This window comes from Pseudomonas sp. B35(2017), assembly GCF_002113645.1.
Lineage (GTDB): Bacteria > Pseudomonadota > Gammaproteobacteria > Pseudomonadales > Pseudomonadaceae > Aquipseudomonas > Aquipseudomonas ekonensis.
The window spans coordinates 223626-279138 of record NZ_NEIZ01000004.1 but is presented as its reverse complement, the minus strand read 5'-3'; the positions used below and the strand labels follow the sequence as shown (position 1 = coordinate 279138).

The following is a 55513-nucleotide window of genomic DNA, read 5'->3' as shown; positions in this document are numbered from 1 at the left end:
TAAGGCAGGGTCTGGCGCCCGGCTTCGGTGAGCTCCAGCTGGCGGCCGACCCGGCGGAACAGTTCGATGCCGTAGGTTTCTTCGAGCAGGGAGATCTGCCCGCTGATGGTCTGCGGGGTCAGGTTCAACTGCTCGCAGGCGCGCACGATGCTGCCGGTCTTGGCCACCACCCAGAAGTAATGCAGTTGTCGGTAATTGAGCATGGCGTTCTTCTGTGAAATGTTTTGTTCGTAAAAACCGAAGTATAGCCGGTAAAAATACGAATTTTTCTGAAGTGTCACCTTCCCTAGAATGCCCAGCCATCGACGGCGGGCCTGTCAGGCCAGATGTCTGATCCATTCGAGGGAAACAAGATGAAACTCAAAACCACGGCGGTGCTGATCGCGTCTTTACTGGTGTTGGCCGGATGCGACCAAGCGGAAAAGAGCGCCCAGCAACTGATGGGGCAAGCGGCGGAAGCCGCCAAGCAGGCCATCGACGACACCCACAAGGCGGCGGAGCAGGCGCTCAGTGATGCCACCGGCAATCTGACCGGCAAGAACGAATCGAAGGATGACGACGTAAAATCCGAATCGTCCTCCCAGGAAATCTAAAACGTCTTACAAGAACCAGGACTGAACCATGGAATATCTGTTGGAACTCGCCGCCAGCCCCACCGCCTGGATTGCGCTCGCCACCCTGGTGGTGATGGAGATCGTGCTCGGCATCGATAATCTGATCTTTATCTCGATCCTGACCAACAAGCTGCCCGAGCAGCACCGTCAGAAGGCGCGGCGCATCGGTATCGGCATGGCGCTGATCCTGCGTCTGGGCCTGCTGAGCACCATCGCGTTCATCGTCCAGCTGACCGAGCCTGTGATCGAGATCTTCGGCCATGCGTTCTCCTGGAAGGACATCATCCTGATCGCCGGCGGCCTGTTCCTGCTGTGGAAAGCCACCACGGAGATCCATCACAGCATGGATCCGGCGCCGGAGGATCCGAAGTCCGCCAGCTCCACCGTGACCCTGGGTTTCGCCGCCGCCATCGGGCAGATCCTGATGTTGGACCTGGTGTTCTCCATCGACAGCATCATCACCGCCGTCGGCATGACCGAACACCTGCCGATCATGATCATCGCGGTGCTGGTGTCGGTGCTGGTGATGCTCCTGGCGGCCGATCCGCTGGCCAAGTTCATCAACGACAACCCGACGGTGGTGATGCTGGCCCTGGGCTTCCTGATCATGATCGGCATGACGCTGATCGCCGAAGGCTTCGGCGCCCATGTGCCCAAAGGCTATGTGTATGCGGCGATGGCGTTCTCCGCGGCCATCGAGGTGCTGAACATGATGTCGCGCCGGGCCAAGCAGAAGCGCCTGCCGGCCGAAGGCTAAGCGCCGCTGAACGAAAAGGCCGCCCGGGCTCTTGCGAGTCCGGGCGGCCTTTTTTCCGTTTGGGCTGTCGGGCGCCAGTCAGTGCGCGGTGGCGTGGCGGGTGCGGTGCCTGGCGGTCTTCTGCGCAGGTTCGGGACGGGGCGGATGAGGGTGGTGGCGCCGGGCGATGCGCAGCACGCCCCACAACATGGCGGCGGCCACGGCCAGCCAGCCGGCTATCAGCATCATGATGGTCATCGTCAGGCTCATCGTTGCCTCCTCTTTTGCCCTGCGTCGGGCGCACGCTTTCTCTATCTTCAGGCTTCAGTCTAGACGCTGGTGTGTTTCAGGCCATTGACCGAAGGTCGAGGATGACCGACCGATTCGCTCTATGCCCGGCAAGCGTCTGCCGTTTCGGGCTATACCCCGGCGCTGCGCCGTCCTATGATCGTCGGCCAAGCCGGAACACGACGACCGGCGTCTTTGATAGAGAGTGACGATGGTGCAGGTATTTTCTCGGATCCGCGCGGCGCTGCTGGCGGCAGGTTGCGCAGCCGCCCTGGCGGGGTGCGCGGGCAGTGTGGCGCCGGAGGTTCAGCGTTTGCCGGAGCGGGTCGAGCTCAGCGGCACGTTCTACCGTGGCGAGGCCAATCAGAGCGGGCCGCAGGTGCTGGCCAGCCTGTTGTCGCAGCAGGGCATCGTGATCACGCCGGGCCTTTTGGAGAAGCCGCTGCGCCTGCCCCAAGCGCAAGACCAGTTGCAGCAGAACCTGCAGAACCTCGCCCGGGAATACGGCATGGTGGTCTATCCGCTGGACAGCCGGCTGCCGGCGCTGCTGACCCAGGTCGCCGCAGGCTATCCGGTGATGGTGCGCTTCAGCGAAGGCTCGGCCTTCTGGGCCGAGCCGCGCTACGCGATCCTCTCCGGCTACGACCGGAAAAAGCAGACCGTGCTGTTGCGCGCCGGGATGAACCGACGCGAGCTGATGGGCTTCGACGCCTTCGAGTCGGCCCTGAACAAGGCCGGCGGCTGGGCGGTGCTGATCCAGAAGCCTTCGCAGGTGCCGGCCTCGGTCGACCGCCAGCGCTGGCTGAAGGCCGCCGACGAGCTGGCCCAGGCCGGGCAGGAGCAGGAAGCGGCCCAGGCGCGCAAGGCGCTGGGGGCGCAGTAAGGCGCCGTTCGTCATCTCTCGGGCACGGCGTGGTGCATCGGGTTTCTTATGGTCAGAGGCCCGGTCGTTCCGGGCCGTATCCCGGATGCGAGGTGCACATGAGTACCGATTCGAGCTTCGATGACCATAAACCCGACAGCGTGCCGACCACGGCGGAACCCGAGGTGGATCCGGTGCTGGATCCTGAAAGCCCGCTGCGCGACCCGTTGGCCCGTCCGGCGGTGGTGACGCCGCATACGCGGGATCCCAGCGCCGGCGACGGCATCCCCGACGATGACCAGATGCCGCTGCCCAACGATTGAAACTGCAGACGAAAAAAAGCCCCGAACGTTCGGGGCTTTGTCGTTTCGCGGATTACTTGGATGCTTCGACCACGTTGCCGGGGCGGTTCTTCAGGTTCTTCGCCGCCTTGTACTGCAGCGCCGCCGCCGGTGCGTTGGTGCTCTTGCCGGTTTCCACCCAACTGCGGATGCGGCTGGCGTCGGCGAAGTGGGTGTACTTGCCGAACGCATCGAGGATCACCAGGGTCACCGGGCGGTTGCCCATGCGGGTCACCAGCACCAGGCAATGCCCGGCGGGGTTGGTGAAGCCGGTCTTGGTGATCTTGATGTCCCAGTCCGCCTTGTTCACCAAGTGGTCGGTGTTGCGAAAGCCCAGGGTGTAGTTGGGCTTGCGGAACGACACGGTCTTTTCCTTGGTGGTGGTCAGTTCGCTGAGGATCGGATGCTTGTGCGCGGCCACCAGCAGTTTGCTCAGGTCGCGGGCGGTGGACACGTTGCGCTCCGACAGGCCGGTCGGTTCGACGAAATGGGTGCTGGTCATGCCCAGGGCCTTGGCCTTGGCGTTCATGGCGGCGATGAACGCTGCGTAGCCGCCCGGGTAGTGGTGGGCGAGGCTGGCGGCCGCCCGGTTCTCCGAGGACATGAGCGCGATCAGCAGCATCTCGCGGCGCGGCAGTTCGCTTCGCAGTTTGACCCGGGAGAACACGCCCTTCATTTCCGGGGTATTGCTGATGTCGACGTCGATCCATTCGTCCATGTTCTGTCGCGCTTCCACAACCACCAGGCCGGTCATCAGCTTGCTCACGGAGGCGATCGGCACGACCACGTCCGGGTTGCTGGAATAGATGACTTTATTGGTCTGCATGTCCATCAGCAGGGCGCTGCCGGAGGCGATCTTCAGTTGCGAGGCGTCTCGGGGGGCAGCGGTGGTTTCGGCGGCATCGGCCGTTGGCGTGAGGAGTGTGCCTGAAAATGCAAAAACCAGGCTCAGGATGGAGAGGCGAATATTCACGCGGGCGAACTCATAAGGGTTGGAAATGCCGCTTTTGTAACGGCTTGTGTCGTAAAAACGACGCATTGTAGGAGTATGGTCGAAGAACTGTCGATGGTTGTGCGAGAGCCATGAAAAAGTCGTGAAAAGCCCTGTGAAAATAGGGGTTTCCGGCGAACGGTAAAGGTTTTTTCGAGGGCATGAAAAACCCCGCGCAAGGCGGGGTTCTCAGGGGGCGGAAAACGCGCCTCAGCCGTGCAGGGTTTCTGCCGCGTAGAGCGTGTTTTCCAGCAGGCAGGCGCGGGTCATCGGGCCTACACCGCCCGGCACCGGCGTGATCCAGCCGGCGCGGGGCAGGGCGGTCTCGTACACCACGTCGCCCACCAGCTTGCCGTCTTCCTGGCGGTTGATGCCGACGTCGATCACGATCGCGCCTTCCTTGATCCACTCGCCCTTGACCAGGCCCGGCTTGCCGGCGGCGACCACCACCAGGTCGGCGCGGCCGACGTGGCCGGCCAGGTCCTTGGTGAAACGGTGGGTGACGGTCACGGTGCAGCCGGCCAGCAGCAGTTCCATCGCCATCGGGCGACCGACGATGTTGGAAGCGCCGACGACCACGGCGTGCATGCCGTACAGGTCGACGCCGGTGCTTTCCAGCAGGGTCATGATGCCTTTGGGGGTGCACGGGCGCAGCAGCGGGATGCGCTGGGCCAGACGGCCGACGTTATAAGGGTGGAAACCGTCGACGTCCTTGTCCGGACGGATGCGCTCCAGCAGCTTGGAGGCGTCCAGGTGTTCCGGCAGCGGGAGCTGGAGCAGGACGCCGTCGATCGCCGGGTCGTCGTTCAGGCGGTCGATCAGGTCGGCCAGCGCCTGCTGGGTGGTGTCGGAAGGCAGGTCGTAGGCCTGGGAAAGGAAGCCGACCTCTTCACAGTCTTTACGCTTGTGCGAGACATAAACCTGAGAGGCAGGATCGCTGCCGACCAGGATCACCGCCAGGCCCGGCGTGCGCAGGCCTTGCTCGCGACGCTCTGCGACCCGTTGGGCGATCTGCTGGCGCAGGCTGGCGGCGATGGATTTGCCGTCGATTAGTTGTGCAGTCATTGCGCGTGATTAACCATCGAGAGGGGAAAAAATGAGAACGCATTCTCGCATGTCAGGCGGTGAGGGCAAAGGCGCTTGGTCTGCAAATTCCCCTAACCCCTTTAATTAAATGAATTTTTTTTAAAAAGGATTTGACGGTCTCCGGGTGTCTCTATACTATTCGTCGCACTTGTCGGGCACAGCCTAGCACTGGTTAAGAAAGTCGAGCGGAATCAAGGTTCTGCAAGGCCGGAAAGCACTTAGTTTGTAGTCCTCCAAGGGTACAGATTAACAAGGCGCCCGTAGCTCAGCTGGATAGAGCATCCGCCTTCTAAGCGGATGGTCGCAGGTTCGAGTCCTGCCGGGTGCGCCATTAGGCAGCATTGGCACAAGTAGCGCGATATGGTGGGCGTAGCTCAGTTGGTAGAGCACGGGATTGTGACTCCCGTTGTCGTGGGTTCGATCCCCATCGTCCACCCCATATTCAAAAGGCGCCAGATTTAACGGTCTGGCGCCTTTGCTTTAACCGCTTCAAGTCGCGGATGTGGTGGAATTGGTAGACACACTGGATTTAGGTTCCAGCGCCGCGAGGCGTAAGAGTTCGAGTCTCTTCATCCGCACCAATCAAGGCTTCATTCATGCCGCTGGCTTGGTTGAGGTATCGCAAAGGGGCTGAAAGGCTTTTTTGACACGCAATATGGTGGGCGTAGCTCAGTTGGTAGAGCACGGGATTGTGACTCCCGTTGTCGTGGGTTCGATCCCCATCGTCCACCCCATATTTCGAAAGGCGCCAGATTTAACAGTCTGGCGCCTTTTTTGTTTCGGCGGTCCGTGTTTCGGGCCGGCTGTCAGGGAGATGCTGGCGCGCCTCTTCTATATATAGAATGGTCGGCACGAACCCCTGGCGGGATTGTTGTATTCGCCTGCGGAGCGCGGCGCATCCGTGCGTCCGCACCGGAAAACCGCCTGCTGCGTTTCCACCTGATTTCAGTAGGGTGACTTCTTGGGTTTGACCCACTAGAATGCATGCCCTTGATTCTGGGGTCGGAAACGGCCGGCCAACGTCTGTGCAACGAGGAATATCCATGCAAGTTTCTGTTGAAAATACTACTGCTCTTGAGCGCCGCATGAGCGTCACCGTGCCGGCCGAGCGCATCGAGAGCCAGGTCAACAAGCGTCTGCAGCAGACTGCCCAAAAGGCCAAGATTGCGGGCTTCCGTCCAGGCAAAGTGCCGATGAGCGAAATCAAGCGCCGTTTCGGTGCCGACGCTCGTCAGGAAGCGGTGGGCGACGTGATCCAGTCCTCCTTCTATGAGGCGGTGGTCGAGCAGAAGCTGAACCCTGCCGGTTCGCCTTCGATCGAGCCGAAATCCCTGGAAGCCGGCAAGGACCTGGAATACGTAGCCGTATTCGAAGTGTTCCCTGAGTTCACCGTCGCCGGTTTCGACGGCATCACCGTCGAGCGCCTGAGCGCCGACGTGGCTGACGCCGACCTGGACAAGATGCTGGACATCCTGCGCAAGCAGAACACCCGTTTCGAAGTGGCCGAGCGCGCTGCCCAGAACGAAGACCAGCTGAACATCGATTTCGTCGGCAAGGTCGACGGCGAAGCGTTCGCCGGCGGTTCCGCCAAGGGCACCCAGCTGGTGCTGGGCTCCGGCCGCATGATCCCGGGCTTCGAAGAAGGCCTGGTCGGCGCCAAGGCCGGTGAAGAGCGCGTTCTGAACCTGACCTTCCCTGAGGACTATCAGAACCTGGACCTGGCCGGCAAGACCGCCGAGTTCACCGTGACCGTCAACACCGTATCCGAGCCTCAGCTGCCTGAGCTGAACGAAGCGTTCTTCGCCCAGTTCGGCATCAAGGAATCGGGCCTGGAAGGTTTCCGCACCGAAGTTCGCAAGAACATGGAGCGTGAACTGCGTCAGGCGATCAAGTCCAAGGTGAAGAACCAGGTCATGGACGGTCTGCTGGCCACCAACCCGATCGAAGTGCCGAAGGCGCTGCTGTCCAACGAAGTCGACCGTCTGCGCGTGCAGGCCGTCCAGCAGTTCGGCGGCAACATCAAGCCTGACCAACTGCCGGCCGAGCTGTTCGAAGAGCAAGCCAAGCGCCGTGTGGTGCTGGGCCTGATCGTGGCTGAAGTGGTCAAGCAGAACGACCTCAAGCCTGACGAAGCGCGCGTTCGCGAAATGATCCAGGAAATGGCCTCGGCTTACCAAGAGCCTGAGCAAGTGGTGTCCTGGTACTACAAGAACGAGCAGCAACTGAACGAAGTCCGTTCGGTTGTGCTGGAAGAACAAGTTGTGGATACTGTTCTGCAGAAAGCTAGCGTGACCGACAAATCGGTCTCTTACGAAGAAGCGGTCAAGCCGGTAGAAGCTCCAAAAGCCGACTGATTGTTCCTGCGTTAAGAAGTACACACATAAGCCAGCCTTCGCGCTGGCTTATGTGCATTCAAGACATAACTATTTGGGAGTGACTGCAGAGCATGTTCCGAAATTCTTATATTCAGCAGAACTCTGATGTCCAGGCCGCCGGCGGCCTGGTCCCGATGGTTGTCGAGCAATCCGCTCGCGGCGAGCGCGCCTATGACATCTACTCGCGTCTTCTCAAGGAGCGGGTGATCTTCCTGGTCGGTCCTGTCGAAGACTACATGGCCAACCTGATCTGCGCGCAACTGCTGTTCCTTGAGGCGGAAAACCCGGACAAGGACATCCATCTCTATATCAACTCGCCGGGTGGTTCGGTGACCGCGGGCATGTCGATCTACGACACCATGCAGTTCATCAAGCCGAACGTGTCGACGACCTGCATCGGTCAGGCGTGCAGCATGGGCGCTTTCCTGCTGACCGCCGGTGCGCCGGGCAAGCGCTACTGCTTGCCGAACTCGCGCGTGATGATTCACCAGCCGCTGGGCGGTTTCCAGGGTCAGGCCTCGGACATCGAGATCCACGCCAAGGAAATCCTGTTCATCCGCGAGCGCCTCAACACGTTGATGGCCAAGCACAGCGGGCGCACGCTCGAGGAAATCGAGCGCGACACCAACCGCGACAACTTCATGAGCGCCCACGCTGCGCGCGAGTACGGCTTGATCGATGAAGTGATCGAGCAGCGTCCCGCTTAAAACAAGCAGCCCGAAAACAAGGCAGGTCGGCAGGTCCGATCACCTGCGGGCTTGAAAAAGCCCGCAATAGCCTTCATCTTGTGTTGCAAGCCTATCGGATTTGGATCGATCGAATGACTGACACCCGCAACGGCGAGGACAACGGCAAGCTGCTTTATTGCTCCTTCTGTGGCAAAAGCCAGCATGAAGTACGCAAATTGATTGCCGGCCCCTCGGTCTTTATCTGCGACGAGTGCGTCGACCTGTGCAATGACATCATCCGCGAGGAGGTGCAGGAGGCACAGGCCGAAAGCAGCGCGCATAAACTGCCTTCGCCCAAAGAAATCAGCGGCATCCTTGATCAGTACGTGATCGGTCAGGAGCGTGCCAAGAAGGTTCTGGCGGTAGCGGTGTACAACCACTACAAGCGTCTGAACCAGCGTGACAAGAAAAGTGACGATGTCGAGCTCGGCAAGAGCAACATCCTGCTGATCGGCCCGACCGGTTCGGGCAAGACCCTGCTGGCCGAAACCCTGGCCCGCCTGCTGAACGTTCCGTTCACCATCGCTGACGCGACCACCCTCACCGAGGCGGGGTACGTGGGCGAGGACGTCGAGAACATCATTCAGAAGCTGCTGCAGAAGTGCGACTACGATGTGGAAAAGGCCCAGATGGGCATTGTCTACATCGACGAAATCGACAAGATCTCGCGCAAGTCCGACAACCCGTCGATCACCCGCGACGTGTCGGGCGAGGGCGTGCAGCAGGCCTTGCTCAAGCTGATCGAAGGCACCGTCGCCTCCGTTCCGCCGCAGGGTGGCCGCAAGCATCCGCAGCAGGAGTTCCTGCAGGTCGACACCCGCAACATCCTGTTCATCTGCGGCGGTGCGTTCTCCGGCCTGGAAAAGGTCATCCAGAATCGCTCCACCAAGGGCGGCATCGGCTTCAACGCCGAAGTGCGCAGCAAGGAAGAGGGCAAGAAGGTCGGTGAATCCCTGCGTGAGGTCGAGCCTGACGATCTGGTCAAGTTCGGTCTGATCCCGGAATTCGTCGGTCGTCTGCCGGTGCTGGCGACCCTGGACGAGCTGGACGAGGCTGCTCTGATGCAGATCCTCACCGAGCCGAAGAACGCGTTGACCAAACAGTACGCCAAGCTGTTCGAGATGGAAGGCGTGGATCTGGAGTTCCGCTCCGATGCGCTGAAGTCCGTCGCCAAGCGTGCGCTGGAGCGCAAGACCGGTGCCCGCGGCCTGCGTTCGATCCTCGAAGGCGTGCTGCTCGACACGATGTACGAAATCCCGTCGCAGTCCGACGTGAGTAAAGTCGTGATCGACGAAAGCGTCATTGAAGGCAAGTCCAAGCCACTGTACATCTACGAGAACAGTGAGCCGACCGCCAAGGCAGCGCCGGACGCGTAAGCGTCCACCGTGCCGGATCAGGAAGGGGCCTTCGGGCCCCTTTGCTTTTTCGGGTGCAGGCGATCCGGCGCAAGCGGGCCGGGCTGTTCCCCACGGCACTCAATCCCTGCGTGCGCATGCGTAAGTCGTGATTTTTCAAGCCGATCCTTTATCCGCTTGTATTTTTCGGATGCAGCCCCCATCTTGGTTTCAAGCTTACTTCCATCCTTTTACGGCCATCTGGCCGACGCAGAGGCGAAATCATGAAGACAACCATCGAATTGCCTCTCCTGCCATTGCGTGATGTCGTGGTCTATCCGCACATGGTTATCCCACTGTTCGTGGGGCGCGAGAAGTCCATCGAAGCCCTCGAGGCAGCGATGGCGGGCGACAAGCAGATCCTGCTGCTGGCCCAGAGAAACCCGGCCGACGACGATCCCGGCGAAGAGGCTCTCTACCGCGTAGGCACCATCGCCACCGTTCTGCAATTGCTCAAGCTGCCTGACGGCACGGTCAAGGTGCTGGTCGAAGGCGAGCAGCGCGGCACCGTCGAGCGTTTCAGCGAAGTCGACGGTCACTGCCGCGCCGAAGTGTCGCTCATCGAAGAGACCGACGCCGCCGAGCGTGAATCCGAAGTGTTCGTGCGCAGCCTGCTGTCGCAGTTCGAACAATATGTGCAGTTGGGCAAGAAAGTCCCAGCCGAAGTCCTGTCGTCGCTCAACAGCATCGACGAGCCGGGCCGCCTGGTGGACACCATGGCCGCGCACATGGCGCTCAAGATCGAGCAGAAGCAGGAGATCCTGGAGATCGTCGACCTGTCGGCCCGGGTCGAGCACGTCCTGGCGCTGCTGGACGCCGAAATCGACCTGCTGCAGGTCGAGAAGCGCATCCGCGGCCGGGTCAAGAAACAGATGGAGCGCAGTCAGCGCGAGTACTACTTGAATGAGCAAATGAAGGCCATTCAGAAAGAGCTCGGCGACAGCGACGAAGGCCACAACGAAGTCGAGGACCTGAAGAAGCGCATCGACGCCGCTGGCTTGCCGAAAGACGCCCTGGCCAAGGCGACCGCCGAGCTGAACAAGCTCAAGCAGATGTCGCCGATGTCCGCCGAAGCCACGGTGGTGCGCTCGTACATCGACTGGCTGGTGCAGGTGCCGTGGAAGGCCCAGAGCAAGGTACGCCTGGATCTGGCCCGCGCCGAAGACATTCTTGATGCCGACCACTACGGCCTCGAAGAGGTCAAGGAACGCATCCTCGAATACCTCGCCGTGCAGAAGCGCGTGAAGAAGATCCGTGGCCCGGTGCTGTGCCTGGTCGGTCCTCCGGGCGTGGGCAAGACCTCGCTGGCGGAGTCGATCGCCCATGCCACCAACCGCAAGTTCGTGCGCATGGCCTTGGGCGGTGTGCGTGACGAAGCGGAAATCCGTGGTCACCGTCGGACCTACATCGGTTCGATGCCAGGAAGATTGATTCAAAAGATGACAAAGGTGGGTGTCCGCAACCCGCTGTTCCTGCTCGATGAAATCGACAAGATGGGCAGCGACATGCGGGGCGACCCGGCGTCGGCGTTGCTGGAAGTGCTCGATCCGGAGCAGAACCACAACTTCAACGACCACTATCTGGAAGTCGACTACGACCTCTCCGACGTAATGTTCCTGTGCACCTCCAACTCGATGAACATCCCGCCGGCGCTGCTGGACCGGATGGAAGTGATCCGTCTGCCGGGCTACACCGAGGACGAGAAGATCAACATCGCGGTCAAATACCTGTCGCCGAAGCAGATCCAGGCCAACGGCCTGAAGAAGGGCGAGCTGGAGTTCGACGAGGAAGCGATCCGCGACATCATCCGTTACTACACCCGTGAAGCCGGTGTGCGCGGTCTGGAACGCCAGATCGCCAAGGTCTGCCGCAAGGCGGTCAAGGAGCACGCGCTGGAAAAACGTTTCTCGGTGAAAGTGACAGCTGACCTGCTGGAGCATTTCCTGGGCGTGCGCAAGTTCCGCTACGGCCTGGCCGAACAGCAGGATCAGATCGGACAGGTGACTGGCCTGGCCTGGACTCAGGTCGGCGGCGAATTGCTGACCATCGAAGCCGCTGTCGTGCCGGGCAAAGGGCAGCTGATCAAGACCGGTTCGCTGGGCGACGTCATGGTCGAATCGATCACCGCGGCCCAGACCGTGGTGCGCAGCCGCGCCAAGAGCCTGGGCATTCCGCTGGACTTCCACGAGAAGCGCGACACCCACATCCACATGCCGGAAGGGGCGACCCCGAAAGACGGCCCGAGCGCCGGTGTAGGCATGTGCACCGCCCTGGTGTCGGCTTTGACGGGCATTCCTGTGCGTGCCGATGTCGCCATGACCGGCGAGATCACCCTGCGCGGCCAGGTGCTGGCCATCGGCGGGCTGAAGGAGAAGCTGCTGGCGGCCCACCGCGGCGGAATCAAGATCGTCATTATCCCGGAAGAGAACGTGCGCGATCTGAAGGAAATTCCGGACAATATCAAGCAGGATCTGCAGATCAAACCGGTTAAATGGATTGACGAAGTCCTGCAAATTGCGCTGCAATACGCGCCGGAGCCCTTGCCGGATGTGGCTCCGGAGATAGTTGCCAAGGACGAAAAACGTGAGTCTGACTCTAAGGAAAGAATTAGCACGCATTAGTACGCATTTGCCTGGGGGGCTTCCTTGACAGCTTTTTAGAGCCCTTGTTATAAAGCGGCTCTTAAGTGTCTGTAGGCCATTCAGCACTCGTTTTTGCTTTCACCAAAAAACTTAGAATCATACTCAAATAGATATAAGGGGACTTAGAGTGAACAAGTCGGAACTGATTGATGCTATCGCTGCATCCGCTGATATCCCGAAAGCTGCTGCTGGCCGTGCGCTGGACGCTGTAATCGAATCCGTCACTGGCGCTCTGAAGGCTGGCGACTCCGTTGTTCTGGTTGGCTTCGGCACTTTCTCCGTGACCGATCGTCCAGCTCGCGTTGGTCGCAACCCACAGACCGGCAAGACGCTGCAAATCGCTGCTGCTAAAAAGCCAGGTTTCAAAGCCGGTAAAGCCCTGAAAGAAGCTGTCAACTGAGTTCGATTCAGGTTTTTACCCATCCGGGTCGGGGTCATGCCTGACTTGGCAGCGGGGCGGTAGGGCAGGCGAGCCGAAGCGTTGCCTGCCACGCCGGGATCGAGGGTTCGAGCCCTGTCCGCTCCGCCAGTTTCGAGAAGGCGCATCCTCGGGTGCGCCTTTCTTCTATCCGGATTCTACCCACGCTCCACGGTTGCCCACTCTGAAGTACAACCGTTTCTGGGGGACGCATGCTGCAGAACATCAGGGACAATTCACAAGGCTGGATTGCCAAGACCATCATCGGAGTCATCGTCGTACTGATGGCTCTGACCGGTTTCGACGCCATTTTCAAGGCTGCCACTCACAAGAATGAGGCAGCCAAGGTCAATGGCGAAGAAATCAGCCAGAACGAGCTGAGCCAAGCCGTCGACATGCAGCGCCGTCAGCTGATGCAACAGCTGGGCAAGGATTTCGACGCTTCTCTGCTCGACGAAAAACTGTTGCGCGATTCGGCCCTTAAGGGCCTGATCGACCGTAAGCTGCTGCTGCAAGGCGCTGAACAGTCGAAGTTCGCGTTTTCGGAAGCTGCGCTGGATCAGGTGATCCTGCAGACGCCTGAGTTCCAGGTGGACGGCAAGTTCAGCTCCGAGCGCTTCGACCAGGTGATCCGCCAGTTGGGTTACAGTCGCATGCAGTTCCGCCAGATGCTGGCCCAGGAAATGCTGATCGGCCAACTGCGCGCCGGCGTCGCCGGCAGCGGCTTCGTCACCGACGCCCAGGTGCTGGCGTTCGCCCGCCTGGAGAAGCAGACCCGCGACTTCGCGGCGCTGAGCGTCAAGGCCGACCCGGCTGCCGTCAAGCTGACCGATGACGAGGTCAAGGCTTACTACGACGAGCACGCCAAGGAATTCATGACCCCGGATCAAGTGGTCATCGATTACCTGGAACTGAAAAAGGCCTCGTTCTTCGACCAGGTGTCCGTCAAGGACGAAGACCTGCAGGCGGCCTATCAGAAAGAGATCGCCAACCTGTCGGAACAGCGTCGTGCGGCGCATATCCTGATCGAAGTCAACGGCAAGACCACCGAGGCCCAGGCCAAGGCGAAGATCGAAGACATCCAGGCACGTCTGGCCAAGGGCGAGAAGTTCGAAGCGCTGGCCAAGGAGTTCTCGCAGGATCCGGGTTCGGCCAACAACGGCGGCGACCTGGGCTATGCAGGTCCCGGCGTCTACGACCCGGCGTTCGAGAAAGCCTTGTACTCGCTGGCCAAGGATCAGGTGTCCGCACCGGTGCGCACCGATTTCGGTTTCCACCTGATCAAGCTGCTGGGCGTCGAGGCGCCGGAAGTGCCGACGCTGGCGAGCCTGAAGGACAAGCTGACCCGCGAGCTGAAGGCCCAGCAGGTCGAGCAGCGTTTCGTCGAGGCGACCAAGCAACTGGAAGACTCTTCGTTCGAATCCTCCGACCTGGCCCAGCCGGCGCAGGATCTGAAGCTGACCGTGCACACCTCCAAGCCGTTCGGCCGTGAGGGCGGTGAAGGCGTTGCCGCCAACCGTGCCGTGGTGACGGCTGCGTTCAGCACCGAAGTGCTGGATGACGGCGCCAACAGCACCGCCATCGAGCTGGATCCGGAAACCGTGATCGTGCTGCGCGCCAAGGAGCACCTCAAGCCTGCTCAACTGCCGCTGGAAAGCGTGTCTGCGGCTATCCGCACCCAGTTGGTCAAGGAGCATGCCAGCGCTGCCGCCAAGACCCGTGCCGATCAGTTGATCGCCAGCCTGCGTGACGGCAAGGCACCGGCCGACAAGGCGGTGGACGGTCAGGGCTGGAAAGTGACCGAAGCGGCCACCCGTGCCCAGGAAGGCGTCGATCCGGCGGTGCTGCAAGCGCTGTTCCGCATGCCGAAGCCGGCCGCCAAGGACAAGCCGACCTTCAGCAGCATCACCCTGCCGGACGGCGGCGTGACCATCGTGCGCCTGAACGGCGTGAACGAAGGCGCCGCGCCGACCGAAGAAGAGAAGGCGCAGTACCGCCGCTTCCTCGCCTCGCGCGAGGGCCAGCAAGACTTCGCGGCTTACCGCAAGCAGCTGGAAGGCCAGGCGGACATCAAGCGTTACTGATGTTCGGTTGAGCGCAAAACGTCAGGCCCCGGATGAGAATCCGGGGCCTTTTCGTTTCCGCCGGGCGGCGGATGACAGTTTTTTCATCGTACGTTTGTCGGTGCGACTTTTTCCGGCCACCCATGACCGGTACAGTTGTAACCGATTCAAGACACTAATCCATGCGCCGCGGGGTGGCGATCTGATGCACAATACGCCCCGGACCGTTTTTCCCTCAGGATGTTCAATGTTGAATTCAATACCCGTGCGTTTCTTCGGGTTGGCGCTGTTGCTGACCGCCGCTGCCGGCTGCTCCAAGGACAAGCCCGTTTACGAGCATGAGAACTTCGATGACTCCGGCACGTTCTCGCGCAACTATCCGGTGAGCGACACCGCCAGTTGCGAAGCGGCGCGCCGTGCGTTGCTCAGCCAGGGCTACATCATCACCAGCAGCGACCCGAAACTGGTCAGCGGCCACAAGAGTTTCCAGCAGACCGGCGAGAGCCACCTGGAAATCAGCTTCAACGTCGTGTGCGCCGAAGACAGCAGCGTCGGCCATCACGCGACGGTGTTCGCCAACGCCCTGCAGGACCGCTACGCGCTGAAGAAGACCAACAACTCCGCCAGCCTGGGGGTGGGCGTGCTGGGTTCGGTGTCGATGCCGATCGGCTCGTCGGACGATTCGATGGTGAAGGTGGCCAGCGAGACGGTGTCGTCGCAGAAGTTCTATGAGCGTTTCTTCACGTTGGTCGAGCTGTTCCTGCCGGCGGACGCCAAGAAGGCAGCGCACATCACCGAGAAGCCGAAGACCGACCTGGGCGTGCCTGAGGCCAAAACGACGCCGGCGGCCGAAACGCCTGCACCGGCCGCAGAGCCTGTGGCGGCACCGGCCCCCGCTCCGGCGGTGCAGGCCACGCCGGCTGCGCCTGAGGCGGCGCCAGCACCTGCCGAGGCGACGCCCGTCAGTGCGCAACCGGTGACCCCGACCGCCGAAACGGCACCGGTCACACCGTCGCCGAGCGCGGAACCTGCGCCCGCCACGGAGGCCGTCACGCCGCCGGCCAACCCTGCAAACCTGGCGCCGCCGTCCGAGCCGATTTCGGCGCTGCCCGCCGGCCAGTGACACGGGCAGGAGCGGGTCGGTTCGCTCCTGCAACGGCGCCGCAAAAAACCGCGATAAATTCCCCTCCGGCTGCTACGTTAGTTTCATGAAGGCGGTGTTTCATTTTTCCTTCATGCGGGCACTTTAAGCTCGGCGCACGGGTCTGTTCTTCAGACCATTTTCGGCAAGCGGGGGATCACACGATGGATGACTATCAAGAAGAGCTGCTCGAGTCGCAGGCCTTTGAACTGGACTCGCCGGAGCCGGCCGAAGACGCCACCGAGCTCTGAGGCACCGGCCTGGCGCTTCAGGCCGTCTTGCGGTGACTGCGGCGGAACTCGCCCGGCGTCTGGCCGGTCCAGCGCTTGAACGCGCGCTGGAAGGCTTCGGCTGAGGCGAAGCCCAGCAGGTAGGCGATTTCGCCGAACGCCAGTTCGGTGTCGCGGATGTAGGTCATGGCCAAGTCGCGGCGGGTGTCGTTGAGAATGGCGCGAAACTGCGTGCCTTCCTCGGCCAGCTTGCGGCGCAGGGTCCAGGTCGGCAGCTTCAGGCGTGCCGCAACTTCTTCGAGGTCGGGTTCCCGGCCGCCATTGAGCAACGGCCCCAGCAGTTGCGTGATGCGTTCACGCAGGCTGCGGGTGCGGGTCAACTGCTCCAACTCCCTTTCGCACAATTGCAGCAGGTGCCGCCAGGTGCTCGGGCAGTGTTCCGGATTGCGTTGGGCGAGGCTGTCCAGGCTCAGGCGCAGCTGATTCTGCTGGGCGCCGAACTGGATCGTACAGTCGCCGAGCTGTGAGTAGGCCTCACGGTAATCCGGCGCGTCGAACTCGATCTCGATCCGCTCCGCATGCAGCGGTTCGGGGCTGACGCTGGAGAGCTGCTGCAGCCAGCCGGCGATGATCGAGTCCACCACGAAGCGGTTGTAGGCGTTGTACGGGCTGATCGAGTAGAAGCGCAGCCAGGCGCCGTCGGTGTCTTCGTGGAAGCTCGATTGGCCGCGGTAGTTGGAGCCGTACAGCGCTTCGAAGCGGATCAGGCAGCGGGCGGCTTCGCGCACGGTGGGCGCCTGGGCCGCCGTGACCCCGGCCAGCCCGGCCTGGCTGAGGCGGCTGAGCCGGCCCATGCGCAAGCCGAGCGCCGCATCGCCGGTCAACTGGATCGCCCCGTGGCCCAGGCGCATGTAGCGGGGGATCGACAGGCGCGCGCCGGCCTCGGCGAGGCGGGCGGGATCCAGGCCGTACTGTTCAAGCAGGGGCTGAGGGTCGGTGCCGTGGCTGCGCATGGCGTCGGCCAGGCTGTGGACGAAACCCACCGACAGATCCCCGAGGCGCATCGGCAGCGGCTTCATGGCTACAGCCAGAGGTTGAGCAGGCGCGCGCCGCGGGCGTCGCCGTCGGTGAATTGCTGGCCGTTGCTGCTCAGGAAACTTTGGCCGGTGGCCGGTTTGTCCCAGAACTGGCCGCGCAGGAACACGCTGATGCCGGCCGCCGCACGGCTGCCGGGCGACTGCGCGGTGAGCGTCAGGCGGTGCCAGGCCTGGCCTTCGCTGACCTCGCCGGGCTTGAGAGGCACCGAGTGCGGTGCGTCCGCCCCCTGATAGCCGCGCCAGGGCAGTTCCCAGGCGCCATGGCCGACGACGAAGGCGGGCACCGCCACCAGTTGTGCGCCTTGTTCGTCGAGCCTGCGGTAGTTGTCCGGATACCAGCTGTCGTTGCCGATCAGCACGCCGAGGCGCCCGGCGGGCGTGTCGACCACCGTGACCGGTGACGGGGCCTGCGAGGGTCCGGTTTCGCTCTGCTCGAAGATCGGGCGCATCTGCCGCTGCGGTTGGCCGATCGGCGCGCCGTCGCGGCCGAACACCACGCTGCTGTTGAACAGCGCGCCGCCGCCGGCCTTGAGCTGGCCGTCGATGACGCTGGGTTCCGGCAGCACGATCGAGCCGGCCACCAGGGTGACGCGGAACTCCTTGGCCAGGCCGCCGAACAGGGCCTGGTAGTCCCGGGCCATGGCCCGGGACTTCATGCGCAGGTGGGCGTCGTCCAGCCGGCTGTCGCCCCGGGCGCTGAGCCAGGCGCGGGCGAACTGCAAGGGGTTGCTCGCCGCCAGCCAGTTCATGGCTTCGGGGAGGGTGGCGGCCTGGTACAGCTCGTCTTTCTCGCCGCTGATCATCAGCCAGGTGCCGACGTGCTCGGGCAGCACCACCACAGTTTTCTCGTTGAGCAGGCCTTGGTCCTGGGCCTGTTGCAGATAGGCGGCGAGCTTGCGGTGCAGGCGCTCGGTGCTTTGGTAGTCGGTGGGGAACAGCTCCGGCTGGATCCCCAGCAGGTTGCCCCGGTCGGCGGGGGTGCCCTGGTCGACCGCCAGCCGGATGCGCAGGTCCGACAGGTAATGGCCCATCGGGCGGTCGGCGGTCCACATCGCGTACCAGGCAAGGGCGGCGATGATGACCATGGAAAAAGTCAGGTACAGAAGTTTGCGCATGAAGACCAACGACAGCCGGGTGCAGGGTGTGCGACTAGGGTAGGGCCCGCGCCGGTGCTTGCCAAGGGCCGCTGCGCATTTGGATCAATAACTTGTCAGTTACGGTCATTGAGTGACAGGGATGCGACTCTTAGTCTGTCGAACATGACTGACGGGGGACGCAGAGCTCCCGCACTTTTCCGTGAACGCTCGCTGTGGAGTTACCGATGACCGCCGCTCACTACCCGCACCTGCTGGCCCCGCTGGACCTGGGATTCACCACGTTGCGCAACCGCACCCTCATGGGCTCGATGCACACCGGGCTTGAAGAGAAGCCGGGCGGTTTCGAGCGCATGGCGGCCTATTTCGCCGAGCGTGCCCGTGGCGGCGTGGGCCTGATGGTCACCGGCGGCATCGGCCCGAACGACGAGGGCGGCGTGTACTCCGGCGCGGCCAAGCTGACCACCGAAGAAGAGGCGCTCAAGCACCGCATCGTCACCCGTGCCGTGCACGAGGCGGGCGGCAAGATCTGCATGCAGATCCTCCATGCCGGCCGTTACGCCTACAGCCCCAAGCAGGTCGCGCCGAGCGCGATCCAGGCGCCGATCAACCCGTTCAAGCCCAAAGAGCTGGACGAGGAAGGCATCGAGAAGCAGATCCGCGACTTTGTCACCTGCTCGGTGCTGGCCCAGACCGCCGAATACGACGGCGTGGAAATCATGGGTTCCGAAGGCTACTTCATCAACCAGTTCCTGGCGGCCCACACCAATCACCGCACCGACCGCTGGGGCGGCAGCTACGAGAACCGCATGCGCCTGCCGGTGGAGATCGTGCGCCGGGTGCGTGAGGCGGTCGGCCCGAACTTCATCATCATTTTCCGCCTGTCGATGCTCGACCTGGTCGAGGGCGGCAGCACCTGGGAAGAGATCGTCCAACTGGCCAAGGCCATCGAGCAGGCCGGTGCGACCATCATCAACACCGGTATCGGCTGGCACGAAGCGCGGATCCCGACCATCGCCACCAAGGTGCCGCGCGCCGCGTTCAGCAAGGTCACGGCCAAGCTGCGCGGGTCGGTGAGCATTCCGCTGATCACCACCAACCGCATCAACACCCCGGAAGTCGCCGAGCAGATCCTCGCCGAGGGCGATGCCGACATGGTGTCGATGGCCCGTCCGTTCCTGGCCGACCCCGACTTCGTCAACAAGGCCGCCGAAGGCCGTGCCGACGAGATCAACACCTGCATCGGCTGCAACCAGGCGTGCCTGGACCACACCTTCGGCGGCAAGCTCACCAGTTGCCTGGTCAACCCGCGCGCCTGCCACGAAACCGAGCTCAACTATGTGCCGGTGCGGCAGGTCAAGAAGATCGCCGTGGTCGGCGCAGGGCCTGCCGGGCTGTCGGCCGCCACGGTGGCCGCCGAGCGCGGGCATCAGGTGACGCTGTTCGATTCGGCCAGCGAGATCGGCGGCCAGTTCAACGTCGCCAAGCGCGTGCCGGGCAAAGAAGAATTCTACGAGACCCTGCGCTACTTCAAGCGCAAGCTGCAGACCACGCATGTCGAGCTGTGCCTGAACACCCGCGTCGATGTGGCGCAACTGGTGGACGGCGGCTACGACGAGATCATCCTGGCCACCGGCATTGCGCCGCGGGTGCCGGCGATCCCGGGCGTCGAGAACGGCAAGGTGCTGAGCTACCTGGATGTGCTGCTGGAGCGCAAGCCGGTCGGCAAGCGCGTCGCGGTGATCGGCGCCGGCGGCATCGGTTTCGACGTGTCGGAATTCCTGGTGCACGAAGGCGTGGCCACCAGCCAGGACCGTGCCGCGTTCTGGAAGGAGTGGGGCATCGATGCGCACCTGGAGGCCCGCGGCGGCGTGGCCGGGATCAAGGCCGCGCCCCATGCGCCGGCCCGTGAGGTGTTCCTGCTGCAACGCAAGAAATCCAAGGTCGGCGACGGCCTGGGCAAGACCACCGGCTGGATTCACCGCACCGGTCTGAAGAACAAGCAGGTGCAGATGCTCAATAGCGTCGAGTACCTGAAGATCGACGACGAAGGCCTGCACATCCGCATCGGCGAGACCGGCGAGCCACAGGTGCTGGCGGTGGACAACGTGGTGATCTGCGCGGGCCAGGATCCGCTGCGCGAGCTGCACGACGGTCTGGTCGAGGCGGGGCAGAGCGTGCACCTGATCGGCGGCGCCGATGTGGCGGCTGAGCTGGACGCCAAGCGGGCGATCAACCAGGGTTCGCGCCTGGCGGCCGAGATCTGACCGACGCGGCGCTGGCCTTGTGGGAGCGAGCCTGCTCGCGATAGCGGTCTGAGGGTCAGCGCAAAGGTTGACCGGACTGACGCCATCGCCAGCAGGCTGGCTCCCACAGGGATTGGGGTTGAATGCAGCCGCTGTGTTCACCTCAAGGCCATGTGGGCGCGCGGCAGGACCGTGACAGTTGCTTTAAGATGCCGGCTCTTTCTCCGGAACCGGCACCGATGTTTCTTCCCCCCTCCCACTGGCTCGCCCAGGCCCCGCTCCAAAGGCTGCAGCTCGACTGGCTCGCCCGCGCCGGCATCGAGGCGGCGATCCTGCGCCTGGACCGCATCGACCCGCTGATCAGCGGCAACAAGTGGTTCAAGCTCATCGAACACCTCAAGGCCGCCGACCGGGCCGGTGCCGAAGGCATCATCAGCCTCGGCGGTGCCCACTCCAATCATCTGCATGCCTTGGCCGCTGCGGGCAAGCGCCTGGGGTTCGCCACGGTCGGCCTGTTGCGCGGGCATCCGCAGGACACGCCCACCGTGACCGATCTGAAGGCCTTCGGCATGCAACTGCACTGGCTCGGCTATGGCGGTTACCGGGCGCGGCATGAGCCGGGGTTCTGGGCGCCATGGCGGGCGCAGTATCCGACGCTGCAGGCGGTGCCGGAGGGCGGCGGAGGGCTGGCGGGCGCGCGGGGCTGCGCAGCGTTGAAGGAACAGGTGGACGCGCAGCTCGGCGCGCTCGGTTGGGACGGCTTCGACGGGTGGTGGCTGGCCTGCGGCACCGGCACTACCCTGGCCGGGCTGGTGCTGGCCGAGGCGGGTGCCCGACCGGTGCACGGCGCGCTGGCGGTACCGGACGATCACGGCGTGGCGCCGCAGGTCGAGGCGATCGTCCGCGAGGCCGGGCTGGACAGTCCGCTCTACGCGTTGATCGACGCCAGCCGCGGCGGGTTCGCCAAGGTCGATGCGGCCTTGCTGGCGTTCATCGAACGCACGGAGCGGGCCTGCGGCGTTCCGCTGGAACCGCTGTACACCGGCAAGGCGTTGTTCGCGCTTGAACAGTCCGTTGAGGCCGGCCGGTTTCCCGCCGGCGCGCGGCTGGTGTTCGTGCATACTGGCGGATTGCAGGGGCGCAGGGGATTCGCGGTGCGCTGAGCGCTTTCGAACGAAGCAATCGCCCGGCGGCGATCACCCGCGCTTGGGCATCATCCGCAGCAGCGTGTTGTCGCCCACCACGTAGTGGTGATAAAGCCCCGCCAGCGCATGCACCCCGATCAGCCCGTAGCCGATGTTGCCGATCAGCACATGCCAGTGCTCCACCTGTTTGGCGAACGTCTTGTCTTCATGCACCAGCAGCGGCAGGTCGAAACCGTAGAACATCACTTGATGGCCCTCGGCGCTGGTGATCAGCCAGCCGAGGATCGGCATGGCGATCATGAACAGGTACAGCAACCAGTGCATCAGCCGGGCGAGGGCGGTCTGCCATTGCGGCGACGCGGGAAAGATCTTCGGTGCCGGGCCCAGGCTGCGGGCCAGCAGGCGGAACCACACCAGCACGAACACGGTGAGGCCGAGCATGTAGTGCACTTCGCGGATCAGCGTGCGGCCGCCGCTGCCCTTGGGAAAGAAACCGCGCAATTCCATGCTGGCGTACACCAGCACCAACAGCGCGAGCATCAACCAGTGCAACAGGACTGACACAGTGCTGTAGCGTGATTCGGAACTTGTCCAGGGCATACCTTGTTTCCTCACGGTCAGGGCCAACGCGCGCCGTTTTCTGTGACGGCATGCCTTAACTGTAATCGCGTCGGCGTGGTTTCGCCTGAGATTGTTTAAGGTTTTTGTCATAAGCCCGGCAGGAGGAAGTGTCAGTTGTAGGGGGCAGTTATATTAGGATGATGTTGGATGTAACAGGTTGTTGGTCATGTTTTGTATATGGGGAGATTTGAACGATGCCGGCCAAGCGATTAAGTTGTGCTCAGTCGTCGGTGCAAGTTGTTTGGCACTGATTGGATTGACGCCAGCGTAGGCGCCATTAATCAAATAAAGGGATTTTTTAAAATGACTGTCAGTATCTTTCTCGATAAGAAACAAAAGGAACTTCTGCATAAAAGAGCGATGGCCAAGCCACCGCTGTCGCGGCCCAAGCCGACGGGCTCTGCACCCAAGCCCCCAGTGACGTCGCCCACCAAGCCGGTGGTCAAGCCGCCTGTGCCCCCGACGAAGCCGCCGGTCAAACCCACCCCCGTGAAACCCGCCCCCGTCAAGCCGGCGCCGCCGGTCAAGCCTCCCGCCAAACCTACGGCGCCGGTCAAGCCTGGGGCACCGGGCGGCAAGCCGCCAGTGGCGCCGGTCAATGCCAGGCCACCGATGCCGTGGCCGACACTGAATGTCAATGTGGATCCGGTGGCCGTGATCAATTTGATCAACGCCCTTGGCAGCCGGAAAAACCAAGATGGCTCGGTGACGCTGACCGACGGCAGTGTGGTCAACGCGCAACAGAGTGCAGTGACTCGTCCGGACGGGATCGTTCAGTACGCGGACGGACGGGTCGAGTATCCTGACGGACGAATCGTCTGGCCGGACGATACGGTTGAATATCCCGATGGACGCATTGTCTGGGCTGATGGAACAGAGCAACTTGCCGATGGCTCCATCAAATATCCGGAGGGTCTTGGTTATGACGGCTGAGGCAACTTGCTGGTTTGATTGAACCTCTCTTTAGAGTGACTCGAAATCACAAGATACTTGGCTTTAAACCAACTAACGAGCACCGCCTGATGTAAGTTTCGGGTGGTGCTTCTTGCTTTTTGAGGCTTATTGGCCCTGCGGCATCTCGCCTTTGGCCAGGCGCCGGTTGATGTCGGCGATCACCGGGGGCAGGTCGTTGATGGTGTCGATCAGGTAGTGCGGGCGCGAACCCTCGAACAGGGCGTGGATGCGCTTGCGTTCGCTGGCGAGCGTCTGGCTGTCCAGGGCGTGGAAGCCTGCGTAGTCCAGCCCCAGCGCGTTGCCGGAGCAGGTCAGCGCCACGGTCCACATCCCGGCGCGGCGGCCCTCGAGGATGCCCGGCACGGTGTCGTCGATCTTCACGCAGGCGGCGACGTCCTCGATGCCCAGCGCGATCACGTTGGCCAGGGCCTGTGCCGGCCAAGGACGGCCGTTGGGCACTTCGTCGGTGGCCACCACGTGGTCGGCGACGTAGCCGTTGGCGGCGGCCAGGGCCGCGACCTTGTCCATCACCTGCTTCGGATAGCCGGAGCAGGAGCCGATCCGGATCCCTTGCCCGCGCAAGTGGGCGATGGTGTCCAGCGCGCCGGGGATCAGCGCCGAGTGTTCGGCGATCTTCTCGATCTGCAACGGCATGAAGCGGTTGTAGATGGCGGTCACGTCGTCGTCGGTCGGGACGCGGCCGAACGCTTTGCGATAGCGCTCGGCGACCTGCGGCAGGTCGCACAGGGTGCGGATGTGATCCCACTTGCCCATGCCCATCGGCCCGCGGGCCTCTTCGATGGAGACCTGGACGTCGAACTCGGCGAAGGCCTCGACGAAGATCTGGGTGGGGGCGAAGGAGCCGAAGTCGACCACGGTGCCGGCCCAGTCGAGGATGGCGGCTTGCAGGCGGGTTGGGGCGGTGTAGTTCATGATGGGAATCCTGTGCTGGCGTTGCGATTCAAAGGTAGGCGCGGAACCGCTCGCGATGGGGCCGGGTCAGTCGGCACCGACGGCGGATGTCGGGCCGCCATCGCGAGCAGGCTCGCGCCTGCAGGGGAGGTGGGGTGAGGGTCAGATGTCGAAGACTTCCATTTCGCGCAGCGCCTCGCCCACGGCGGCGACGGCCTCGCGCATCTGCGCCGGGGTGACATGGCCGATGCAGCCGACGCGGAACGTCTCGACCTGGGTCAGCTTGCCGGGATAGAGGATGAAGCCCTTGGCCTTGACCCGTTCATAGAACGCCTGGAACCGGTAGCGCGGATCCTTCGGCGCGTGGAAGGTGGCGATGACCGGGGCCTGGATCGCGGCGGGCAGGAAACTGCGCAGGCCCAGCCCGGCCATCCCGTCCAGCAGCGCCCGGCAGTTGGCGGCGTAACGCGCATGGCGCGCCGGCAGACCGCCTTCTTCGTTGTATTGCAGCAGCGCTTCGTGCAGCGCCGCGACCACATGGGTCGGCGGGGTGAAGCGCCACTGGCCGGTTTTCATCCTGTAAGCGTGCTGGTCGGCCAGATCCATCGCCAGAGAGTGGGAATTGCCGGCGGCAGCGCTCAGGGATTCCTTGCGGACGAACACAAAACCCATGCCCGGCACGCCCTCCAGGCATTTGCCGGAGGCGGCGATCAGTGCGTCGAACGGCACCTGCTGCGCGTCCACCGGCAGGGCGCCGAACGAACTCATGGCATCGACGATCAGGCGTTTGCCGTGGCGGTGCACGACGTCGGCGATGTCCGCGAGCGGGTTGAGGATGCCGGTGCTGGTTTCGCAGTGGATCAGCGCCACGTGGGTGATGGCGCTGTCGGCGCGCAGCAGGCGGTCGACATCGGCGGCGGTGGTCGGTTCGTCTTCGGCGGTTTCGAAGGTGCTGAACGGGCGGCCGAGGACTTCGCAGATCTTCGCCAGACGCTTGCCGTAGGCGCCGTTGATCAGCACCAGCACTTTGCCGTCGCGGGGCACCAGCGTGCCGATGGCGGCTTCGACGGCGAACGTGCCGCTGCCTTGCAGGGGCACGCAGTGATGCGTGTCGGCACCGTTGACGATCGCCAGCAACTGTTCGCAGAGGCTGGCGGTCAGCCGGTTGAAGCCTTCGTCCCACGAACCCCAGTCCACCAGCAGGGCCTGGCGGGTGCGGGCCGAAGTGGTCAACGGGCCTGGGGTGAGCAGGATCGGGGCGGCGGTACTCATGGGGTGTCCTCGCGCGGGTGCTGTGGGCTGAAGCTACGGGGCATACGTTGCAATTCGGCGGCCCATCAATCAAATTGTTTGTTGTTATGCCAGTCATCAGCGAGGGTTATCCATGAACCTGTTCCAGCTCCGGGCCTTCGACGCTGTGGCCCGGGAAGGCAGTTTCACCCGGGCCGCCGCACGGCTGTTCATCAGTCAGCCGGCGGTCACCGGGCACATCAAGGCGCTGGAGGAGCACTACCAGATCACCCTGTTGCGCCGCACTGCGCGGCGGGTCGAACTGACCGAAGAGGGTACCCGGCTGGCGGCGATCACCCGGGCCATGTTCAGCCTCGCCGAGGAGGCCCAGGTGATGCTCGAAGCCAACCGCCAGTTGCTCACCGGCCGGCTGGAAGTGGCGGCGGACGGCCCGCACCTGGTCATGCCGATGCTGGCCAGGCTGCGGGAGCGGTATCCGGGGATCACGGTGAACCTGCGCTTGGGCAACGCGCAGGAAACCCTGGCCGCGTTGCTGTCCGAGCATGCCGACGTGGCGGTGCTGACCGAGGTCGAACCGCGCAAGGGCCTGCATTTGCAGGCGTTGAGCGAGTCGCGGATCTGTGCGCTGGTGCCGGCGGGGCACCCTTGGTCGGTGCGTTCGGGCGCCGTGACGCTCAAGGAGTTGGATCAGGTCATCATGGTGCTGCGGGAGCCGGGCTCGATCACCCGGCGCACTTTCGACGGCGCGTGCGCGCAGGCCTCGGTTCAGCCGCGGGTGCTGCTGGAACTGGACAGCCGCGAAGCGGTGACCGAGGCGGTGGCGGCGAACCTGGGCGTCGGCGTGGTCTCGTCGGTGGAGGTCAGCCATGACCCGCGGGTGGTGGCGCTGCCGCTGGCCGGGGACGGGCTGGAGAACCGGCACATGATCGGCTGCCTGGAGCGGCGGCGGGAACTGCGTCTGATCCAGGCGTTTCTGGCGCTCGCGCCGGCCTGAGAGAAAGCGTCGGCACCGTTCAAGAAGGCGCCGCGCGGTTGAGCAGCCAATCCAGCAGCAATCCGTCGGCCGGTGCAGGCGTGACGCAAGGCGCAGGCCGGGTGTGGCAGGCGTCCAGAAACACAATCGGCCGGTCCGGGTCGCTGTCCAGGAAACTCACCCAAACCAGGCTGCCGGCGCAGGGCAAATGTTCGCAGGCAATCTGGCCCGCGGCCGTGGCCGAAGCGATCGCCAGCCACAGGACGCCGGGTTCGGCGCCGTGGCATTGCTCAGGCCACAGGTGCACGGCCATGCACCCCTGTTCGTCCAGCTGCGCAGGCGCTCCGGGCGCACCGACGACTTGCGCCGGCTGAAACCCCGGGATACGGGGGCGGGGCCGGGTCTGGGGCGGGCGGTATTCGGTCGACCAGGGTTGCGCGGTGAAATCGTTGCGGTAATGACGGGGGAGCGACGCCGGTTGCAGGATCGACGGCTGCCGGCCTTGGTGGCGCAGTTCCGTGATGAGCCACTGTTCGTTGAAGGTGCTCATCGGGTGATCCGCCACCAGTAGCAGATGGCCGCTGCGCAGTTCGGTCGCATCGCTTTGGCCCTGGATGCAGCGGTTTGCGCAACGTTGGCGCTGCAGATGTCGACGGCTGCGTTGATCGGCATGGAGGGCCTCGGCAGACCGAGTGCCCGGCGCTGTCGGCAGGGGCGGCACCGTATGGTTGGCGGCTGCACCGTCTGAATTGCCGTGCCCCCGTTCGAGAACAGTGGGCGGCATGGGCGGGCAGACCGCGTCATGGCGTTGGAACAGAACGCGGATGGCAGAAGGGGGCGCACCGGCCTGTGCGCCGAACGCAACGGTCGCCGGCGCCGGCGGCAGGCTCAGGCTGTCGTCGGCGAACACGGCGACATGGCCGTCGCACCGGTGTTCGAAGTGAAAGTGAATGCCTTCTTCCTCGCACAGGCGCTGCAACAGCGCCAGGTCGGTCTCCTCGTACTGGATGCAGAACGGGCGAGGCGGGTACTGCCCCACCGTCATTTCCAGGCGGTAACCGGCGGCCGGCAGGCGATGCTCGGCCAACAGCCGCTCGATGATCGCCGGCACGCTTTGGTTCACGAAGACCCGACGGCGGGCCGCCTGGTCGAGCCGTTGCAGGTGCGGCACCAGCACCAGCCGATAACCGGTCTGATGGACGGCCCGGTGTTCGCAGCCGACGCTGTGTATCGTGCCATGGATGCCGTGGTGGTCATTGAGCCTCAGAAAGGCCGGCTGGTGCAGCAGGGCGTCGGGCGCCAGGGCCGATGTCACGCCGATGGCTTCCACCTCGAAGCGGTAGGGTTGGTTCAGCGCTTCCCGGCCGCTGAACCGCAAGACCGGCAGCGTCAGGGCGCCATCGGCCAATGTCAGGGTGAAGGGACTTTCCTTGTCGTTGTGCATGGGCGGCGATTCTGTCGAACGGTACGGGCGTGAAAGGGTACGAAACCGTGGTGCTGAATGGACATGGCAAACCGGCTTTTCCGAATCGCCCTACAAGCAGTGGTGAAGATGTCGATTCCGCCGATGGATTTTTTGGTCGATTGCCGACTTTAGGCCGTATAAACTTGGCCCCCTGCGTCGGCCAATAGATGTCTCGGCGCCACAGATCAAGAGAGTGAGTAATGGGCGCACAGTGGAAGGTTAAACACAAAGAAGCGGCAGCCAACGCCAAGGGCAAGATCTTCGGCAAACTGGTGAAGGAAATCACCATCGCTGCCCGCAACGGTGCCGATACCGCCACCAACGCACACCTGCGTCTGGTGGTCGAACAGGCCAAGAAAGCCTCGATGCCCAAGGAAACCCTGGACCGCGCCATCAAGAAAGGCGCAGGCCTGCTGGGCGAGACCGTGCAGTACCACCGCGTGACCTACGAAGGTTTCGCCCCGCACCAGGTGCCGCTGATCGTCGAGTGCGTCACCGACAACGTCAACCGCACCGTCGCGGAAATCCGCGTGGCCTTCCGCAAGGGTCAACTGGGCGCTTCCGGTTCGGTGTCGTGGGACTTCAACCATGTCGGCATGATCGAAGCGTCGCCGGACACCCCGGACGCCGATCCGGAAATGGCCGCCATCGAGGCCGGTGCCCAGGATTTCGAGCCGGGTGAAGAGGGCGCGACCCTGTTCCTGACCGATCCGACCGACCTCGACGCCGTGCAGAAAGCCCTGCCGGAGCAAGGCTTCACCGTGCTGTCGGCCAAGCTGGGCTACCAGCCGAAGAACCCGGTCAGCGGCCTGAGCGCCGAGCAGATGGCCGAAGTCGAAGCGTTCCTGGAAGGCCTCGACAACCACGACGACGTGCAGGACATGTTCGTCGGCCTGGCCGGCTGATCAGCCTGTGGCGCGGGAGCTTGCTCCCGCTCGACTGCGCAGCGGTCGCCTCTTTCCGGGACGGCCTCGCCGTCCGACGGGAGCAAGCGCCCTCGCCACACGATCGAGTGTTCACAGCTTGTCGAGCAGCGCCGTCACTTCGCTGAAGCCTGGCCGCGACAGCACGTCCGGCTGGCAGCAGCGCTGCTCCAGCACCTGAAGCGCCGCGCGCCGTTCATCGCTCAACCCCGAGTCGATCCGCTCCAGCAATTCACCCAGCAAGATCCCGAACGCACGCACTTCGATGCGTTGCAGCGCGCGGGTCTCCAGGTTGTCCTCGGTGGCATGGAACGACGCCGCACCGAAGTCCCCCAGCAGGCAATCGCCCTGACCGTTCAACAGAATGTTGTGCCCGTAGAGGTCGCCATGGGTGATGCCGTGCCCGTGCAGATGCTCGGCCACCGATGCGATGCCGCGGGCGACCCGCAGGGCGGCATCGGCATGGAATCGGCAGTCGTCGGCATACACGTCCCGCGAGCAGGACGCCAGGCTCGGCAAGGCGGCCAGGTTGCGGTAGTGCGGATCGATCAGTTGCATCACCAGCCCTTGCGCACCTTCCGGATGGTGGCCGATACGCCCTTCGACGCGGATCAGGTTCGGGTGTCGGCCGGCGGTGATGCAGGCGTTCATCTCATGCAGCGGCGAGCCGTCGCTGGTCATTTCCCCTTTGTAGAGCTTGACCGCCACCGGCGTGTCCGACTGACCGTCACGTTGCCAGAGCGCCCGTGAGATGACCCCTGAAGCGCCTTCGCCGAGCTTGTGCTCAAGGCGCAGCGCCGACCAGTCGATCACCGGCGTTGCGTCGAGCGCGGCCGAGTCCGCCTCGGTCTCCAGCGGATTGCCGGCGTAGGCCAGCCAGGTCAGGGCCGGCAGGGTCAGCAGCCATTGCGGCAGTTCGGTGAAGCGGTTGGCGGCGATGCGAATCAGCTCCAGCCGATGGCAGGCCTGCATGCTTGACGGCAGTCGGGTGAGGCGGTTGCCGGCCAGCAACAGTTTCTGCAGCGCGGGCCGCTCGCCCAGCTCGTCCGGCAGGGTCTCGATGCGGTTGTCGGTGAGGATCAGCCAGCGCAGGTTCGGCGGCAGCGCCGCGCCCGGCACATGGGTGATGCGGTTGGCCTTGAAGCCGACCATCGACAGGGTGTCGCAGCGGCCGACGCAGGCCGGCAGCTCGGTGAAGCGGTTGTCGGAGCAGAACAGGATCCGCAGGCGGTGCAGGCGGTGCAGGTCGTCCGGCAGGCTGCTCAAGGCATTGCCGCTGAGGTTGAGCACCTCCAGGCTGTCCGCCAGCTCGAAGATCTCGCGGGGAAATTCGGTCAGGCCTTCGCAAAGGTCCAGCCGGGTGATGCCCGACAACTCGCCGGCGCGCAATTGAGCAAGGGTGTGCATGAACAGTTCCGCTTTGAGAGGGAAGGCGCGCGGGGCACCGGAAATGGGCGACATGATAACGGCAGATCGGAACCGGCGCAGTGTTGTGGCTCATGAAGCTTCCCTGTGGGAGCCAGCCTGCTGGCGATGGCGACCTGTCTGGCGCATCGATGCCGAACTTGTCGCCGTTTTCGCGGGCAAGTCCGCTCATGCAAGGGAACCTGCTCCGCTCAGGCGGGATCGTGCACTTCCGACAGCTGCCCCAGCCGGCTGCGGGTGCGGGCCAGGTCGGTGGCGTGGCCGCCGAGGCTTTCGCGCAGGGGCAGGCTTCCCAGCAGCGTCAGGTGCTTGTCCTGGTCGTAGAGCACGTCGATCAGGTTGATGAAGCGCTGCTGGGCTGCGATGGAGCATTCGCCCAGCTCCGGCAGGTCGTCGATGATCCAGTGGTCGAAGCGCCGGCACAGCTCCAGGTAGTCCATGACCGCCGTGGGCTGTTCGCACAGGTCGCTGAAGGTGAAGCCGACGCGGCGCCGGTCCAGCAGCCAGGCCCGGACGTGCCGGCTGCCCACCGCCAATGGCTGCGGCTTGGCGTCGCGCGGCGGCAGGCCCAGGCGTTCGCGCTGCGCCGGGGTCGCCGGCCAGACGTAATGGCCTTGGGTGAATATCTGATGCGCGTGCTGACGGGCCTGGCTGCGGTAATCATGGGGGCCGCCGACTTCCATGACCTGCATGCGCGCGTTGATCAGATCGATCACCGGCTTGAACCGGGCGTGGTACAGCGGGTTGGGCAGCAAGCCTTCGGGCGGGTAGTTGGACGTCACCAGCAGCACGGTGCCGCGTTCGAACAGGGCCTTGAACAAACGGGCGATAAGCATCGCATCGCCGATGTCGTGCACATGGAATTCGTCGAAGCACACCACCCGGCAACCGTGCAGCAGGTCGTCCAGGGTGGCGGCCAGGGCGTCGTCCTGCGCGCGGTGGCTGAACATGCCTTGATGCAGTTGCGCGAAGAATTCATGGAAGTGCAGGCGCCGCTTGCGTTCGGTCGGCAGCGCCTGGAAGAAACCGTCGAGCAGCCAGCTCTTGCCGCGCCCCACGGCGCCGTGGAGGTACAGGCTGGGCGGGGTCTGCGCGGTCGCGCCGAGCAACAGGCCCGCTTGCCGCGCCATGCAGTCGATGACCCGCTGCTGGCTGTGGCTGAGGGTATAGCCCTGGCCGTGGGCCTTGTGCCGGAAGTAGTCGCGGATCGCCTGGGCACCGGCGCAATGGCCGGCACCGGCCGGGGCACCCTTGCCGAACAAGCGGCGCAGCGCCGACCAGCGATGGGTCAGGCGCGGGCGTTCGGGCGGTTGGGCGGACACTGTGGGGGCTCTCCGTGGTCAGGCCGGCTCCCCGAGCTCGGCGGCGTAGTGTAACCAGACGGGTAGTTTGCCTTCCACCACGGTTCATCGGCGCAACGCCGATGTTGGACAGCATCTTGCGGCGGGTACAGGTTTTCATAGCGGCAACTGTCGACCGTTCGCCAATCTTTCGAAACAAATCCCGTCAGAACGCTGGATCCAATCGACTGGCGGAATCGTCGTCCATTGCTAACCTTCAACACAGTTGCGACGCACAGGTCGCGTACAGGGATCAGGGCCGTGAAGGCAGCACTGAAGACGGCATGGAAAACGATCGCGTTGTGGGCACTGGCGGCGCCGCTGCCAGCCGCCGACCTGCAGGTCGAGGTGCGGGTCGACGTGCAGCGCGGTTGCCGCCTGATCGGCCAGCCACGCGAGGCAGGCATCGGCCAAGCGGGTGTGCTGGACTTCGGCAGCACCGCACGCCTGGACGATCCGGCGGGGCCGCTGGGGGCTGCGCTCGCCGACCGGCGATTGCCGCGGCTGGAATGCAACCCGGACACGCCGTACCAGATCCGCATCGACGGGGGGCTCCATGGCGGCGTCGGCGACGTGCGCTACCTGGCAGGGACATCGGGCGGCAAACCCATCCCTTATCGCCTGTACCGGGATGCCGCACGGCAAGTGCCGCTGGGTGTGAACGTGCCGCTCGGCGGGCGGGTGCCGGACAGCGGCACGGTGGAGCTTCCGCTGTATGCGCGGATAGAACGGCTGGCGGAGGTGCCGCGGGTCAGTCGCTATTCGGATCTGATCAAGGTGACGGTCACCTGGTAGGCGACGGTCCGCAGCAGGACAACCGGTAAAGGGCCCGACGGATTCGGGTGCGAAGGGAAGGGCGCTCAAGGTCGGGCGCGGTGATGAAACCACCTGAAGGAGTAGGGACGCACGCGATGACAAGCAAGCACTGGCTGATGGTGGCCGCAGGCGGGTTGCTGTGGCTCGCCGAGGATGCGCAGGCGGTGGTCAGCGGGCAGATCCATGCGCGGCTGACCCTGATCGCCGGCTGCGAGGTGACCAACGCCGCGAGCCCCGGCAGCCCCGCCGACGGTTTCGGCTCGCTGGACTTCGGCCGGCAGGGGCCGACCTGGGACGCCCCGCTCAAGGCCAGCATCGACCAGCAGGGCAGCGGTCGGCTCAATGTCGCCTGCAACCCCTCGGTGACCGGCTTCACCGTGACCATCGACGGCGGTGCCCACGGCGACGGCAATACCCGGCGCTTGAGCAACGGCCGTCAGACCATTCCCTATCAACTGTTCCTCGATGCCTCGGGCCACCAGAGCTACAGCATCGGCCAACAACACAATTTCGCTGTCACCAGCGGTGCGCAGATACCCATCCCGGTGTTTGGCTCGGTGGTGGCGAACACCCGTGCGCTGCCTGCCGGTGTCTATACCGACACCCTGACGGTGACGCTCGACTGGTAAACCGTAGAGGAAGGACACCATGCGTACGTTTGCATCAAGGATAGGCCTGTCGCTGCTCGGCCTGACGCTGGCCTCCAGCGCCGGCGCCGCCACCACGGTCACCGGTCAGATCACCTCCAGCCTGATCCTGATCAGCAGCTGCCAGGTGAACGGCTCGGGCGGTTCGTCCGGCCTGAACTTCGGCGCCCTGAACTTCGGCACCAGCAACAGCCTGTTCACCACCGCCACCGGGCAGGTGCTGGGCGGCGGGGGCGGTGCGTTGTCGATCCTCTGTTCGGCCGGCACCACGCCGGTGGTCAAGGTGCGGGCCGGCGCCCACGACGGGCAGTCCGCCGGGGGAACGCGGGCGCTGTACGACGGCGTCGCCAACTACGTGCCCTACGACCTGTACACCGACGCGGGGCATTCGCAGTTGCTGGCCATCGACGGCACCATCAACCTCGCCGCCAGCACTGGCGTGGCCCAGACCGTGAACATCTACGGTCAGGCGGTGGGCAAGGCCGGACTGCCGGCGGGCACCTACACCGACACCATTTCCGTCGAACTGACGTTCTAGCCCATGGGCCGGCAGGGCTGGACGGCACTGCTCCTGCTCTGCGGGTGCGGCGTGCCGTTGCCGTTGGCGGCGGTGACCAGCCAGAGCTTCCAGGTCAGCGCCACGGTGACGCCGGGCTGCCTGGTGGTGGGCGGCGTGTCGAACTACGGCGCCTTGAATTTCGGTTCGAGTTCGGCCCTGGCCACCGGCACGGTGCAGGTGGCGCTGACGGGGGGCGTGCAGTTGCAGTGCACGCCGGGGGTGGCGCTGAACATGACCGTCGACGGTGGGCTGTACAGCAGCGGCGGGCGCAACCTGCAGCTCAACAGCGGCAGTGCGCGGGTGGCCTACTCGCTGTTTCGCGATGCCGCCTACAGCCAGAGCCTGGGCATCGGTCAGAGCGTGGCGGTGACCTACAGCGACGCGAACAACATCAGCCTGCCGATCTACGGACGGGTGCAATTGCCGGGCAATCAGCCTGGGGGGACTTACAGCGACGTGCTGCAGGTGCAGCTGTCGTGGTGACACGGCGTTCGGACGGCCGACAAGGAGCAGTCACATGGGGGCATTCACGTCACGGCATCGGTTTTGGGTGATGCCGCTGCTGGCATTGGCCGCGGCGCTCAAGGCGCAGGCCGCCAGTTCGGTGCTGATCTGGCCCATCGACCCGGTGCTGGAGGCCGATCAGCAGGCCAGCGCGCTGTGGCTGGAAAACCGCGGCAATGAAACCGCCAACCTGCAGATCCGCGTGTTCGGCTGGAGCCAGAGCGGGTTCGAGGAGCAGTACCGCAACCAGCGCGAAGTGATCGGCAGCCCGCCGGTGGCGAAGATCGAACCGGGGCAGAAGCAACTGGTGCGCCTGACCCGCACCCAGGACGTCCCGCCCGGTCAGGAGCTGGCGTACCGGATCATCATCGACGAAATCCCGTCGGCCTTGCCGCCCGCTGCCGAAGACGGCAAGACCGCGGCGGCGATCCGCTTTCAGATGCGTTACTCGGTGCCGCTGTTCGCCTACGGCGCCGGATTGTGGAGCAAGGAGGACAGCACGCGCCAGCGTGACCCCAAGGGCATCGGCGTGCCGCAGTTGAGCTGGCGCACGGTGGCGGTGGACGGCCGGCCTTTCGTGGAGGTGCGCAACCAGGGAGCGGTGCATGCGCGGTTGACCGATGTGGCGTTGCGTCAGGGCGGGCAAAGCAGGCCCTTGGCCGAAGGGCTGTTGGGCTATGTGTTGCCCGGTGCCGTGATGCGCTGGCCGGCACCGGTGCCGCCGGGAGGGGAGGCGGCGTTGCAGGTGCGCGTCAATGGTGCGACGCAGGTGCAGAGCATCGCCCCGACGCGGTAGCGGGCCGGTGGGGTGAGTGAAATCCGTTACGGGATGTGGCGGTATCAGGAGGAACCAGTCCATTGATGGACGTGAAGCGCGAATGAGTCCGGGATGGGCTCGACGTATCCTGCGTCCGTTGTGGCTCATGACCGGCGCGTGTTGCCTGGTGTTCGTTGATCTGGCCGGGGCCGGCGAACTGCCGCCGCCTCCCAGCGGCATGGAGGCCGTGAGCGATGCGCAGCTGTTTCTGGACCTGGTGGTGAACCGGATGAACACCGGACGGGTGGTGGCGGTCGAGCAGCGCGGCGGGCGTTTGTACGTGCCGGTCGCGACGCTGCGCGAGACCGGCATGAACCTGCCGCAAGGGCTGGGCACCGAGGTCGACCTCGACGGCTTGCCGGGGCTGCACAGCGAATACGACAGCGCCGGCCAGCGGTTGCTGCTCGACGTGCCGCCGGACTGGCTGCCGGAGCAATTCGTGGGCAACCGCCAAGCCTACCCGCGCACCCCGGCGCTGAGCAGTTTCGGGGCGCTGTTCAACTACGACCTGTACCTCAACGACACTGACGACGCCGGCACTTACCTGGCGGCGTGGAACGAAGTGCGGGTGTTCGACAGTTGGGGCACGTTGTCCAACACCGGGCAGTACCGGCGCACGCTGTCGGGCGATGCGGTGGGTTCCCTGGACAACGGTTACCTGCGCTACGACACCGCCTGGCGCTATTCCGACGACGACCGGATGCTGACCTACGAAGCCGGCGACGTGGTCAGCGGCGCGTTGCCCTGGAGCAGTTCCGTGCGCCTGGGCGGCGTTCAGTTCTCCAGGGATTTCGCCGTGCGCCCGGACCTGGTGACCTACCCGCTGCCGCAGTTCGCCGGCGAGGCGGCGGTGCCGTCCTCGGTGGACCTGTTCATCAACGGCTACAAATCCAGCAGCGCCGACCTGCAGCCGGGGCCGTACACCCTGACCAACATTCCGTTCATCAACGGTGCGGGCGAGGCGGTGGTGGTGACCACCGATGCCCTGGGCCGGCAGGTCTCGACCACCGTGCCGTTCTATGTCACCAGCAGCCTGCTGCAGAAGGGCCTCAGTGATTTCTCGGTGTCCGCCGGCACCTTGCGCCGTGATTACGGCCTGAAGGATTTCAGCTACGGGCCGGGCGTGACCTCGGGCAGCCTGCGGTATGGCGTCAGTGACGCGTTCACCCTGGAAAGCCATGCCGAAGCCGCCGAGGCGCTGACGCTGGGCGGCGTCGGCGGCAACCTTCGGCTGGGCAACTTCGGGGTGCTCAACACGGCGGTCAGCCAAAGCCGGTTCGACGGCGACACCGGCCAGCAATTGAGCGTGGGCTACCAGTACAGCAGCCAGCGCTACAGCTTTTCCTGGCAACGGCTGCAACGCCGCGACCGGTACGCCGACCTGAGCGTGATCGACACCCCTTACGCCAGCCTGAGCCGGCGCAGCGAACAGGCGACCCTGAGCGTCAACCTGGAGCGCTGGGGCAGCCTCGGCGCCGGGTATTTCGACATCCGCGCGGCGGACGACACACGTACCCGGTTGCTCAACCTGACGTGGAGCAAGCCGCTGTGGCGCAACAGCAGTTTCTATCTGTCGGCCAACCGCGAGATCGGCGACAGCAACTGGGCGGTGCAGGCGCAATTGGTGATCCCGTTCGACCTGTACGGCAGCCTGGCGGTCAGCAGCGAGCGCAGCAAGACCGGGCAGTCGCAGCAACGGGTCAACTTCAGCCGCGCGGTGCCGATCGAGGGCGGCGTGGGCTTCAACCTCGGCTACGCCAGGGGCGACGGCGCCGATTACCGGCAGGCGGATCTGACCTGGCGCCTGCAGTCGGTGCAGTTGCAGGCCGGGGTCTACGGCACGTCCGAGGCCGAGACCCGCTGGGCCGATGCCAGCGGGTCGCTGGTGTGGATGGACCACCAGGTGTTCGCCGCCAACCGCATCGACGATGCGTTCGTGGTGGTCAGCACCGACGGTTTCGCCGACATTCCGGTGCGCTACGAAAATCAGCAGGTCGGCCGCACCGACCGCAACGGCCACCTGCTGGTGCCGTGGAGCAGCGCCTACTACCGCGGCAAGTACGAAATCGACCCGTTGAACCTGCCGGCCAACGTGCGCAGCCCGAATGTCGAGCAGCGCATCGCCGTACGCCGGGGCAGCGGCTATCTGCTGGAGTTCCCGCTGAGCCGGGTGGTCGCCGCGAGCGTCGTGCTGGTGGACGCGCAGCAGCGCGAGCTGCCGCTGGGCAGCGGCGTGCTGCATGAGCAGAGCGGCGCCCGCACGGTGGTCGGCTGGGACGGGCTGGTGTACCTGGAGAACCTGTCGGCGGAGAACTCGCTGCACGTGACGCTGGCGGGCGGCAAGACCTGCAAGGCGCAGTTCGGCGTGGACGTGAACCAGGATCAGGTGCCGCTGATCGGCCCGCTGGTGTGCCAATGAGCGGCGCGCGGATCTGCCTGTGGCTGGCGCTGATGCTGCCGGGCGTGGCCCACGCGTTGTGTTCGGTGGTCAGCACCGTCCCGGTGGCGTTCGGCACGGTCAGTTCGATTTCCGTGCGCACCACGTCGCAGCCGGGCTCGACCTTGAACGCCGGCCTGAGTTGCACCGGTTCGCTGCTGTCGCTGCTGGCCAGCAACGATCATTTCTGGGCAACGGTCACCTCGACCCAGAGCGGCCTGCTCGGACCCACCGGCGATGTCATCGGCTACACAATCTACGCCAACAACAGCACCAGTTACCCGTTGACCCGCGGCACTGCCTACGACTTCGCCCGCAACGGCATCATCGATGCCCTCGGCCTGCTCAACGGCACGACGCCCAAGACCGTGCCGCTGTATTTCGGCACGACGATCGGCAGCAACGTCGCGGCGGGGACGTACAGCGAGACCCTGAGCATCTTCTGGAGCTGGAACTACTGCTCCGGCATCGGCATCGGCGGCCTCTGCCTGGGGCGCGACATCGCCAGCGGCACCACCACGCTGACGGTGAACATGACCGTGGCCAACGACTGCACCATCACCGCGCCGAACATCGCCTTCGGCAGCGCGCCGGTGGTCAGCGCCTTTGCCCCGGTGACCGGGCAGACCATCAACCTGGCCTGCACCAAGGGCAGCGCCTACACCGTGGGCCTGAGCGACGGGCAGAACCCGGTCAGCGCCGGCGGGCGGCGGCGGATGGTCTCAGGCGGCAACTACCTGGCCTACGACATCTTCAAGAGCGCCGGCACCACCCGCTGGGGCAGCGTCGGTGCCGCCCGTCGGGCCAGCAGCGACGCCGAGGTCAATCCCGGCAACGGGCTGGGCACCGGCAGCCAGGTCTTCAACTACAACGCCAAGGTCTACACCGACCAGACCACGCCGCCGGCCGGGACGTACCTGGACAATGTGGTGCTGGATGTGGGGTTCTGAATCGGGGGGATTTTGCGGGCGTCGGCCGGCGATGGGGCAGGTGCCGGGGTGTCGGGCTCATCGCCAGCAGGCTGGCGATGGCGTCGGTGAAGGCGCCGCCAGGATACGTTCAGAAGGGCAGCGACTGCTTGAGCAACGGCGCCCCCGGTGTGTCGGTCGGGCTGACCATCGCGTAGTTGTAGCCGTCGCCGGACCAATAGTCCGCGCGCAGCTCGCCGTCGCTGCGGCTGCCACGGGGCAGGAACGTGTTTTTCGGGCCCGGCGGGCGCAGGTAGAAACTGACCTTGTGACCGCTGGCGTCCTCGTACATCACCATCGCCGCAGGACCCTCGTCGGTACTGAGCAAGCGGCCGCTGACCGGCCGGAAACCGGCCGCCGACAGATCCGGCAAACGGCTGGCGCGGGCGAAGTAACGGTCGAGCCACTCCTGCATGCTCCTGTCGCCGGCCACGGTGTAGTCCGCCGGCAGCAGGCCTTGCTGGGCGATGAGGCGATAGGCCTGCAAGGCGTCGGTCATGGGCGCGGGGACGTGCACCAGGGTCATTTGCCGGGCCTGCCAGCCGCCGAAGCCGCCTACACCCACAGCGAGCATCAAGACGGCGGCACTGGCCCAGCGGCGCTGGGCGTTGCGCTTGAGCCGCTGGCGGACGGCCAACGGGTCGAGCTGCGCATTGGCCGGTTGCTGCAGCGCGCCGCTCAGGGCCGCCCGCAGGTGCTGGGCATCCGTTTGCCAGGCGCGCACTTGTGCGGCTTCGTCCGGGTGGCTGGCGAGCCAGGTTTCCAGCTGTTGCCGGTCGGCGTCGCTGAGCTGGCGGTCGACATAGGCGTGAAGGTCACGCTCGCTGGGGGGCAGACTGATCATTTGAGTATCCGCAGGGAAGGGCTGCTGATTTCGCCGTCGCTGAGCTGGCGCAAGGCCTGGCGGGCGCGGGACAGGCGGGACATCACGGTGCCGATGGGGACGTCGAGGACTTCGGCGGCCTCCTTGTAGCTCAAGCCCTCCACCGACACCATCAGCAGCAGGGCGCGCTGCTCGGCGGGCAGGCGGTCGAAGGCCTGCAGGGTGGAGCGGGCGATCACCGTGCGCTCCACCGAAGGTTCGGCGTCGTCGCGGCCGGTGAAGAATTCGAGCATGCGGGCATAGCGCCGCGAACGCCGGTGGGCATCGAGAAACTGACGGTAGAGGATCGCGAACAGCCAGGCGCGCAGGTCGCCGTCCGGGCGCTTGTCCCGCCAGCCCGACAGGGCCCGCTCCAGGCTGGCCTGCACCAGGTCGTCGGCGCTGGCGGCTTCATGCGTCAGCGAGACGGCAAAGCGCCGCAATCGGGGGAGCAGTTCGCGCAGCTGTTCGTCGAATGTGTTCATGGAGGGTGCAAGCTCTAGGCCGGAGGCGGCATCGACAGGAAGACGCCGCCCGGGGCCCGTTATTCCATTCCTGTGAAGGATGTTTTTACCAGCTTTGTAGGACAGTTCATCGCGTTTTGTCATCCCTGTAATTGCCCAACGTTTTCCCGCTCAACCCGTTGGAACCGCGCATTCAGGCCAGTCATGCCTGATGCGCCCGGACAACCTGTTGAGTCAGAAGGGGACGTTATACATGCAAACTCTCGCGATGAGCGGTCAGTCGGAATCCCGGTGCGGGCCTGTGGCGAATGCCGACCATGACCGGTGGCGGCGATTCGGCCAAGGCCCGACCGTCACGCCCGACTTTTTCCTGATCCACCGCGCCATCGAAGCGCAGGCGGCGAACCAGCCGGAAGGCATCGCCGCCCGTCATCTCGGGCAGACCGTGACCTACGGCGAGCTGAACCGCCAGGCCAATCGTCTGGCGGCGCACCTGAAGGCGCAGGGTGTGGCGGCCGGGGATCATGTCGCCCTGTTCGTCGAGCGTTCCATTCCCATGCTGGTCGGGATGCTGGCGGTGCTGAAAGTGGGGGCCGCCTACGTCCCGCAGCACGTCGGCATCACACCGGCTGCGCAGCTGAGCCACATCCTGTCGGTCGCTTCGATCCGTGTGGTGCTGACGCTGTCGTCGCTGAGCCAGGCGATCCCGCTGACCGGCGAACATCGTTGCATCGAACTGGACACCTTCATGGCGACGCCGGGAGGGGCGGGCGATGACGACAACCCGACGGGCAACGACGTCTCGGCGCAGGCGCTGTGCTTCGTGCTGTTCACCTCCGGCACCACCGGCGTGCCCAACGGCGTGCGCGTCACCCACCGCAACGTCTGCAACATTCTGTTGACCGCTCCCGGCAACCTCGGCCTGCGCCCGGGGCTCAAGGTGGGGCAGATCCTGAACATCGCCTTCGACATGGCGGCCTGGGAGACCCTGGGTTGCCTGGCCCACGGCGCCACCTTGCTGATCCGCGGCAAGGACATCGCCGAAACGGCCGAACAATGCGATGTGCTGATCGCGACGCCGTCGATCCTGGCCCGTCTCGACCCGGCGCGCTGCACGCGGATGCGGGTGGTGGCCCTGGCCGGTGAGCCGTGCCCGCGTCCCCTGGCGGACCGTTGGGCCTCGTTCTGCACCTTTTACAACGCGTGCGGGCCTACCGAGACCACGATCATCAACACCCTGCAGCATTACCGGGGCGAAGGCGCACTGACGATCGGCAAGCCGACGCCGAACAACACAGTGTATGTGCTGAACGAGTCGGGCGAACTGTGCGGGCCGGGCGAAGCGGGCGAAATGTGGGCCGGCGGCGATTGCGTGACGGCCGGCTACCTCGGCAACCCTGAGCTTTCGGCCGAACGCTATCGGCTCGATCCGTTCCTCGGAGGGGGCCGGCTGATGTTCCGCACCCGTGACCTGGGCCGCTGGACGGAGGATGGCGAACTGGAACACCTCGGGCGCGTCGATGACCAGGTCAAGGTGCGCGGGTTTCGGGTGGAGCTCGATGCGGTGTCCGCGGTCCTGGAGTCGTCGGCGGGCTGTGAGCGCGCGGTCACGCTGAAGCTCGACGACCGGAGCCTGGTGGCCTTCGTCTCGCCGGCCGGCACGGACATCGACGCCGCACGGCGACGCTGCGAGGAGCGGCTGGCCTATTACTGCGTCCCGTCCCTGATCCTGGCGCTGGACGACATTCCGCTGACCTCCAGGGGCAAGGCCGACAAGCGTCTGTTGCTGGAACGGGCGCAGGTGCATTTGGCGCAGGGTGCAGGCTCCGGGCAGGAGGTGTCGGCATGAAGGGGCTGGATCCGGGCCTCCCGGCGCGGCGCCCGCTTTGGCGCCGCCTGGGAACGCTGCCGCTGTTCTCCCACTACAACCGTTTGTTCGCGATGGTGATCGCGGGCAATTGCATGGCGCTGGCGTACGGATTGACGGGTGGGCAGTGGTGGTCGCCGACGGGCATCGCCTTGCAGACGCTGGTGAACCTGGTGGTGGTCAACCTGTCGTTGGCGGTGCTGATCCGCCAGCAGTACCTCATCAACCTGTTGTTCTGGCTGGCGACGCGCGTGCCGACGACGTGGCCGTTGGCGGTGCGCCGCTCGCTGGCCAAGGTCTACCATTTCGGGGGGCTGCACAGCGGCGCGGCGGTGGCGGCAATCGGCTGGTTCGCCGCGTTCTTCGGTTCGCTGGCCTGGCGCAGTAGCGCGGGCGACGGGGTTTCGCTCACGTTGCTGGGGATCAGCGGTACGCTGCTCGGGCTGCTGGCGCTGATCGCGGTGCTGGCGTTGCCGCGGATTCGCTCGCGCTATCACAACGGCTTCGAACGGATGCACCGGTTCGGCGGGTGGACGGCGCTCGGGTTGTTCTGGGCGATGACGCTGGCGTTCGCAGCCGACCGGCATCCGGCCGATCCGCTGGCGCAGGTGCTTGTCGGGTCGCCTCCGTTCTGGGCGCTGCTGGTGGTCACGTGCAGCATCGCGTTGCCGTGGCTGCGCCTGCGCAGAGTCCCGGTGACATGGGTCAGGCCCTCCTCGCATGCGGTGATTGCCCGGTTCACCCATCACACACCGTTCACCGGCTCTTCCATTGCGATCAGCCGTCACCCGCTGTGGGAATGGCACGCCTTCGCCAACATTCCCGCGCCGGGAGAAAACGGCTTTCGCCTGATCATTTCCCGGGCGGGCGACTGGACCGGCTCCTTCATCGAACAGCCGCCGTCCCACGTCTGGGTCAAAGGCATCACCACGGCGGGCGTGGCCCGCATCGAAACACTGTTCAAGTCGGTGGTGTACATCGCCACCGGCAGCGGCATCGGCCCGGTCCTGCCTCACCTGTTGGCCGGACAGGTGCCGGCGCGCCTGGTCTGGTCGGCGCGCAGCCCGAGGGCCACCTACGGCGATGCGCTGGTGGACGAGATTCTCGAAGCTCAGCCCGAGGCACTGATTTGGGATACCCGGGAGTCGGGAAAACCGGATCTGGTGGCTTTGGCGTACGCGGCCGTCCGTTCCTTCGGTGCGGAGGCGGTGATCTGCATCTCCAACCAGCACTTGACCGAGTTGGTGGTCGAGGAGATGGAAGCGCGGGGCATTCCGGCCTACGGCGCGATCTGGGATTCCTGACACGCCGCCGTCGCGGCTGTCGCACATCAATTGAGGAGAATCAGGATGACGAATGTGAATATTTTGGTCGAGCGGTTGGGGCGTGTCGTGTTGGTCCGGCTCAATCGTCCGCAGGCGCGCAATGCGCTGAACACCCCCTTGATGCAGGCGTTGATCGAAACCCTGCAACGTCTGGACAGCGATCCTGCGGTCGGCTGTTTCGTGGTGACCGGAACAAAGGATTTCTTTGCCGCCGGTGCCGACATCAGGGAAATGCACGGCAAGTCTTGCCTGGACATGGTGCAGGAAGACTATTTTTCCGGCTGGGATGCGTTCGCCGGGCTGCGTACGCCGAAAGTCGCCGCCGTCGCCGGCTATGCCTATGGCGGAGGCTGCGAGCTGGCGATGATGTGCGACGTGATCGTCGCGGCCGGATCCGCCCGGTTCGGCCTGCCTGAAATCACCTTGGGCGTGATGCCGGGCATGGGCGGCACCCAACGGTTGACCCGCCTGGTCGGGCGCGCCAAAGCGATGGACATGATTCTGACCGGGCGTTCGATGTCCGCCGATGAGGCGGAGCGGGCCGGCCTGGTCTCTCGGGTGACGGGCGACGAGGACGTGTTGGAGCAGGCCTTGGCGATTGCGCAGCGGATCAGCGGTTTCTCCCGGCCGGCCACGCTGGCTGCCCGGGAGGCGGTGGACCGTGCGCTTGAGGTGGGGATGCGCGAAGGCGTGCTGTCCGAGCGCCGTGCGTTTCATGCCTTGTTCGCCACGCCGGGGCAGAAGGAGGGCATGCAGGCCTTCCTGGAGAAACGCGAGCCTTGCTTCAACCGGAGCTAGACAACTGAGCACCGGCTCGCTCGCGGTTAACTGAAAGAAACTACAGTTCAAAGGGAATAATCCTACGAGGCGTTCGTCTCATAGCACCTTTTCCTATGGCCGATGGCCCTGGAGTCTTTTATGGTTGATCGCAGTTCACCGAACCGCTCGCCCGACACTTCACCACCCGGCGGGCCGCAGCGTCCGCCGTTGGGGGCCGCAAGCCTGCTGGTGCGCTTGACCGGCATTGCCGTGGTGGTTGCCGCAATGGCCGGGGCGTTTGCCTACGTGCACGGCAGCTTCGACCCGCAACGCCTGACGCCCAAGGCGTTGGTCGATGTGCTGGAGAAGAACAACGGCATCCACCCAGGCTTTCGCCGCAACCACGCCAAGGGTGTGTGCGTGATCGGGCATTTCGAAAGCAGCGGCGAGGCGCGGGCGTTTTCCGCCGCGCAAGTGTTCAACGAGCCCGTCACGCCCGTGGTCGGCCGATTCGCCTTGCCGGCGGGCAGTCCCTATGCGCCGGACGGCAGTGTGCCGATCCGCAGCCTGGCCCTGCGCTTCAAGCAAGCCAACGGGCAGCAATGGCGCACCGGCATGAACAGCATGCCGGTGTTCCCGGTGGGCACGCCCGAGGCGTTCTATCAACTGTTGCAGGCGCAGTCGCCGGATCCGGCCACCGGCAAGCCTGACCCGTCGAAGGTGCCGGCGTTCTTCGCCGCCCACCCGGAAACGGTGCCGTTCCTGACTTGGGTGAAGACGGCCAAGCCGTCGGCCAGCTATGCCACGGAAACCTACAACAGTGTGAATGCGTTCTACCTGGTCGACGCCGGCGGGAAAAAGCAGGCGGTGCGCTGGAGCATGGCGCCGCAGGCCCAGGACGCCGCCGGCGCTTCTGCGCCGGAGGGCGCCGACTTTCTGGAGAAGGATCTGGTGCAGCGCCTGGCCGCAGGGCCGCTGCGCTTTCAGTTGAACATCACGTTGGCCGACCCGGCCGACCCGGTGAACGATGCGAGCAAGGCCTGGCCCGCCGGCCGCAAGGTGCTGAACGCCGGCACGCTGGTGCTGGAAAAGACGCAACCACAACTGAGCGGCGAGTGCCGTGACATCAATTACGACCCGCTGGTGCTGCCGGCCGGCATCGAAGGTTCAGACGACCCGCTGTTGGCCGCCCGTTCGGCCGGTTACGCCGATTCCTACCTGCGCCGCACCAGTGAAGTCAGCCAATTGCCCGCCACCCGACAGGAGGCTCGCCCATGAGCAAGCAACCGACCCATTTTGCGTTTCCGGCGCGGCTGCTGCACTGGCTGATGGCGTTGATGATCATCGCGATGCTGTTCATCGGCGCGGGCATGGTCGCTTCGGTGTCGGCGCGGCATGAATGGCTGATCAACCTGCACAAGCCCTTGGGCATCGCGATTCTGGCGCTGGCGGTCGTGCGGCTGCTGGTGCGGTTCTCCACCCGCCAGCCGCCGTTGCCCGAAGACCTGCCGGGCTGGCAGGCGATGGCGGCCAAGGCGTCCCATGTCCTGCTGTACGGGCTGATGCTGGTGCTGCCGCTGCTGGGGTGGGCGATGATCAGCGCGGCGGGCGACCCGGTGATGCTGGGCCGTTCGCTGCAGCTGCCGTCGATCCTGCCGGCCGATGCGCAGGTGTTCGCGCTGTTGCGCAAGGCCCACGGTTATCTGGCGTACCTGCTGTTCGTGACGGTGCTGGTGCATCTGGCGGCCGCGCTGTTCCACGGCTGGGTGCGCCGCGACGGCGTGCTCGACAGCATGTTGCGCGGGCGGGATCGCGGCTGACCGCTTGAGCGCGAATCGCCGTCGCAAAAAAAAGATCGCAGCCTGGCTGCGATCTTTTTTTGGGGGCGCGAGGGGAGGGGATCAGCGCAGGCCGTCGACGATCTCGGCGATGGCGGTCAGCACGTCCTTGCCCAGTTGCTTGGAGCGCTTGCCCGACCAGCCGGTGAGGGCGTTCGGGTTGTCGTCGTGATCCTTGAACGGCATCTCCAGGGTCTGCGACAGGCAGTCGAACCGCTGGCCGACGCTGTTGCACGCCAGGTTCATGTTGGCTTGGCCCGGTTCGTCGCGGGTGTAGCCGTGCTTGGTCTGGAAGTCCTTGGTGATGCGCTTGAGGTGGCTGCGGAAATCCTCTTCGAGTTTCTCCAGGCGCGGCGTGAAGCCGGGGTTGCCTTCGCAGCCGGCGGTGAACACGTGCGGGATTTCCTCGTCGCCGTGGATATCCAGGAACAGGTCGACGCCGTACGTTTCCATCTGCTGCTGCACGAACAGGACTTCGGGGCTGATTTCCTGGCTGGCGGTCTGCCAGGCGCGGTTCAGGTCCTGGCCCATGGCGTTGGTGCGCAGGTGCCCGTGGAACGCGCCGTCGGGGTTCATGTTCGGCACCAGGTACAGATCGGCCTTGGCCAGCAGTGCGTTCAAGACCGGATCGTCGTGGCGCTCCAGGCGTTCGATCACCCCCTCCATGAACCATTCGGCCATGTGCTCGCCGGGATGCTGCTGGGCGATGATCCAGACCTTGCGCCGGCCCTCGGCGCCGCTGCCCTTACGCAGCAGCTGGATGTCGCGGCCTTCGACGCTCTTGCCGGTGGCCAGCAGTTCGGTGCCGGCCTTGGTCAGGGCCTGGTCGATCAGCCAGTCGTGACGGCCGCGGCTGTAGGGCTCGAAGTAGGCGAACCAGGCGTGGGTCTGCTCGGCTTCGAGGCAGAAGCGCAGGCTGTCGCCTTCGAATTGGGTCGGAATGCGGAACCAGTTGACGTGGTCATAGGAGGCGACCGCCTGATAGCCGGTCCAGGCTTTGTTGTAGGACGATTGACTGGCGTTGACCAGGCGGAACCAATGCTCCTGGTGGACATGCAGGCCGCTGGCCTTGAAGTGGAACCACTGGAAATGGTTGCTGCGGGTGTCAGGGCGGATCGCCAGCACCGGGTTGAGCGGGTTGCTGATGTCGACAACCTGGATGTTGCCGCTGTCGAAGTTGGCGCTGATGTCGAACGAAGATTTGGCCACGGTCATATCGGTTCCTGAACAGGATTTTTATGGTGGCTACTCTACACGCAAGACAGGGGTGAAACCGAGGGAATTTGCGGGGTGTGCGGGTGGGGGCGTCCTCCATGACGCGCAGGCAGCTTAGTGGCTGTGCGATTGATTCTCAAGTGCTAAATGTCATTGTCTGGGGCCGGTGAGGCGGGGTTCGGCTTGCCAAGCGATATTCTTTTGATATTATCCGCGCCACTGAATTTGCAGCACCTGAAGACTTCATTAGCCTGAAGCCAAAAGCCAGAAAACTGGCAAAAAAAAGACCCGGCAAAAAGCCGGGTCAAAAACCGTGATTAGCCTGATGAGGAGATAGTCCAGAAGACCGACCTAAGGTCTCTGGTCCATCGACCGGTCTCGCGACCAGCTGCGTCCAATAATAATCATTATCATTTGCAAGTCAAATGATTTTATCTGCGCGATCGGAAAAATCTTTCCGATCCGATTCCGTTCCTCAATGACCGCCGCCATCGAGCGAGTGATCGACCATCGCCCGTGCCATGTCCACCATGTGCACCACCGAAAACGCCAGATCCCGACTGACGCCCTGCAGCCCGTCCGTGGCCTTGATCGCCGTTGCCGCCGCGCAGCGCAGCAGGTCGGAGGCATGCACCAGGGATTCTTCGCTGCTGAGGTTGCGGTTGACGCCGAAGAAGCGGTCCTCGGTGTCGGGCTCGGACACAGTCGGTTTCAAGTAATAGTCCAGTGCGCGTTGCGCGGCAGCGCTGCCTTGAGGTGAAGTGAGCGTGGTGTCGATCTGCAGGTCGGGCAAGTCTTTGCTGGTGATGTTCATGGCGTGAGGTCACTCCCTGTTCGTGTTTGAATCCATGACCCAAGCATAATACTCGTCGTATTTGTGACCAGAATTTAAATACTACAATATGTGTTTTGCTGGCCGAAGGCGTCCACGTATGGTGCCGCACATGGATAAATGGATTGAATTGGTCAAGGCCAAAATGAGTGAACTCAAAGTCACTCAAGTCGAGCTCGGCGAACGCGTCGGCATGTCTCAGGGCGGCATCGGCCATTGGCTGAACAAGCGTCGGGAGCCGGGCGTCGATGAGATGAACCGGGTGCTCAAGGCGCTGGGAATGGACTTTCTCGAGGTGGCGCTGGTGATCCGCGAACCGCAGCCGGACGCCGACGAGGGAATGCCGCTGGCGCAGAAGTACAACCCGTACTTCCGCTACCCCGTCAACGACTGGCGCGAGCCCCTGCAGGTGCGTGAAGCCGAACCTGCGTATGCGGGCGTCCAGGACAAGCGCCGCTTCGAACTGACGGACTACCATGCCCGCGGCGCGGCGTTCTGGCTGCTGGTGACGGGGGACTCGATGACGGCGCCCAGCGGCCCGAGCATCGCCGAAGGCATGCTGATCCTGGTGGATCCGGCATTGGAGGCGGAGCCGGGCAAACTGGTGATCGCCCAATGGGCGGACAGCGATGAAGCGATTTTCCGCAAGCTGATCGAAGAGGGCGGCCAGCGTTACCTGTTGCCGCTCAATCCGACCTGGCCGAAAGCCCTGTTCACCGACGCGTGCCGCATCATCGGTGTCGTGGTGCAGGCAACGGCCAGGTTCTAGTCGGATCGATCCTCGCCAGGCGTAGGATCGATCTTCCTTTACGCCTCTTCCAACTCGACCAGCGCGCTGCCTTCGCCGACCATTTCGCCTTCCTGGCAATACAGCGCCTTGATCACGCCGGCGTGGGGCGCGCGGATGCTGTGCTCCATCTTCATCGCCTCCAGCACCACCAATTGAGCGCCGGCCTCGACCGTTTGCCCGGCCTCGACCAGCACACGCACGATGCTGCCGTTCATGGGCGCCGTCAGGCCGCCCTGGTGGCTGTGGCTGGCTTCGACCGCGCTGATCGGATCGTAGGTTTCGATGTGGCGCCATTCGCCGTCCCATTGCAGGTACAGAGCTTCCCCGTGGCGGATCGCCCGGTGCTGACGACGCAGGCCGTCGCGTTCGATCGACAATTGTTCGCCGATCAGCCTGGCGTCGCCGGCGGCACCGAGGGTCAACGCCCGATCCTGTCCCTCGCAGCTCAGATGCAACGTGATCTCTTGCGGCAAGCCCGCCCGCAGGCCGCTGTGCAAGGCCCATGGTGAAGCCGGGTCATCCGCCCGTGCCGCGCCCGGCAGGCTTTGCGCGAAGGCTTGCGCCGCCGCGTTCCAGAACGCATCGCTCAATGCGCTAGGCGCCGGCAGCAATTGTTCCTGATAACGGGGAATGAACCCGGTATCCAGTTCCGCAGCGGCAAAGGCCGGATGCGCGATGATCCGCCGCAGGAAGCCGATGTTGGTCTTCAGGCCGCCGATGGCGAACTCATCGAGCATGCTCAGCAAACGCAGGCGCGCCTGTTCCCGGTCTTCGCCCCAGGCGATCAGTTTGCCCAGCATCGGGTCGTAGTACGGCGAAACCCCGTCACCTTCCTCCACGCCGCTGTCCACCCGCCGACCCGGCCCGGCGGCCGATTCGCGGTACAGCGCCAGGCGGCCGGTGGCCGGCAGGAAATCGTTGGCTGGGTCTTCCGCATACAGCCGCACTTCAATGGCGTGGCCGTTCAGCGGCACTTGATCCTGGGTGATCGGCAGCGCTTCGCCCCGGGCGACGCGGATCTGCCAGGCCACCAGGTCCAGCCCGGTGATGGCTTCGGTGACCGGGTGTTCCACTTGCAGTCGGGTGTTCATTTCCATGAAGAAGAATTCGCCGCGTGCATCCAGCAGGAACTCCACCGTGCCCGCGCCGACATAGCCGATGGCCTGGGCCGAACGCACCGCCGCCTCACCCATGGCCCGGCGCAGTTCGGGGCTCAGGCCGGGCGCGGGGGCCTCTTCGACGACCTTCTGGTGCCGACGCTGGATCGAGCAGTCGCGCTCGTTCAGGTACAGGCAGTTGCCGTGACGGTCGGCGAACACCTGGATCTCCACGTGCCGCGGCTTGAGCAGGTATTTCTCCACCAGCATCCGCGAGTCGCCGAAGGACGATTGCGCCTCACGCTGGGCCGAGGCCAGGGCTTCGGCCAGTTGGCTGACGTCCTCGACCACTTTCATGCCTTTGCCGCCGCCGCCGGCCGTAGCCTTGAGCAGCACCGGATAGCCGATGCGTTCGCAGGCTTCGCGGAAGGTGTCCAGGTCCTGCGCTTCGCCGTGATAGCCCGGCACCAGCGGCACGCCGGCGGTTTCCATCAAGGCCTTGGCGGCGGACTTGCTGCCCATGGCATCGATGGCGGAGGCGGGCGGGCCCAAGAAGAGCAGGCCGGCGTCTTCGATGGCGCGGGCGAACCCGGCGTTCTCCGAAAGGAACCCGTAGCCGGGATGGATCGCCTGGGCGCCGCTGGCCTTGGCCGCCTCGATCAGTTTGTCGATCTGCAGGTAGCTGTCGGCCGCCTTGCTGCCGCCCAGGTCGACGCGGATGTCCGCTTCCCGGCTGTGCCGGGCGTTGCGGTCGGTGGCGCTGTGCACGGCGACGGTGGTCAGGCCCAGGGCCTTGGCGGTGCGCATCACCCGGCAAGCGATCTCGCCGCGGTTGGCCACCAACAGGGTGGTGAGAACAGGTGCGCTCATCAACGCGGCTCCTTGGTGGTGGTTGCGGCTTGCCAGCTAGGTGGACGTTTCTGCAGGAAGGCGCGCAAGCCTTCCTGGCCTTCGGGGCTTACACGGATGCGGGCGATGGCGTTTTCCGTGTAGCGGCGCAGGGCCGGAGTCAGCGCGCCGTTGCCCACCTCGCGCAGCAGCTCCTTGCTGGCGCGCAGGGCGGCGGGGCTGTTGAGCAGCAGGTTGTCGACCCACTGCGCGACCTTGTGCTCAAGCTCGTCGGCCGGATAGCTCTCGGACAGCAAGCCGATCTCCCGCGCCCGCTGGCCGCCGAAGCGTTCGGCGGTCAGGGCGTAGCGCCGCGCCGCACGCTCGCCGATGGCCTGCACCACGAACGGGCTGATCACCGCCGGCGCCAGGCCGATGCGCACTTCCGACAGGCAGAACTGCGCATCGTCGGTGCCGATGGCCATGTCGCAGCAACTGATCAGGCCCAGAGCGCCGCCGAACGCCGCGCCTTGCACCACGGCCAGCGTCGGGATCTTCAGCTTGGCGAGGTTGTACATCAGTTCCGCCAGTTCCCGGGCGTCGTCGAGGTTGGTGTGGTAATCCAGTTCGGCCGACTGCTGCATCCAGGCCAGGTCCGCCCCGGCGCTGAAATGCTTGCCGCGGCCGCGCACCAGCAGGAAACGCAGGCTGGCGTCGCTGGCGATCTTGTCGAGGGCCAGGATCAATTCGCGGATCATCTCGGCGTTGAACGCGTTGTTCTTCTCTTCGCGGCTGAGCCACAGGGTCGCGAAGCCCCGTGGGTCGCTCTGCAGTTCGAGGGTGTTGAAGTCGCTCATGAGGTTCTCCCGATCACATCCGGAACACGCCGAAGCGGCTCGGTTCGATAGGCGCGTTCAGCGACGCGGACAAGGCCAGGGCCAGCACGTCGCGGGTCTGCGCCGGGTCGATGACGCCGTCGTCCCACAGCCGTGCGCTGGAGTAGTAGGGGTGGCCTTGCTCTTCATACTGGTCGAGGATCGGCTGCTTGATCTCCGATTCCTGCTCGGCACTGAAGCCCTGGCCGCTGCGTTCGGCCTGCTCGCGCTTGACCTGCACCAGCACGCCGGCGGCCTGTTCGGCGCCCATCACGCCGATCCGCGCGTTCGGCCACATCCACAAGAAGCGCGGGTCATAGGCCCGGCCGCACATGCCGTAGTTGCCGGCGCCGAAGCTGCCGCCGATGATCACGGTGAACTTCGGCACTTTGGCGCAGGCCACGGCGGTCACCAGTTTCGCGCCGTGCTTGGCGATGCCGCCGGCCTCGTACTTCTGACCGACCATGAACCCGGTGATGTTCTGCAGGAACAAGAGCGGAATACCGCGCTGGCAGGCCAGTTCGATGAAGTGCGCGCCTTTCTGCGCGGCCTCGGCGAACAGGATGCCGTTGTTGGCCAGGATCGCGATCGGGTAGCCGTGCAGGTGAGCGAAGCCGCACACCAGCGTGGTGCCGAACAGGGCCTTGAACTCATCGAACACCGAGCCGTCCACCAGCCGGGCGATGACTTCGCGCACATCGAACGGCTGCTTGGCGTCGGCGGACACCACGCCGTACAGCTCGTCGCTGCCGTAGAGCGGCGCGACCGGCGCGCGTTGCTGCACTTCGCCGAGCTTGCGCCAGTTGAGGTTGGCCACGCTGCGGCGGGCGAGCGCGAGGGCATGCTCGTCGCTTTCGGCGTAGTGGTCGGCCACCCCGGAGACCTTGCAGTGCACATCGGCCCCGCCCAGGTCTTCGGCGCTGACCACCTCGCCGGTGGCGGCCTTCACCAGCGGGGGGCCGGCGAGGAAGATGGTCGCCTGCTGGCGCACCATGATCGCTTCGTCGGCCATCGCCGGCACATACGCGCCGCCGGCGGTGCACGAGCCCATGACCACGGCGATCTGCGGGATGCCCATGGCGCTCATGTTGGCCTGGTTGAAGAAGATCCGCCCGAAGTGTTCGCGGTCCGGGAACACCTCGTCCTGACGCGGCAGGTTGGCGCCGCCGGAGTCCACCAGGTAGATGCACGGCAGGCGGTTCTGCTGGGCGATGGTCTGAGCGCGCAGGTGTTTCTTCACGGTCAGCGGGTAGTACGAGCCGCCTTTCACCGTGGCGTCGTTGGCCACGATCATGCATTCGACGCCTTCGACCCGGCCGATGCCGGCGATCACGCCGGCGGCGGGTACATCTTCGCCGTACACCGCGTGGGCGGCCAGTTGGCTGATCTCAAGGAACGGCGAGCCCGGATCGAGCAAACGGTTGATCCGCTCGCGCGGCAACAGCTTGCCGCGCGAGGTGTGGCGTTCCTGGGCTTTCGCGCCGCCGCCCTGGGCCACTTGGGCCAGCAGGGTGTGCAGGGCGTCCACTTGCTTGAGCATCGCCGCGCTGTTGGCGGCGAACTCCGCTGAACGGGGATTGAGCTGGGTGTGCAGGATTGCCATGGACAGCTCCGTTTAGCGGGTTTCGTTGAACAGTTCGCGACCGATCAGCATGCGGCGGATCTCACTGGTGCCAGCGCCGATTTCGTACAGCTTGGCGTCACGCAGCAGACGGCCCGCCGGGAATTCGTTGATGTAGCCGTTGCCGCCCAGGATCTGGATCGCGTCCAGGGCCATCTGCGTGGCGCGTTCGGCGGTGTAGAGGATCACCCCGGCGGCGTCCTTGCGGGCGGTCTCGTTGCGCTCGCAGGCCTGGGCCACGGCGTAGAGGTAGGCGCGGCTGGCGTTGAGCTGGGTGTACATGTCGGCGACCTTGCCCTGGATCAGCTGGAACTCGCCGATGCTCTGGCCGAACTGCTTGCGGTCGTGGATGTACGGCACGATCAGGTCCATGCACGCCTGCATGATCCCGGTCGGGCCGCCGGACAGCACGACGCGCTCGTAGTCGAGGCCGCTCATCAGCACTTTCACGCCGCCGTTGAGCACGCCGAGGATGTTCTCTTCCGGCACTTCGACGTCATCGAAGAACAGCTCGCAGGTGTTGGAGCCGCGCATGCCGAGCTTGTCGAACTTGTTGCTGCGGCTGAAGCCTTTCCAGTCGCGCTCGACGATGAAGGCGGTGATGCCGTGAGGGCCCTTTTCCAGGTCGGTCTTGGCGTAGATCACGTAGGTGTTGGCGTCGGGGCCGTTGGTGATCCAGGTCTTGCTGCCGTTGAGGACGAAGCGGTCGCCGCGCTTGTCGGCGCGCAGTTTCATCGAGACCACGTCGGAGCCGGCGTTCGGTTCGCTCATGGCGAGGGCGCCGACGTGTTCGCCGCTGATCAGCTTGGGCAGGTATTTGCTTTTCTGTTCGTGGTTGCCGTTGCGGTTGATCTGGTTGACGCAGAGGTTGGAGTGGGCGCCGTAGGACAGCGCGACGGAGGCCGAGCCGCGGCTGATCTCTTCCATGGCCACCACGTGCGCCAGGTAACCCAGGCCGGCGCCGCCGTACTCTTCCGGCACGGTGATGCCGAGCAGGCCCATGTCGCCGAACTTGCGCCACATGTCGGCGGGGAACAGGTTGTCGCTGTCGATCTGGGCGGCACGCGGGGCGAGCTGGTCAGCGACGAAGGACTGAACCTGATCGCGCAGCATGTCGATGGTTTCACCGAGGGCAAAGTTCAGGGTTGGGTAGCTCATGGGTCACCTTTTGGCTTTTTTGTCGGGTGGGGAGGGCGGCGGTTCGGCTCTCACCTTTACGTTAACGTAAGCCTGTGACGAATGGCTGTCAATCACCCTTTACGTTAACGTCAACTTGAGCGAGAGTAGGGCCAGTTCTGAAAGACCGGCGTCGCTGTTTGTGGTGAGGGAGCTTGCTCCCGCCCGGGCGCGAAGCGGTCGCAAAATCGCAGTCTGCGGTGCGTCTGGCATCGTCGGCCTGCCGGTTTCACGACTGCTGCGCAAGCCACTCGCCACCAGCGCCACGCTCCTACAAAAAAGACAATAGGGGTCGTCATGGATCAACCCAGTGCAAACCCGCAGCGCAGCTACACCCGCGGTTCCCAGGACAAAGCCTTGCTGGCGATGACCATCGGTCAGAAGTTCGACGAGACCGTCGCGCGTTACCCGGACGGCGAGGCGCTGGTGGTGCGCCATCAGCAGCGGCGCTACACCTGGCGGCAACTGGCCGACGCGGTGGATCTGCACGCCAGGGCCTTGCTGGCGTTGGGGCTTGAGGCCGGCGACCGGCTCGGCATCTGGTCGCCGAACTGCGCGCAGTGGTGCATCACCCAGTTCGCCACGGCGAAGATCGGCGTGATCCTGGTCAACATCAACCCGGCTTACCGCAGCAGCGAACTGGAATACGTGCTCAAGCAGTCCGGCTGCCAATGGCTGGTGTGCGCCGGCGCGTTCAAGAGCTCCGACTACCACGGCATGCTGCAAGGCCTGCTGCCGGAGCTGGCCGAGCAGTCCATCGGCCAGTTGCGCAGCGAGCGCCTGCCGGACCTGCGCGGGCTGATCAGCCTGGATGCGCAGCCGCCGTCGGGGTTCCTGCCGTGGTCGCAACTGGCGGACCTGGCCGCCGGGGTCACGGCGCAGCAACTGCGCGAACGCAGCGACAGCCTGCACTTCGACCAACCGGTGAACATCCAGTACACCTCCGGCACCACCGGTTTCCCCAAGGGCGCGACCCTCAGTCACTACAACATCCTCAACAACGGCTACATGGTCGGCGAAAGCCTGGGCCTGACCGCCGCCGACCGGCTGGTGATCCCGGTGCCGCTGTACCACTGCTTCGGCATGGTCATGGGCAACCTCGGTTGCGTCACCCACGGCAGCACCATGATCTACCCCAACGATGCGTTCGACCCGCTGCTGACCCTCAGCACCGCCGCCGAAGAGAAAGCCACGGCGCTGTACGGCGTGCCGACCATGTTCATCGCCATGCTCGATCAGCCGCAGCGCACGGAGCTCGACCTGTCGGCCCTGCGCACCGGGATCATGGCCGGCGCCACCTGCCCGATCGAAGTGATGCGCCGGGTGATCAGCGACATGCACATGAGCGAGGTGCAGATCGCCTACGGCATGACCGAGACCAGCCCGGTGTCGTTGCAGACCGGTCCCGCAGATGAACTGGAACTGCGCGTCACCACCGTCGGCCGCACCCAGCCGCAGCTGGAAAGCAAGATCATCGACGAGGCGGGCAACCCGGTGCCGCGCGGCACCATCGGCGAGCTGTGCACCCGTGGCTACAGCGTGATGCTCGGCTACTGGAACAACCCGCAGGCGACCGCCGAAGCCATCGATTCCGCCGGCTGGATGCACACCGGCGACCTGGCCAGCATGAACGACGAAGGCTACGTGTGCATCGCCGGGCGCAACAAGGACATGATCATCCGCGGCGGCGAGAACATTTACCCCCGCGAGCTCGAAGAGTTCTTCTTCACTCACCCGGCGGTGGCGGATGTGCAGGTCATCGGCATTCCGTGTTCGCGCTACGGCGAGGAAATCGTCGCCTGGATCAAGTTCCACCCCGGCCACAGCGCCACCGAGCAGGAGTTGCAGGCCTGGTGCAAGG

At 64.7% G+C, this 55513-nt stretch carries 50 protein-coding genes and 4 tRNA genes (2 of these 54 only partly in view); 34 read left to right on the top strand and 20 right to left on the bottom strand.

The window, feature by feature from the left end:
* Window positions 1-203, bottom strand: partial view of a transcriptional activator NhaR gene (gene nhaR, locus CAG41_RS10325; RefSeq protein WP_085579630.1) — the beginning only. Its footprint begins 697 nt before the window's first position; only the first 203 of its 900 coding nucleotides appear in the window; it begins with the start codon at window positions 201-203; the stop codon falls past the left edge of the window.
* A 150-nt stretch (window positions 204-353) separates the two neighbouring features.
* On the opposite strand from nhaR, the gene CAG41_RS10320 reads away from it, so the two are divergent.
* Together CAG41_RS10320 and CAG41_RS10315 are read left to right on the top strand one after the other, a co-directional pair.
* Window positions 354-593 carry a hypothetical protein gene (locus CAG41_RS10320; protein ID WP_085630620.1) on the top strand — a complete coding sequence of 80 codons (240 nt, stop codon included), beginning with the start codon at window positions 354-356 and terminating at the stop codon, window positions 591-593.
* A gap of 28 nt (window positions 594-621) precedes the next feature.
* Window positions 622-1371, top strand: coding sequence for a TerC family protein (locus CAG41_RS10315; protein ID WP_085579634.1), 750 nt, complete (start codon window positions 622-624; stop codon window positions 1369-1371).
* 78 nt (window positions 1372-1449) lie between these two features.
* On the opposite strand, the gene CAG41_RS28565 is transcribed toward CAG41_RS10315, so the two are convergent.
* Window positions 1450-1620: a hypothetical protein gene (locus CAG41_RS28565; RefSeq protein WP_170930275.1), complete on the bottom strand. Its 171-nt coding sequence runs from the start codon at window positions 1618-1620 to the stop codon at window positions 1450-1452.
* Window positions 1621-1849: 229 nt separating this feature from the next.
* On the opposite strand from CAG41_RS28565, the gene CAG41_RS10310 reads away from it, so the two are divergent.
* Both CAG41_RS10310 and CAG41_RS10305 read left to right on the top strand, forming a co-directional pair.
* Complete coding sequence (locus CAG41_RS10310; protein ID WP_085579636.1) at window positions 1850-2521, top strand: hypothetical protein; 672 nt, start codon at window positions 1850-1852, stop codon at window positions 2519-2521.
* 98 nt (window positions 2522-2619) lie between these two features.
* Window positions 2620-2823 (top strand): hypothetical protein, encoded by a 204-nt coding sequence (locus CAG41_RS10305; protein ID WP_085579638.1) that lies wholly within the window; start codon window positions 2620-2622, stop codon window positions 2821-2823.
* Between the two features lie 52 nt (window positions 2824-2875).
* Here the strand turns inward: CAG41_RS10305 and pbpG are convergent, their stop codons facing one another.
* Together pbpG and folD are read right to left on the bottom strand one after the other, a co-directional pair.
* A complete protein-coding gene (gene pbpG, locus CAG41_RS10300; protein ID WP_085580083.1) occupies window positions 2876-3814 on the bottom strand; it encodes a D-alanyl-D-alanine endopeptidase in 939 nt (312 codons plus the stop codon).
* A 228-nt stretch (window positions 3815-4042) separates the two neighbouring features.
* Window positions 4043-4897: a bifunctional methylenetetrahydrofolate dehydrogenase/methenyltetrahydrofolate cyclohydrolase FolD gene (gene folD / locus CAG41_RS10295; RefSeq protein WP_085579640.1), complete on the bottom strand. Its 855-nt coding sequence runs from the start codon at window positions 4895-4897 to the stop codon at window positions 4043-4045.
* Window positions 4898-5172: 275 nt separating this feature from the next.
* Between folD and CAG41_RS10290 the strand changes: the two genes are divergently transcribed.
* The 11 genes from CAG41_RS10290 to CAG41_RS10240 all read left to right on the top strand — a co-directional run bounded on the left by CAG41_RS10290 (window position 5173) and on the right by CAG41_RS10240 (window position 15661).
* Window positions 5173-5249: transfer RNA gene (locus tag CAG41_RS10290), tRNA-Arg, on the top strand.
* Between the two features lie 32 nt (window positions 5250-5281).
* Window positions 5282-5357: transfer RNA gene (locus tag CAG41_RS10285), tRNA-His, on the top strand.
* 57 nt (window positions 5358-5414) lie between these two features.
* Window positions 5415-5499, top strand: a tRNA-Leu gene (locus CAG41_RS10280).
* Window positions 5500-5576: 77 nt separating this feature from the next.
* Window positions 5577-5652 (top strand) — tRNA-His (locus tag CAG41_RS10275).
* Window positions 5653-5961: 309 nt separating this feature from the next.
* Complete coding sequence (gene tig / locus CAG41_RS10270; RefSeq protein WP_085579642.1) at window positions 5962-7272, top strand: trigger factor; 1311 nt, start codon at window positions 5962-5964, stop codon at window positions 7270-7272.
* A gap of 92 nt (window positions 7273-7364) precedes the next feature.
* Window positions 7365-8000 carry an ATP-dependent Clp endopeptidase proteolytic subunit ClpP gene (gene clpP / locus CAG41_RS10265; protein ID WP_085579644.1) on the top strand — a complete coding sequence of 212 codons (636 nt, stop codon included), beginning with the start codon at window positions 7365-7367 and terminating at the stop codon, window positions 7998-8000.
* Window positions 8001-8113: 113 nt separating this feature from the next.
* Window positions 8114-9397 carry an ATP-dependent Clp protease ATP-binding subunit ClpX gene (gene clpX, locus CAG41_RS10260; protein ID WP_085579646.1) on the top strand — a complete coding sequence of 428 codons (1284 nt, stop codon included), beginning with the start codon at window positions 8114-8116 and terminating at the stop codon, window positions 9395-9397.
* A gap of 242 nt (window positions 9398-9639) precedes the next feature.
* Entirely contained in the window at window positions 9640-12036 is a 2397-nt protein-coding gene (lon, locus tag CAG41_RS10255) for an endopeptidase La (RefSeq protein WP_085579648.1), read from the top strand.
* 148 nt (window positions 12037-12184) lie between these two features.
* Window positions 12185-12457, top strand: coding sequence for an HU family DNA-binding protein (locus CAG41_RS10250; RefSeq protein WP_008077714.1), 273 nt, complete (start codon window positions 12185-12187; stop codon window positions 12455-12457).
* A 230-nt stretch (window positions 12458-12687) separates the two neighbouring features.
* On the top strand, window positions 12688-14559 hold the full coding sequence (locus CAG41_RS10245; protein WP_085579650.1) for a SurA N-terminal domain-containing protein: 1872 nt from the start codon (window positions 12688-12690) through the stop codon (window positions 14557-14559).
* A gap of 226 nt (window positions 14560-14785) precedes the next feature.
* The gene (locus tag CAG41_RS10240; RefSeq protein WP_085579652.1) at window positions 14786-15661 is read left to right on the top strand and encodes a DUF2242 domain-containing protein; all 876 of its coding nucleotides are present in this window, start codon (window positions 14786-14788) and stop codon (window positions 15659-15661) included.
* A 286-nt stretch (window positions 15662-15947) separates the two neighbouring features.
* On the opposite strand, the gene CAG41_RS10235 is transcribed toward CAG41_RS10240, so the two are convergent.
* Window positions 15948-16988: an AraC family transcriptional regulator gene (locus CAG41_RS10235; RefSeq protein ID WP_085706961.1), complete on the bottom strand. Its 1041-nt coding sequence runs from the start codon at window positions 16986-16988 to the stop codon at window positions 15948-15950.
* 2 nt (window positions 16989-16990) lie between these two features.
* The gene (locus CAG41_RS10230) at window positions 16991-18121 is read right to left on the bottom strand and encodes a nitrilase-related carbon-nitrogen hydrolase (protein WP_085637825.1); all 1131 of its coding nucleotides are present in this window, start codon (window positions 18119-18121) and stop codon (window positions 16991-16993) included.
* 206 nt (window positions 18122-18327) lie between these two features.
* Here CAG41_RS10230 and CAG41_RS10225 point away from each other — a divergent pair, with 206 nt between their 5' ends.
* Window positions 18328-20367 carry an FAD-dependent oxidoreductase gene (locus CAG41_RS10225; protein ID WP_085630612.1) on the top strand — a complete coding sequence of 680 codons (2040 nt, stop codon included), beginning with the start codon at window positions 18328-18330 and terminating at the stop codon, window positions 20365-20367.
* 218 nt (window positions 20368-20585) lie between these two features.
* Window positions 20586-21509, top strand: coding sequence for a 1-aminocyclopropane-1-carboxylate deaminase/D-cysteine desulfhydrase (locus CAG41_RS10220; protein ID WP_085706960.1), 924 nt, complete (start codon window positions 20586-20588; stop codon window positions 21507-21509).
* Between the two features lie 33 nt (window positions 21510-21542).
* Here CAG41_RS10220 and CAG41_RS10215 read toward each other — a convergent pair whose 3' ends face one another.
* Window positions 21543-22091 carry a cytochrome b gene (locus CAG41_RS10215; protein ID WP_085579660.1) on the bottom strand — a complete coding sequence of 183 codons (549 nt, stop codon included), beginning with the start codon at window positions 22089-22091 and terminating at the stop codon, window positions 21543-21545.
* Window positions 22092-22415: 324 nt separating this feature from the next.
* Here CAG41_RS10215 and CAG41_RS28270 point away from each other — a divergent pair, with 324 nt between their 5' ends.
* Window positions 22416-23045 (top strand): hypothetical protein, encoded by a 630-nt coding sequence (locus tag CAG41_RS28270; RefSeq protein ID WP_139834965.1) that lies wholly within the window; start codon window positions 22416-22418, stop codon window positions 23043-23045.
* A 126-nt stretch (window positions 23046-23171) separates the two neighbouring features.
* On the opposite strand, the gene phnX is transcribed toward CAG41_RS28270, so the two are convergent.
* Both phnX and CAG41_RS10195 read right to left on the bottom strand, forming a co-directional pair.
* A complete protein-coding gene (phnX, locus tag CAG41_RS10200; protein WP_085706957.1) occupies window positions 23172-23999 on the bottom strand; it encodes a phosphonoacetaldehyde hydrolase in 828 nt (275 codons plus the stop codon).
* Between the two features lie 141 nt (window positions 24000-24140).
* Window positions 24141-25250 (bottom strand): 2-aminoethylphosphonate--pyruvate transaminase, encoded by a 1110-nt coding sequence (locus tag CAG41_RS10195; RefSeq protein ID WP_085706956.1) that lies wholly within the window; start codon window positions 25248-25250, stop codon window positions 24141-24143.
* A 112-nt stretch (window positions 25251-25362) separates the two neighbouring features.
* Between CAG41_RS10195 and CAG41_RS10190 the strand changes: the two genes are divergently transcribed.
* Entirely contained in the window at window positions 25363-26223 is an 861-nt protein-coding gene (locus CAG41_RS10190) for a LysR substrate-binding domain-containing protein (protein WP_085706955.1), read from the top strand.
* A gap of 19 nt (window positions 26224-26242) precedes the next feature.
* Here the strand turns inward: CAG41_RS10190 and CAG41_RS10185 are convergent, their stop codons facing one another.
* Window positions 26243-27646, bottom strand: coding sequence for a type VI secretion system Vgr family protein (locus CAG41_RS10185; protein WP_085706954.1), 1404 nt, complete (start codon window positions 27644-27646; stop codon window positions 26243-26245).
* A gap of 221 nt (window positions 27647-27867) precedes the next feature.
* Between CAG41_RS10185 and CAG41_RS10180 the strand changes: the two genes are divergently transcribed.
* Entirely contained in the window at window positions 27868-28572 is a 705-nt protein-coding gene (locus tag CAG41_RS10180; protein WP_085630602.1) for a YebC/PmpR family DNA-binding transcriptional regulator, read from the top strand.
* A gap of 111 nt (window positions 28573-28683) precedes the next feature.
* On the opposite strand, the gene CAG41_RS10175 is transcribed toward CAG41_RS10180, so the two are convergent.
* Window positions 28684-29997, bottom strand: coding sequence for a leucine-rich repeat-containing protein kinase family protein (locus CAG41_RS10175; RefSeq protein WP_085579675.1), 1314 nt, complete (start codon window positions 29995-29997; stop codon window positions 28684-28686).
* A 209-nt stretch (window positions 29998-30206) separates the two neighbouring features.
* The gene (gene zapE / locus CAG41_RS10170) at window positions 30207-31337 is read right to left on the bottom strand and encodes a cell division protein ZapE (protein ID WP_085579677.1); all 1131 of its coding nucleotides are present in this window, start codon (window positions 31335-31337) and stop codon (window positions 30207-30209) included.
* 318 nt (window positions 31338-31655) lie between these two features.
* Here zapE and CAG41_RS10165 point away from each other — a divergent pair, with 318 nt between their 5' ends.
* The 7 genes from CAG41_RS10165 (at window position 31656) to CAG41_RS10135 (ending at window position 38085) form a co-directional block, all read left to right on the top strand.
* Window positions 31656-32150, top strand: coding sequence for a spore coat U domain-containing protein (locus CAG41_RS10165; RefSeq protein ID WP_256582553.1), 495 nt, complete (start codon window positions 31656-31658; stop codon window positions 32148-32150).
* Between the two features lie 116 nt (window positions 32151-32266).
* Complete coding sequence (locus CAG41_RS10160; protein WP_085630598.1) at window positions 32267-32800, top strand: spore coat U domain-containing protein; 534 nt, start codon at window positions 32267-32269, stop codon at window positions 32798-32800.
* 19 nt (window positions 32801-32819) lie between these two features.
* Complete coding sequence (locus CAG41_RS10155; protein WP_085579681.1) at window positions 32820-33356, top strand: spore coat protein U domain-containing protein; 537 nt, start codon at window positions 32820-32822, stop codon at window positions 33354-33356.
* Between the two features lie 3 nt (window positions 33357-33359).
* Window positions 33360-33860, top strand: a complete 501-nt coding sequence (locus tag CAG41_RS10150; RefSeq protein WP_085579683.1) for a spore coat U domain-containing protein — start codon at window positions 33360-33362, stop codon at window positions 33858-33860.
* Window positions 33861-33894: 34 nt separating this feature from the next.
* The gene (locus CAG41_RS10145; protein WP_085579685.1) at window positions 33895-34677 is read left to right on the top strand and encodes a molecular chaperone; all 783 of its coding nucleotides are present in this window, start codon (window positions 33895-33897) and stop codon (window positions 34675-34677) included.
* An 82-nt stretch (window positions 34678-34759) separates the two neighbouring features.
* Window positions 34760-37117, top strand: coding sequence for a fimbria/pilus outer membrane usher protein (locus tag CAG41_RS10140; protein ID WP_085579687.1), 2358 nt, complete (start codon window positions 34760-34762; stop codon window positions 37115-37117).
* Window positions 37114-38085 (top strand): spore coat U domain-containing protein, encoded by a 972-nt coding sequence (locus CAG41_RS10135; RefSeq protein ID WP_085637700.1) that lies wholly within the window; start codon window positions 37114-37116, stop codon window positions 38083-38085. Before CAG41_RS10140 ends, CAG41_RS10135 begins: the two co-directional genes overlap by 4 nt.
* Window positions 38086-38194: 109 nt before the next feature.
* Here the strand turns inward: CAG41_RS10135 and CAG41_RS10130 are convergent, their stop codons facing one another.
* Both CAG41_RS10130 and CAG41_RS10125 read right to left on the bottom strand, forming a co-directional pair.
* Window positions 38195-38947: an anti-sigma factor gene (locus CAG41_RS10130; RefSeq protein WP_085579691.1), complete on the bottom strand. Its 753-nt coding sequence runs from the start codon at window positions 38945-38947 to the stop codon at window positions 38195-38197.
* Window positions 38944-39450 (bottom strand): RNA polymerase sigma factor, encoded by a 507-nt coding sequence (locus CAG41_RS10125; RefSeq protein ID WP_085579693.1) that lies wholly within the window; start codon window positions 39448-39450, stop codon window positions 38944-38946. The genes CAG41_RS10130 and CAG41_RS10125 overlap by 4 nt, the downstream gene beginning before the upstream one ends.
* A 232-nt stretch (window positions 39451-39682) precedes the next feature.
* On the opposite strand from CAG41_RS10125, the gene CAG41_RS10120 reads away from it, so the two are divergent.
* The 5 genes from CAG41_RS10120 (at window position 39683) to CAG41_RS10100 (ending at window position 45200) form a co-directional block, all read left to right on the top strand.
* Window positions 39683-41278 carry an amino acid adenylation domain-containing protein gene (locus tag CAG41_RS10120; protein ID WP_085630592.1) on the top strand — a complete coding sequence of 532 codons (1596 nt, stop codon included), beginning with the start codon at window positions 39683-39685 and terminating at the stop codon, window positions 41276-41278.
* A complete protein-coding gene (locus tag CAG41_RS10115; RefSeq protein ID WP_085579695.1) occupies window positions 41275-42600 on the top strand; it encodes a hypothetical protein in 1326 nt (441 codons plus the stop codon). Before CAG41_RS10120 ends, CAG41_RS10115 begins: the two co-directional genes overlap by 4 nt.
* A gap of 54 nt (window positions 42601-42654) precedes the next feature.
* Window positions 42655-43419: an enoyl-CoA hydratase-related protein gene (locus tag CAG41_RS10110; protein ID WP_085580091.1), complete on the top strand. Its 765-nt coding sequence runs from the start codon at window positions 42655-42657 to the stop codon at window positions 43417-43419.
* A gap of 120 nt (window positions 43420-43539) precedes the next feature.
* Window positions 43540-44658, top strand: a complete 1119-nt coding sequence (locus CAG41_RS10105; protein ID WP_085706953.1) for a catalase family peroxidase — start codon at window positions 43540-43542, stop codon at window positions 44656-44658.
* Window positions 44655-45200, top strand: coding sequence for a cytochrome b (locus tag CAG41_RS10100; RefSeq protein ID WP_085579699.1), 546 nt, complete (start codon window positions 44655-44657; stop codon window positions 45198-45200). Before CAG41_RS10105 ends, CAG41_RS10100 begins: the two co-directional genes overlap by 4 nt.
* 81 nt (window positions 45201-45281) lie before the next feature.
* Here CAG41_RS10100 and CAG41_RS10095 read toward each other — a convergent pair whose 3' ends face one another.
* Window positions 45282-46433 (bottom strand): M14-type cytosolic carboxypeptidase, encoded by a 1152-nt coding sequence (locus CAG41_RS10095; RefSeq protein WP_085579701.1) that lies wholly within the window; start codon window positions 46431-46433, stop codon window positions 45282-45284.
* A 475-nt stretch (window positions 46434-46908) separates the two neighbouring features.
* Window positions 46909-47247 carry a DUF6124 family protein gene (locus CAG41_RS10090; protein ID WP_085579703.1) on the bottom strand — a complete coding sequence of 113 codons (339 nt, stop codon included), beginning with the start codon at window positions 47245-47247 and terminating at the stop codon, window positions 46909-46911.
* Window positions 47248-47377: 130 nt separating this feature from the next.
* Here CAG41_RS10090 and CAG41_RS10085 point away from each other — a divergent pair, with 130 nt between their 5' ends.
* Entirely contained in the window at window positions 47378-48034 is a 657-nt protein-coding gene (locus tag CAG41_RS10085) for a LexA family transcriptional regulator (RefSeq protein ID WP_085580093.1), read from the top strand.
* 38 nt (window positions 48035-48072) lie between these two features.
* Here the strand turns inward: CAG41_RS10085 and CAG41_RS10080 are convergent, their stop codons facing one another.
* The 4 genes from CAG41_RS10080 to CAG41_RS10065 are packed head-to-tail and all read right to left on the bottom strand — an operon-like array spanning window position 48073 to window position 53634.
* Window positions 48073-50022, bottom strand: coding sequence for an acetyl/propionyl/methylcrotonyl-CoA carboxylase subunit alpha (locus CAG41_RS10080; protein ID WP_085706952.1), 1950 nt, complete (start codon window positions 50020-50022; stop codon window positions 48073-48075).
* Complete coding sequence (locus CAG41_RS10075) at window positions 50022-50837, bottom strand: gamma-carboxygeranoyl-CoA hydratase (RefSeq protein ID WP_085579707.1); 816 nt, start codon at window positions 50835-50837, stop codon at window positions 50022-50024. The genes CAG41_RS10080 and CAG41_RS10075 overlap by 1 nt, the downstream gene beginning before the upstream one ends.
* 13 nt (window positions 50838-50850) lie before the next feature.
* On the bottom strand, window positions 50851-52458 hold the full coding sequence (locus tag CAG41_RS10070; RefSeq protein ID WP_085630583.1) for a carboxyl transferase domain-containing protein: 1608 nt from the start codon (window positions 52456-52458) through the stop codon (window positions 50851-50853).
* A gap of 12 nt (window positions 52459-52470) precedes the next feature.
* Window positions 52471-53634, bottom strand: a complete 1164-nt coding sequence (locus CAG41_RS10065; protein WP_085579710.1) for an isovaleryl-CoA dehydrogenase — start codon at window positions 53632-53634, stop codon at window positions 52471-52473.
* A gap of 315 nt (window positions 53635-53949) precedes the next feature.
* Between CAG41_RS10065 and CAG41_RS10060 the strand changes: the two genes are divergently transcribed.
* Window positions 53950-55513, top strand: partial view of an AMP-binding protein gene (locus CAG41_RS10060; protein ID WP_085706951.1) — the 5' portion only. 134 nt of this gene lie beyond the right edge of the window; 1564 of the gene's 1698 nt are visible here — the first part of the coding sequence; its start codon is at window positions 53950-53952; its stop codon lies off the right edge, out of view.

What these genes read in the sequence shown, in the direction of transcription:
- CAG41_RS10320 (WP_085630620.1), top strand. Translation starts at nt 354, where the DNA reads ATGAAACTCAAAACCACGGCGGTGCTGATCGCGTCTTTACTGGTGTTG.
- CAG41_RS10315 (WP_085579634.1), top strand. Translation starts at nt 622, where the DNA reads ATGGAATATCTGTTGGAACTCGCCGCCAGCCCCACCGCCTGGATTGCG.
- CAG41_RS28565 (WP_170930275.1), bottom strand. Translation starts at nt 1,620, where the DNA reads ATGAGCCTGACGATGACCATCATGATGCTGATAGCCGGCTGGCTGGCC.
- CAG41_RS10310 (WP_085579636.1), top strand. Translation starts at nt 1,850, where the DNA reads ATGGTGCAGGTATTTTCTCGGATCCGCGCGGCGCTGCTGGCGGCAGGT.
- CAG41_RS10305 (WP_085579638.1), top strand. Translation starts at nt 2,620, where the DNA reads ATGAGTACCGATTCGAGCTTCGATGACCATAAACCCGACAGCGTGCCG.
- folD (WP_085579640.1), bottom strand. Translation starts at nt 4,897, where the DNA reads ATGACTGCACAACTAATCGACGGCAAATCCATCGCCGCCAGCCTGCGC.
- tig (WP_085579642.1), top strand. Translation starts at nt 5,962, where the DNA reads ATGCAAGTTTCTGTTGAAAATACTACTGCTCTTGAGCGCCGCATGAGC.
- clpP (WP_085579644.1), top strand. Translation starts at nt 7,365, where the DNA reads ATGTTCCGAAATTCTTATATTCAGCAGAACTCTGATGTCCAGGCCGCC.
- clpX (WP_085579646.1), top strand. Translation starts at nt 8,114, where the DNA reads ATGACTGACACCCGCAACGGCGAGGACAACGGCAAGCTGCTTTATTGC.
- lon (WP_085579648.1), top strand. Translation starts at nt 9,640, where the DNA reads ATGAAGACAACCATCGAATTGCCTCTCCTGCCATTGCGTGATGTCGTG.
- CAG41_RS10245 (WP_085579650.1), top strand. Translation starts at nt 12,688, where the DNA reads ATGCTGCAGAACATCAGGGACAATTCACAAGGCTGGATTGCCAAGACC.
- CAG41_RS10240 (WP_085579652.1), top strand. Translation starts at nt 14,786, where the DNA reads ATGTTGAATTCAATACCCGTGCGTTTCTTCGGGTTGGCGCTGTTGCTG.
- CAG41_RS10235 (WP_085706961.1), bottom strand. Translation starts at nt 16,988, where the DNA reads ATGAAGCCGCTGCCGATGCGCCTCGGGGATCTGTCGGTGGGTTTCGTC.
- CAG41_RS10230 (WP_085637825.1), bottom strand. Translation starts at nt 18,121, where the DNA reads ATGCGCAAACTTCTGTACCTGACTTTTTCCATGGTCATCATCGCCGCC.
- CAG41_RS10225 (WP_085630612.1), top strand. Translation starts at nt 18,328, where the DNA reads ATGACCGCCGCTCACTACCCGCACCTGCTGGCCCCGCTGGACCTGGGA.
- CAG41_RS10220 (WP_085706960.1), top strand. Translation starts at nt 20,586, where the DNA reads ATGTTTCTTCCCCCCTCCCACTGGCTCGCCCAGGCCCCGCTCCAAAGG.
- CAG41_RS10215 (WP_085579660.1), bottom strand. Translation starts at nt 22,091, where the DNA reads ATGCCCTGGACAAGTTCCGAATCACGCTACAGCACTGTGTCAGTCCTG.
- CAG41_RS28270 (WP_139834965.1), top strand. Translation starts at nt 22,416, where the DNA reads ATGACTGTCAGTATCTTTCTCGATAAGAAACAAAAGGAACTTCTGCAT.
- phnX (WP_085706957.1), bottom strand. Translation starts at nt 23,999, where the DNA reads ATGAACTACACCGCCCCAACCCGCCTGCAAGCCGCCATCCTCGACTGG.
- CAG41_RS10195 (WP_085706956.1), bottom strand. Translation starts at nt 25,250, where the DNA reads ATGAGTACCGCCGCCCCGATCCTGCTCACCCCAGGCCCGTTGACCACT.
- CAG41_RS10190 (WP_085706955.1), top strand. Translation starts at nt 25,363, where the DNA reads ATGAACCTGTTCCAGCTCCGGGCCTTCGACGCTGTGGCCCGGGAAGGC.
- CAG41_RS10185 (WP_085706954.1), bottom strand. Translation starts at nt 27,646, where the DNA reads ATGCACAACGACAAGGAAAGTCCCTTCACCCTGACATTGGCCGATGGC.
- CAG41_RS10180 (WP_085630602.1), top strand. Translation starts at nt 27,868, where the DNA reads ATGGGCGCACAGTGGAAGGTTAAACACAAAGAAGCGGCAGCCAACGCC.
- CAG41_RS10175 (WP_085579675.1), bottom strand. Translation starts at nt 29,997, where the DNA reads ATGCACACCCTTGCTCAATTGCGCGCCGGCGAGTTGTCGGGCATCACC.
- CAG41_RS10160 (WP_085630598.1), top strand. Translation starts at nt 32,267, where the DNA reads ATGACAAGCAAGCACTGGCTGATGGTGGCCGCAGGCGGGTTGCTGTGG.
- CAG41_RS10155 (WP_085579681.1), top strand. Translation starts at nt 32,820, where the DNA reads ATGCGTACGTTTGCATCAAGGATAGGCCTGTCGCTGCTCGGCCTGACG.
- CAG41_RS10150 (WP_085579683.1), top strand. Translation starts at nt 33,360, where the DNA reads ATGGGCCGGCAGGGCTGGACGGCACTGCTCCTGCTCTGCGGGTGCGGC.
- CAG41_RS10145 (WP_085579685.1), top strand. Translation starts at nt 33,895, where the DNA reads ATGGGGGCATTCACGTCACGGCATCGGTTTTGGGTGATGCCGCTGCTG.
- CAG41_RS10140 (WP_085579687.1), top strand. Translation starts at nt 34,760, where the DNA reads ATGAGTCCGGGATGGGCTCGACGTATCCTGCGTCCGTTGTGGCTCATG.
- CAG41_RS10135 (WP_085637700.1), top strand. Translation starts at nt 37,114, where the DNA reads ATGAGCGGCGCGCGGATCTGCCTGTGGCTGGCGCTGATGCTGCCGGGC.
- CAG41_RS10130 (WP_085579691.1), bottom strand. Translation starts at nt 38,947, where the DNA reads ATGATCAGTCTGCCCCCCAGCGAGCGTGACCTTCACGCCTATGTCGAC.
- CAG41_RS10125 (WP_085579693.1), bottom strand. Translation starts at nt 39,450, where the DNA reads ATGAACACATTCGACGAACAGCTGCGCGAACTGCTCCCCCGATTGCGG.
- CAG41_RS10120 (WP_085630592.1), top strand. Translation starts at nt 39,683, where the DNA reads ATGCAAACTCTCGCGATGAGCGGTCAGTCGGAATCCCGGTGCGGGCCT.
- CAG41_RS10115 (WP_085579695.1), top strand. Translation starts at nt 41,275, where the DNA reads ATGAAGGGGCTGGATCCGGGCCTCCCGGCGCGGCGCCCGCTTTGGCGC.
- CAG41_RS10105 (WP_085706953.1), top strand. Translation starts at nt 43,540, where the DNA reads ATGGTTGATCGCAGTTCACCGAACCGCTCGCCCGACACTTCACCACCC.
- CAG41_RS10100 (WP_085579699.1), top strand. Translation starts at nt 44,655, where the DNA reads ATGAGCAAGCAACCGACCCATTTTGCGTTTCCGGCGCGGCTGCTGCAC.
- CAG41_RS10095 (WP_085579701.1), bottom strand. Translation starts at nt 46,433, where the DNA reads ATGACCGTGGCCAAATCTTCGTTCGACATCAGCGCCAACTTCGACAGC.
- CAG41_RS10090 (WP_085579703.1), bottom strand. Translation starts at nt 47,247, where the DNA reads ATGAACATCACCAGCAAAGACTTGCCCGACCTGCAGATCGACACCACG.
- CAG41_RS10085 (WP_085580093.1), top strand. Translation starts at nt 47,378, where the DNA reads ATGGATAAATGGATTGAATTGGTCAAGGCCAAAATGAGTGAACTCAAA.
- CAG41_RS10080 (WP_085706952.1), bottom strand. Translation starts at nt 50,022, where the DNA reads ATGAGCGCACCTGTTCTCACCACCCTGTTGGTGGCCAACCGCGGCGAG.
- CAG41_RS10075 (WP_085579707.1), bottom strand. Translation starts at nt 50,837, where the DNA reads ATGAGCGACTTCAACACCCTCGAACTGCAGAGCGACCCACGGGGCTTC.
- CAG41_RS10070 (WP_085630583.1), bottom strand. Translation starts at nt 52,458, where the DNA reads ATGGCAATCCTGCACACCCAGCTCAATCCCCGTTCAGCGGAGTTCGCC.
- CAG41_RS10065 (WP_085579710.1), bottom strand. Translation starts at nt 53,634, where the DNA reads ATGAGCTACCCAACCCTGAACTTTGCCCTCGGTGAAACCATCGACATG.